The sequence below is a fragment of the Calothrix sp. CCY 0018 genome, assembly GCF_963920925.1.
Lineage (GTDB): Bacteria > Cyanobacteriota > Cyanobacteriia > Cyanobacteriales > Nostocaceae > Rivularia.
The window spans coordinates 1-47,176 of record NZ_CAWUDI010000059.1; the positions used below are offsets into that span (position 1 = coordinate 1).

A 47,176-nucleotide genomic window follows, 5' to 3' on the forward strand; every position below is an offset into this window, starting at 1 on the left:
TCCTAATTCCTAATTCCTAATTCCTAATTCCTAATTCCTAATTCCTAATTCCTAACTCCTAGTTCCTAACTCATAACTCCTAACTAAAATTCTATGACTCCCAGCGAACTTAAAGTATTTTTATACCAGCTAATTCGTAATAATATTCAAATCAGTACGATGATTTGGGGGTCTCCCGGTATTGGTAAATCTAGTATTGTTGGTCAGTTAGCGCGGGAAAGCGATATTGATTTTGTTGATGTTCGCTTGTCTCAATTAGCACCTACTGATTTACGAGGTTTACCTGTTGCTGAAAATGGTATTTCTAAATGGTTTCCACCGGAATTTTTGCCTCGTAAGGGTAAAGGTATATTGTTCCTTGATGAATTAAATATGGCTCCTCCGGCAATGCAGGGAGTTGCACAACAGTTGATTTTAGACCGCTGCGTAGGCTCCTACGAAGTACCAGATGGTTGGTTTGTATGGGCAGCAGGAAACCGCAAAGAAGACCGCGCCGCCGTATTTGATATGCCTTCACCTTTAGCAAATAGGTTTTTGCATCTGGAAGTACAGCCAGATTTTGAAAGCTTCAAAACTTATGCTTTAGAGAAAGGGATACACGAGCAGATAATTGCTTTTCTCTCCTTCCGCACCACTTTATTACACAAAATCGACCCCCAACAACCAGCTTGGCCTTCTCCTCGTTCCTGGGTAATGGCTAGTGCTTTACATTTTGCCGGGTTAGACATTAATTCAGCAGTAGGAAGCGCTGCTGGATCTGAGTTTAATTCTTACATTTCAATGTACGAAAATCTACCCAATCTGATCGCGATTTTAGAAGGAAAAGGCGAAAGTATTCAATTTCCAAAAGAACCCAGCGTTAGATATGCAACGGTAATTGGATTAACAGTACGCGCCGACAATGCTAACCAAGCACTCAACGCTTTCAACTGGTTAAATCAAGTTGCAGCAAACGAATGGGTAAGACTGTTCGCAGTAGACTTATCGCGAACTATGGAAAGTAAAGGTAAGCGAGGAGTCTTAGCTAATTTATTGAGTAAAGAACCCGAATTCAAAAAGTTATTACAAGATTATCTCGAATCGCAAAAACCGTAAAAAGGTCAAAGGTTAAAAGTTAAAGGTTAGAGGTTAAATAACTATGATTTATACGTCTTAACTCTTAACTCTTAATTCTTAATTCCTAACTCTTAACTCTTAATTCCTAACTCTTAACTTCTAACTCCTAACTTTGAGCTTTAACCTTATTTACTCCTAACTATTCTAAAATGACTGAAGATATTCAAAAAAGGATCAGCGCGTCTTTGTTACGCTTGCAGACAAAATCGCCTTTTTTTGCAACTTTGGCGATGTTTGCTCGTTTGATTGCGACGGAGAAATTACCAACTGCTGCTACTGATGGTAAAGATATTTTTTATAATGTTGAGTTTTTATTATCTTTAAGAGCAAAACAACTTGATGGCGTGTTGCTACACGAAGTTTTGCACGCGGCGCTGCTTCACGTACCGCGTCGGGGTGTGCGGGATGCTCAGTTATGGAATATTGCGGCTGATATTGCGATCAATGGGATGATTGCGGCTCAAGGTTTTGAATTGCCGGAAGGAACTTTACGAGACGCTAATTTAGAACATTTAAGCGTTGAGGAAGTTTATGAAATTCTGCTTCAAGATGCCGATAATGCACCAGAATTAACTAACGCCGATTTACTTGATAGTCCACCAGAAGATGCTGGTAATTCGGAACAAGAAGGTAGTCAAGGAGAAAGTCAGGAAGGAGGAGATAAGGAAAGTAAAGGTGAAAGTTCTCCGACTTCTCAAACTGGCGATAGTATGTCTCAAGCCAAAAAATCGGCAATGGAAGCACATTGGCGTAATGCCATGCAGCAAGCTGCAACTGTAGCTCGCACGCAAAATAAAGGTAGTCTTGGGGGAGGAATAGAGCGAGAATTAGAAACTTTAAATTCCGCTCAAATTGATTGGCGTTCTTACCTTTGGCGATATTTGGTACAAACCCCTACTGATTTTTCTGGATTCGATCGCCGTTTTGTAGGGCGCGGGTTATACCTGGAAAGCTTGCAGGGGGAATCGATTCGCGTTTATTTGGCTTTGGATACCAGCGGCTCAATCGATACAAATTTACTGGGTTTATTTTTCTCGGAAGTGCAGGGCATTTTAAGTTCCTACCCCCACATCAAATGTGAATTTTATTACGTTGATGCCGAAGTTTATGGCCCCTACGAAATCAACGCCGATTCGATGCCACCAAAACCCCAAGGTGGTGGCGGTACATCGTTTGTACCCTTCTTCGATCAAGTTGCTCAAAGATGGGACGGACATCAAGCGGGAGTATGCGTTTATTTAACAGATGGCTATGGTACTTTCCCCGATACAGCGCCGGAATTACCAGTGTTATGGGTAGTCACTCCCGGTGGTTTGGCTTTAGAAGAATTTCCTTTTGGGGAAGCAGTACGGTTGTTATCTGTTTGAAGAAATATTGACTAACAAGTTCCTAATGTAGAGACGTAGCAATGCTACGTCTCTCGGCATTTTTGTAACATAACGAATAAAGCAAGATTTACCTAACGACAGCAGACAATTAAGCTTCCTAACATTAAGAACCCCCCAACCCCCCTTTGAAAAGGGGGGCTTTATAAAAGCAGAATAATCACAATTGTTGTGCAATCAATTCTCCAAGTAAACCATCAACAACCATATTCAAATTTAAAGTGTAATCAATATGTTTAAAAGTCTCTTCTAAAGGATGTAAAGTTCTTTTCCATCCCAAACCATCAGTTATCCAAATAAATTGATGTCCCTGTCTGGAGATAAAATCAAATAAACTTTTATATTCACCAGCTGTAGATTTCAGTTTAGAACCAGTTCCACCATAAAAATTAGCCTCTATTAAATATAAATGATTTTGATTGTTAACCGCAAAGTCAAAACGCCGTCCGGATTTATCTACTTCAACATCAATATTCCATTGCTTTTTAATATTCTCAGAAGTCGCTTGGGGAATAAATAAAAAATCGTTTTCTTCACATATCGCAGTAATTAAACTTTCTACAATAATCTCCATCGCTGTTCCACCACGATTTTTCCTACCGTTTGAATCCAAACCTACTTCGATTCCCAGTACATAATCGGGAATACTCTTAATAGTTCTATTTTTAAATAATTCTAAGACACCAGCATTCTTAGTAAATTCAATAATATCATCTATGTCTTGCGGAAAGAAAAGACTTTGATTTCTAAAATTAAAAGATTTATAGTTAAAATTATTATTTGTATAATCTATCAATATCTGAAAGTTAAAAGTGCGACAGGCAATTAAAATAGGTATAGCTCTGACAACTTGAGGCATTTTTTGCAAAAGATAGCGAAACTCATTTTCTATATCTTCTTTACCAACTAAATAATTCAATGCGTTCAAATAAATTTCGTTTTCTCTGAATCTATCTAGTACTTTTGGCCAATCAACAAAATAATGCCATCCCGTTATTGAATCTGTTAATGTATCCTGAAAATATTGAAAAACTTCTGACTCGTTACAGCAGTTAAAAAAATTTTGAAATAAAAAGCTATATTTCACGATGGATGTACTTCTATCTCATAATTCATAATTAACAATTCATTGATAGAGTTACGCTTCAAAGAATTACTATTGATGTGTCGGGTAGCTTTAAGTCTTTCTATGCGATAATCGGCATAAAGTTTTTCAAAAAAATCATCTTCGGGATTCTGATTTTTAGGATCGGAATTGCTCAAAAGAAGAAACGCGCCTTTTTTATCTAATTTTTTAAAAAAATCACGTAACCTTAATTGTTCTGAATCATCAAATGTTTGATGCGAATAAGATGTAAAATTGGATGTATTACTAATTGGTCTATAAGGAGGATCGAAATATACAAAAGTATTAGAATCAATGAATGATTCGCATTTACTAAAATCCCCTTGTATGATTTCTGTTCTTTGGAGAATTTTAGCCACCGATCTTAAATTTTCTGGATTACCTAAAGATGGTTTTTTATATTTACCTATAGGAACATTAAATTCTCCTTTTGAATTCACTCGAAACAATCCGTTAAAACAAGTCTTGTTTAAAAAAATCAGTTGTGCGCTTCTTTCTACCCACCCCGAATTATACTTGAGTAAATCTATCCGATCTTTTTGAGAATTAAATTGACTTCTAACTTTATAAAAATACTCAGCCCTGTGATTTAAGTTTAAAGATAAATATTTTTTTTCAATATTCGATAATAATTCAATTAAACCATCTACGTTACGCTGAATGGTTTTATATGTTAATACTAGATCGGCATTGACATCAGAGATAAAAATTTCTTTAATTGGATAATTGTATGCGAACAAAAAAAATAAAGCGCCACCTCCTATAAACGGTTCTACATATTTTGTTATCGAACCATTATTTAGTGCCTGTGGTAAAAATTTAGTTATTTGTTTGATTAACTGAGTTTTGCCACCAGCCCACTTCAAAAAAGGCTTCGGGGCTACCGATACACTTAACAATTGATGATGGCTTGAAACCATTAATTAAACCCATACAAATACTACAAATCTATTGTAGTTCATTAGTACCATGCTGTTATTTAAAAATACACAAATTAAATTTATTTTTTTGAAAAAGCTAAGTCAAACGTTTATTATTATACATGAAGCTTGAATATTTTCTCAAAAATTTTGTAAATTTTTGAGAAGCGAGTAGCAATTTACTTGATTAATAGAATAAAAAATAAATCATCAAATTCACATTAGATGCAATTGTGTTTGGCGAATTTTATTGGAAAATATAGATTTATTGTAACTAAACTAAATCCGCCTGAATCCGTAATTATAGATTTTAAAATTGAAGTATTTACTAAAAGATAAAACAATTAATTATACAGATAAAAAATGATGGATTATATTGCTTACGTTCATACACAAGATGCCGATGCTCTTACAGTTCGTAATGCGCCATTAGGAGATAAAATAGAATTTATTAGTAATGGTAGTAAAGTAAAAGTACAAGGAAAACCAGTTCTTAAAGGTAAGTGGAATTGGGTAGAAATTAGTGAAAATCGCTGGGTAGCATCGGAGTTTTTGAAAGTTGTTAAAGGCGCAAAAGTAGTGGCGACTCGTACTAACGAAACAGTTGCTGGTGGTTTGAGAGTATATAAAACTATATTAGTCGATCGCAATGGTAAGACTGTGAATACGGTAAGGCTTATTTCGGGTAGAATCGGTAAGCAAACTCCTTCTCATGTCGAAGATTCTCTAACGCCTCCGCCTTTTGGAATTTACACTTTTGATGCTCCTGGATGGGTGTATAAAGGTAGCGATTTAAAAGCACAATTTGGAGGGGTTTGGTCGCCGATTACACCAACTTTTAATACAAATCGTTCGGAGATAGGTATTCATTACGATCCATCAGTTTTTAGTGGTAATTATAATGTTGGGACAGTAGGTTGTTTTGCGACACCAACAGTAAAAGAAAAGGATATTATGACAAATTTTATTCAGACTCAAAAACCAAAGCACTTTATTTTTAATGAAGGGTAAGGATGATTTTATGCAGCAGTTAGGGGAGAAGTGTAATATATCCTACTATGGCAGTATATGAGTTGTAACAAATTGAAGTGTTAAGAAACCCGGTTTTTTAGCCGTTTTTTTTTAATTTGATCGATAATTTAAGAATGCTATATTGTATTTAAATTTCTTGTATTTTATTTATATTTTAAATAATTTTTATAATTTTAGTTGGTATCGCTACTGAAAGCAAATTGAATAAAGGAGAATATTTAGATAATTCAATATATATAACTAGCTATTTGTAATTTAGATGACTTGATAACAATGGTAACTGAGAATTGATATTGCTATATTTACTCTTGACCAATTCTGTAAAGATACGAGAAGTTATATAAAAGTTAACTTCAGATATACATTTTATTCTATATTACTTATTAGTTATGCGCTATGGTTAATCGTTCTCCAGAACCGAATTTATCAGAACTTCGGCAACAAGCAGCGAGCGAGGAAGTTTCCCCACAGCGGTTAGAAGAGTTATCAAAAATTAATATTGAATTGGCAAGAATTGTAGCGCAGAATGCAAATGCTGCTCCCAATTTGCTACGGTTTATTAGCAGTAGTTCGGATAATATGATACGAAAAAATGTTGCTGGTAATCCTAACACGCCAACAGAAATATTATTGCAATTAGGAGCAGAATTTCCTCAACAGTTGTTAGAAAATCCGGTGTTTTCTTTATTGTTATTAGAAAATCCTAACTTTGTCGCGGATATCCCGCTTGTTACTTTGCTTTCTTTGTTGATACTCCAGGAGGTACCACCTCAGTTTCTGGAATTGGCGACGAGTCATGACGATGTAGAAGTGCTGTTAACCATTGCCATGAATCCTAAAACGCCGAAAACAGCTTTGCTCGCATTAACTCAGGTAGAAAATATAGAAGTTGCTGAAGCTGCTCGCTTACACGTTACTTTAGCTGGGGAAATGCACTCCGGATGGAATGAAGTTGCGATTGCGGCAATGCAGACTACAAATTTACCACGCGATCGCCAATCTGAAATGTATCTGTGGGCTATTGGTGCGGTACCGAAATATCTGTTAAAAACGCTGGATGCTGAGGTACGCTTGCATATTGCCGAAAGTTTAAATACTTCAAAGCAAGTCTTGGAAATTTTGGCTACGGATAGTTACAGTAGAGTACGCGCTTGTATTGCTCAAAATCCTCATACTCCGAGAAATATTGTTGAAGATTTGATGGGAGATGTTAGCGATATTGTACGCCTATCTGTTGCTTATCATCCCCTAACACCTTTGACTTTACACCAGCAGTTTCAACTGCAATTGGAAGCAACTGAAAATCCAGTAACTTCTGAAGATATTCTCAGACAGCTTTCCACAAGTCAATGGATGCGGATTCGTTTGGGCATTGCGGCTCATTCCAATACTCCTGGGGATGTGTTGTTACAACTAGCAAGCGATGAAAATGTCATGGTACGCAAAGCTGTAGCCCTTAACGTCAATTCGAGTGCAGAAGCATTAGAGCAATTGGCGACGGAAAACGATGCTTGGATTGGTAAAATTATTGCCGCTCATCCGAACAATCGGGCAAAAACTGGTTTTGATAAGCAAAAAACTACAATACACGACTATATTAATACAGCCCGCGCTCAAGGCATCCCAATTATGCCAGCATACGCCGTTTACGATCCTCATATGCTAACGGCAATGGCAGAAAGTAGCAATTACGATACCCGTCAAAGAGTCGCGCAACATCCTAATACTCCGATTCACGTTTTAGAAAAACTCGTCGATGAAGAAAACAATTCGATTCTAGAAACAGCACTTAGAAACCTTTCTCGTAATTCCAAAACCCCCGATAGTACTTTGCAATGCTTAGCGCAAACTGGAGATTTGAAAATTTGTGCTGCTGTAGCTTGTCATCGCAACACTTCAAGCATGACACTTACAGAATTAGCAAAACATCATCGTTGGGAAGTACGCACTATAGTAGCTAAAAATCTCAAAACTCCTCGCCAAACTCTTATAAAACTGATTCAAGATAAAAATAAAACGGTTAGAGACGCGGCGAGAAACAATGCTTACGCTCCACAAAGCATTTTAAAGCAGCTTGATGTTCTCAAAGATCCCAATACATCTTCACAAACCCTTGCCGAACTTTCTCATAGCCAATGGGTAATCGTTCGTCAGGGGGTTGCACGTCATCCCAACATCGACAAAAGCCTGCTCAAGCAGCTAGCAGAAGATCAAATTAGTATGGTGCGCTTGGGTGTAGCAGAAAATCCCCATACTCCCAGTAGTTTACTAGAGCTATTAGCAATAGATCGAGACAATGAAGTTGTTGTCGCCGTTGCAACTCATGTCAACACATCCTTAAAAATTCTCGAACAATTAGCCATTTTAGGAAAGCCAGATAATCAAATTAAGCAAGCAGCAGTACTCGCTTTAGTAAATCGCTTTCCAGATAGAATTAGTAAAATTTTGGCAGATTGCATTACCTCTTTCACCCCCATATTTACCCGCTTACTAATCTTTTTGCATCCCTCAACACCAAGCGAAATATTAGCAAAAAACATTAACTCTACATCCTGGTTAGAAAGATATGCGATCGCTCAAAATCCCAACACTCCCTCCGAAAGTCGCGCTGCATTAACCCGCGACGGCAATCGAGTTGTGCGTGCGGCAGCGAAGGGGTAGGGGGGATGGGGTGATGGGGAGAGGGGGAGACAAGGGGACAAGGAGAAGAATAACTCTTAACTCCTAACTATGCCCAATTACCAATTACCAATGCCCAATGCCCAATGCCCAATTCCCAATTCAAACATCCAACCCCATCACGGTTAATTGCGGTGGATATTCGACGGTAAACTGATAGTAAATTTCTTGTTTTTCTTGTGGTGCGAGAGTTAAATTCCATTGCAAGATTCCCATTTCACCAAGTTGAATTTGGGGGTTTGTGCGATTGAGACGTACTTTGATTTGTTCGTTGCGGCTTACTGGCAATTGTTCGATAAGTTCTAATTTTGCTTGTGTGTCGAGCAAGTTACTTATCTGCAATTTATATCCATAGGTGATTTTGCGAAGATTACCAATAAACCTTTTATCAACTTCACGCTCTATTAAATCACGTTCGATTTTCACACCTTCGTCAATTCCCAAGTTTAAGTTAAATTCTTCACCCGGTACGGTGTTTTCTAATTCGGATGTTCCCACAAAGATGTTATCGCGAAATATATTGGCTTTACCCGGTAATAAAGTAGAGCCGTTAGAATTATTTTTCACATTGGCTTGTAAATAAGCAAAACTTACCAAACGCGGCATTGCTATATAGCCAAAATTACAGGGATAGTCATCTTGAAAAATTGTAGTTTTGTGAGGTGTGCCGTCGCTGGGTATATTTCCATTACCATCTAAGTTAAAGGTAACTACGTTTCCTTCTTGGGATACTTCTGCTGTAATTACATCTGCTTCAATTGTGTTTTCTAACTCTTCAATTTCACCAAATAAATTATCTTCTTCAAATTCAAAGCTGCGAGATTGTGCAGCCATTGGCACAGATGCAAACCGAGATGCTCTTCTTCGCTTCATTCCCGGTTGAGGAATATCAATATACCAAGGTTGTGGCTTCGGTGGTAAAGTACCGCTACCCGGTTTGGCTGTAGAAAGCGTTAAATTTACATTTGTCCAATCTTCGCTGGTATTTTGAATTATTTGCGCTAAGTATCCCAAATTTACGCTTTTAGTTTTGCTGTCAACTCGGATATCGTAAAGCGGTTTCCAACTAGCACTATTAACTACATAAGACACTTCTAATTCAAACTTCCCCGTACCCGCACTTTCAATCCCCACCCTTAAATTAAAACTTTCCTGGGGTTGAGGAGATTTAGTTTGTTTTAAAGAAGCGTACAGCACCTCCAACTGCTTTTCTAATTCCATCTGTTGATTTTTGTAATCTTCCGTGGAAATGGCATATTCTGTATATTGGCTGCCAAGAAAGTTGAGTAAATCCAAAGTTTCGCTCAAGCTAATGCTTTTACGTGCCAAACTAATCGAAAATTGATCTTCAGTCTTCTCTCGCAAACCTTCAATAAACCGCGACTGTAACGCCAAAGCATCCATTTGAGCTTGAAATTGACGTTTCTGCGCTTCCAACTGCTCAATTTGTTGATGCAACTGCGATACACGTGCTACTACCGATTCGGTCGTGTAAATCTTTTCCACATTTACACCCAACAAACGCACCGCCACATTACCTTTACCGCTAACCCTTACCGACTCAGTGTCAAGAGTTACTGGCAGTTGGGAGACTATCAATTCCCGTTCCTGTCCGCTTAATTCCACTACACCACGGCGCGTTACTAATGCTTGATTTGTGTAAACAGCAACTGCGAGAACATCTGTTTCTACGATTTTACGCCGAGATGGTATTTCCTGGTTAACCACTGCCAGCTTTTCCTTAATTGCGAACGGTTATGCAGGTTAATTGTTAATCCATTAAAGCCTAGCCGTCAATAAAATTCGTAATATTTCCTTCAAAAACGCACTCGCCGCACCTACGGTGTATCGCCTTCCGGGCGACGCAAGCCTTACTCGCGGCACGACTCGTTAGACTAACGCGAACCTAATTCTCAAATGGGTTTATTAATGATGTAGAGATGTTACAGTGCAACGTCTTCTAGTATGCAGGATGTATATCGGTAATTTAATTTATTCATACTTCAGATTGAAGTACGGAATGTAGGTTTAAGAGTATAAAAGGTCGCAGAAAAAAAGTTACCGGACAACGAAGAACAGGCAGAATAAATATTATGTTATGGTGCTAGCACGCTCACTATGGCAAGCGTGCTAGCACACAACGTGTATACGAAAGCGATGGTATTACCTTCGTAGACTCGTGTCAAGGTCTGCGTCGTCTCGATTCAACAGCCATCTGGGCCACAGAACTTGTGCGCGCTCAGTACCTCCGCCTCACAGAGATAGACGATACCCGAATAATCGTCGAAAAACTCCGCTGCGACCTCATCCGAAATCTTCAGGGCCAGATCCCGAGTGTCGGTGAGCACCTCGAACTTTATATTCGAGAAGTTTTCGGAAACGCTGGGTTGTCCTGACGAGCGCACGTTGCGACTGCCTTCACCGCCAGCGTCCACCACCGTATAACCGGTCGCCCCGGCTTGGAGGATGATCTTGGCGATCTTTTTCAGTAGCAACTTTTCTGTGACAATGACGAGCTTGCTGGCTGGCTTGGCCATGTTGATTACCTCTAGACGTGTATATTCATTAAACTACATAAAAACTTAGGAAAACGGCAGCACCGCGCGCTATCGCGCCGATCTCGCCGCCGCGTCGGTCGCCGGGACACGAAAGCACCGGCAGACCGCGACCCGTCTGGGATTAGCCGCCCCCCAACGCCCGGGCAAGCCCGATGAAGAGCGGTATTCCCAAGGCAATCGCGACTGGCGTGCCGACGGCTGTGGACGCGCCGATGTAAGCGGAGGGATTGGCCGACGGGATACCGGCTCGTAAAGTTGGCGGCCCTGAGATGTCTGAACTGGAGGCGGCGATGACGGCCAGAATCACGACACCGCCAAGGCTGAAGTTTGTGGCGTAGTGGGCAATCATGCCGAAACCGAAGGCGATGAACCCATGCAGCAACGGTGCCACAAAGCCATACAGGGCATACCACTGGCCCACCTGGCGCAGTTCTTTAATCCTTGCGGCTGCCTCCATACCCATTACCAGCATCAGTACCGAAAGCAGACCGCGGAAGAGGGGTTCGTAGAAGCTTTGATAGACACTTTCCGGCTTGGTTAGCAGGCCTAGAACGAGACCGAGCAGCAGTGCCGATAAAGCAGAGCCCTGGAGGCTTTCCTTGATGATGGGCCATATCTTGACCCGCTTGACTGCGGTACCGCGCTGCTTGCTGAGATACTCCTGCCTGCTGCTGGGATACTCGCCTGCGGTATCGCGCTGCTTCCTGGTATGAATGCTGGCCAAGACGATCGCAGTCACCAGCGCTGGGATGTCCATGAAGGGATAGAGTGCGGCGGCCCAGGGCTCGTATGAGATGCTTTGCGTTTCCAGTAGCGTCAGGGCGGCGGCGAGGGTAGAGCCACTCACGGCACCGAACAAGCCTGCGGTCGCAATGCCATCCTCGGTTTTGACATTTGGCAGCTTACACAACGTGTAGCGCCCGATAAACACGATAAGGATTCCTATTAACACGGCGAACAGTGCGGGCAACAGTATCTGTGCCAGATTGGACTCGCGGATCCCCTGCCCACCTGTCAGCCCGACTTTCATGAGCAGCATGAAGACGATGAACTTATAGGCCGGATCTGGAATTGCCAGTCGGCTACCGAGGCAGGCAACAACTATACCCCCAATCAGAAAGCCAAGTGTTGGGGACTGTAACTGCCCCAGGAAGTTCGTCAAAAAATCGAACAAGAAATCCACGTTATAATTCCTCCTTAATGAGAATTGTAGTTTATTCGTGTTTCAAGTTGAAGTACGAAATGTGCGCTAAAAGTTTATTGCCTTAGCATTTTTACGAAATACTTTCAAGTATGGGGATTGGGAATAGATAGTAGGTAGTAGGTAAACAATACTAACTAACTCCTAACTCCTAACTCCTAACTTTCTATCTTGCTTTTCCATACAAAGCCGTTTCGGAAGCAAATTGCTTAGCGGCTTCTAGTAAATATTCAAAATAGGTACGTCCAACAATAGATAACTGTTTTCCGTTAGGATAAACCATATACCAATTGCGTTTTATTGGAAAGTATTCTACATCTAAAATAGTTAAATCTTCTGCATAAGGCATTAATGTATGGCGAGATAAAACCGATATTCCCAAGCCACCGGCAATAGCTTGTTTTATCGCTTCATTACTACCTAATTCGAGTTTTACTTTTACTTGTACATCGTTTTCATCAAACAATTCTTGTACCGATTTACGAGTTCCAGAACCGGGTTCGCGCATAATAAAAGCTTCATTTGCCAGCTTTGATATGGGGATATTCTTTTCGTTAGCTAAAGGGTGATTAACTGGTGCTAAAACCAATAAAGGGTTTTCTAAAAATGCTTCGTAATATATATCAAGATGTTCTGGAATTTGACTCATAATATATAAGTCGTCTTGATTGCTCGTCATTCGATCCAGAATACCTTCATGATTTGTCACCTGTAAAGAAATCTCAATGCCCGGATAAAGCTGACAAAATGAGCCTAATAAACGCGGAATAAAATATTTTGCTGTTGAAATAACTGCTAATCGTAATTGTCCTTGTTTTAAACCTTTTAAATCCGCTACTTTCATCTCAAATTGAGCCAAAGTATTAAATATCTCTTTGCAAGTAGAAAACAATTCTCGTCCTGCTTCTGTAAGATATAAGCGTTTACCTACCTGCTCAAACAAAGGGATTCCTACAGATTTTGTTAGCTGTTTTATCTGCATGGAGATGGTAGGTTGTGTAAGAAATAACTCCTCAGCAGCGCGAGTAAAACTACCGTGTCGTGCCGCTGCCTCAAACACTCTTAACTGGTGCAGCGTCGCCTGATTCAATGTTAATTATCCTCTTTCTTTATAGTACTTATAGGCAAAAATCTATATCAAAAGGTTTATCCATAGATATACCTATAAGTATTACCTAAAAATGAACTTATGCACCGCTTTCTTTCATGACGAATTCACAAGGTTTCCATAGACTCAACTCTATGGTTCTAATTCAAAAACAACTATTCCCTTTATGTTACTTAGGAGTTATTATCGAAAGTAACGGCATTTAATTAAGTACATTTAGCTAAAAAATATAATTAATAATCCAATTCCCAATTCCCAATTGCCTGTTCCCTGTTTTCTACTCCCAATTCTTATTCCATCTCACCCATTTCTAATCTTTCAACTTCCGGTACGATTGTTACTTCCTCAATGATTTTTTCCGGCAACTTGTTTAAATCTGGCAATTCTAACAATTCTGCTTCTCCAACTGGCTCTTTGATACTTATTGGTAAATTTACTGGCTGACGTTCTTCTATCCAACAACTTGCTACTGGCAAGGTTTCTTCTAATTCATCCAACGGACGAGGTATCACCATAACGGCATTTAAATCCCCAATTCGTTCTGCTTCGTACATTCCTGCTTCGACTGCTACTGCTACATTTGCTACAGAACCGCGAATGATAGCAGTACACAAACCCGCACCGATTTTTTCATAAGCTGCTAACTGAACCTCTGCTGATTTAAGCATGGCATCACAGGCTCCCACCATCGCCGGGAAACCGATTGTTTCGACCAAACCAACTGCTTGATTGCTTAATTTATTGTAGCTTGCCCCCTCAGAAAATTTACTTAGACGATTAGTAATAGGTAATACTAAATTTAGATTAGGATATGGACGAGGTATTACTAAACTAGACACAAACTGTCCGAATTGCTTTGCAGTTTGTTCGCCAGATTCTACCGCCAAACGTACATCAGCGACTCCACCGCGAATTACGGCAGTACAATGTCCTCCACCAATTTTTTCGTATCCGATTAAATGAACCCCAGCAGACTTAAGCATCATATCCGCCGTTCCCACTATCGCAGGAAAACTTATAGTTGATACCAATCCTAAAGCGGTATCTTTGATATCTCTATTTCGTGATGAATATTGATTATATGAGTGCATCTAAATTTTCCCCAAAACTCCAACTAACTGCGAAAAGTGAAGGATAAAAATTAAACATATGAATTTACGTCAATTCCTTTAATCCTAGCTTCTATCAAATGTGAAGGATGGAGCATGGAAGATATTTTTAAGTGGGTAGACTTGTATTGAATACAAAGGTGCGATTTAAAGGGATATTGCCGCTCTATGTAAATATAAATATCTAGAAATATCGATTCGTGATGCAGCGTAAATTACAACAAAGAATACAAGTTTTATTCATAGATTAATTTATTTTATCCTTTACTATTTATCATCATGAGGTGTATCCAAAGTTTGTCGGTGAGGAAATAAGGTTGTCAGCAGGCTTTTGACGTTGCTTCTTCCATAGATATGATTCCCCACACCGTTTGAATTAGCATTGGTAGATTCTTCCGCTGAATCTTCTAACGAATCAGTTTCCTGTGTTAAATCTGTTGAATCTTTGACGGGAGAAAAATACGAAATTGGAGATGGACTAACGTAAGGACGAGGTGAAGGGGTGACGGGAGGAGTAGTATAAATTGAAGGTTTGGTACCATTAGAAGTATTAGAAACAATTTCTTCTACTTGCTCTGGCTCATTGGCTGCTTCAGTTTCCTTGGCTTGCTCTACTTGCTCTGTTACGGGTAACTGCGGTTGCTTGACTTTACCATTCATTTCTTGGGGGGAAGGCTCAGTAAAAGTTCTGCTAGTATCTCCGATAACAGAGCCACCAGGAACTACTTCTCCCGGTTTTACAGAAGAACGAAATACAGTTGTAGCCGAGCCAATACAAGCATTAGTGCCAATTTTACCGGCACCAACCATTAGAAAACCTGCTCCTAAATTTGCTCCCGATTCTATCTCTAAAGTTCCTGTATCTACCTGGAGAATTGACCCCATACCAATACAAACTCCAGAACCGATAATTATTTTACTATTGGGAGCCGCTTGCATTATCACCCCTGGTGCGATAACTGCACTTGCATGAATAATCACCTCGCCACTGAAAAAAGTCTCGAAATTATTATACAGACGCAGTGGCGGCACGGACATGATGTTTTTTACCTCGTGAGTGGAGGATGGGAGAGGGGGAGATGGGGAGAGGGGGGATGGGGGGACAAGGGGAATTCAAAAGTTAAGAGTTAGTTAATATCTTTTTTGAAATAACTATGTCTCTTACCTATTACCTATTACCCATTACCTATTCCCTATCCCCCGTGCCCTATCCCCAATTCCCAATTCCCAAATTACGGACGTTGAATGATGTTTTCTACTACGCGACGCTTGAGTTTTGGTTCGACTCCAATTAAGCGGACGTATTCTCCTGGATATTCTGCTAGATAAGATTCTAAAATTCCTACTACTTCTCTTTCGGAGTTTGCATCTATCTGTCCGCAGCTTGCCCAAGTACCTGTACGGAAGCGGCGCTTGTCTACGTGTTCGGCACTAATTTTATAACCACCACGCAAAAGATTGCGAACTTCTTCTATTGCTTCCGCACTCAAACGAGTATTGGTAAGAGTTGCGGTAGATCCACTCTCGAAACCGACACCGTACTTTCTGACTTCAGGGGTAAATGTAGCCTTGGAGTCTGGTGGAACATTGGTAGCAGGACGGTATGAACCTGAACTACCGTTACCGTTAGACGATCCGTTACTCGAACCCTCTGGACGTTGAATAATGGTTTCTAATACTCGTCTTCTGGCTTTAGGATCGATACCAATCAAGCGCACGTATTCGCCTTCATGGCTTCTCATACATTCTTCTAAAGCTGAAATAGCTTCACTAGCATTCTTAGATTCGATTGGGCTACAGCTTTGCCAAGAACCCGTGCGGAAACGTCGCTGATCTACGTGTTCCATACCGATTCTGTAACCGCCTGATAGCAAATTACGAACGTGGTCTATAGTTTCGCTGCTCAGTTGAGAACTACCGTTGCTGTAGCCACCACCATTGTTAGTGCTTCTGTAGCTGCTACTGCTGTAACTACTATTGCCATGACTACTACTATGACTGCTACTATATCCACCATTGCTAGGTTTTGGAGGTGTGGTATAGGTAGATGTTGTTGTTGGTTTTGTTGAACCATCGGGACGTTGAATAATTGTTTCTAATACCCGTTTTTTATGCTTGGTGTCGATACCAAATAAACGCACGTATTCGCCTTGATGTTCGGTCATGCAGCCTTCTAGCGCCGATACTGCTTCACCAACGCTTCTGGCTTCTATAGGATGACAGCTATTCCAAGTACCCGTGCGAAAACGTCTTTGATCTACGTGTTCGGTACCGATTTTAAATCCTTGTTCCAACAGATAGCGCACCTGGTCTACTGTTTGATTGTCTAAACCACTGTTATACACTTCAATACTCCTTTGTGATTGCGAACCGTTATCTACGTTTGTATTATAGGTGTCTATCTTTTCACGTACTTTTGTAATACATTTACTATCTTCGGCACAAAGATAACCCGCTCTGAGTGCCTGATTTACTCCTACTACATGATGAGCAAATTCTTTATCCTGTGGATTTACATCTGGCAAGCGATCGGCTTGCTGTTGGCTGGTAATAACGGCTCCAGAAGGTACATATTTACCGGGAGGAATCTCTACATCCTGGACTAAAGCGTGCATCATCACGATACAGCCATCGCCGACTCTGGCATTAAATATCGTCGAACGAAAGCCGATAAAGCAGTTACTACCGATATAACACGGCCCGTGAATCAGAGCCATATGGGTAATACAACTGTTTTTACCTATCCATACTGAGTATTCTTTTTTGTTGTCTCCCAGTACGCGACCTTGCTCCAAGCCGTGTATAACAACGCCGTCTTGAATATTGGTATTTTCATCGATAAAAAACGGCGTTCCCTCATCTGCTCGTACCGAACTTCCTGGAGCAACAATTACATTAGGACTGATTTCAACATCACCAATAATATGGGAAAAGGAATGTACGAAAGCAGTCTCATGAATTCGCGGTTCAGCTAAATTATTCGACCACGGAGTTGGGGGAGCCGCCGTCATGCTGCGGACTCTCATAGCGTTGTTTCTCCTCAAATGCGATTAGTTATTAGTTATTAGTTACTAGTTATTAGTTGCTTCACTAACAACTAACAACTATCTACTAACAACCCTTCGGGTTCGCAGTCGCTCATGGGGGAAACCCCCAAGACCGCGCTGTCTCACTAACTATTAATATTGTTCTTTCTTGCTGTAGACTTGGCGATTTTCAACGTAAACCGTATCAATTATCGCGACTACTGCTGCGTCAATTGGACGCTGTTCGTTGCCATAAACCTGACGCGCAGCACTACCACGACTGATAAGTACCCACTCATCGACTCCCGCACCAACGGCATCTGCCGCCACTTCGTATTCTGGCTGAACCCGTCCGTCTTCATCTATTAGCTGTAACAGCAGCAGTTTGACTCCTCTAAAACTTGGGTCTTTTTGCGTGCTAGATACTGTACCGCGAACTCTGGCAATTTGCATTCCTTTTTACGATCTCTCGGATTACGTTACGGTCTTCCACCATAAGGACGAATTGCGTTGACGTTTTCCCGGAATTGCTCTACATCTTCGGTATATCTAATTGGTAGAACGTATTCGAGGTTTTCGTGAGGACGAGCAATGATGTGGGTAGACAGTACTTGTCCGCCGTTGACTCGCTTCACCGACTCAACTCCGGCTCCAACACTCGCTTGTACTTCAGATACGTCTCCTCGAACAATAACCGTAACTCGACCAGTACCGATTTTTTCGTATCCTACCAAGGTAACGCGAGCAGCTTTCACCATCGCATCTGCTGCTTCTACAACCGCTGGAAATCCCAACGTTTCAACCATTCCAACTGCAATTGACATTATTTCTAATCCTCAAAAATTTTCCTAAATATAAAACTGCATTTCTTGTTTAAGAAGGGAACCGCTTTCAAAAATCTGTACAAAGAAGGGACAGTAAAAACTTGGCGGTCTATGTTTCATCTACACAAGGGCGATAATTAGACAAGGCCGGAAAGCCGCTCGATTGGTAATTCCCAACTCCCAATATACGATCGCTAACTACCACACTTTAAATGAATATAATCAACCCATCAGTTTTTGCAAAAAAGATAGAGAGAAAGTCGGGGCGTTTTTCTTATTTTTGTTCTTAAGAAAGCTCGCGCAGCAAGCTCGATTAAAAGCAGCATTGTGGCATTTCACAAAAATTTCAGCTGACTAAAAGCCGTTAAGTTCGGAATTGTTCCACTGCTTCGGTATACCTAATCGGCAGAACGTATTCGAGGTTCTCGTGGGGACGCGCAATAATGTGAGTGGAAACAACTTCACCACCATTTACTCGTCTGGCCGCTTCGATTCCTGCTGCAACACTCGCCTGTACCTCAGAAACATCTCCCCGAACAATTACAGTTACGCGGGCACTACCGATTTTTTCGTATCCGACCAAGGTCACGCGAGCGGCTTTCACCATCGCATCCGCAGCTTCTACTACTGCGGGAAACCCTTTGGTTTCAATCATTCCAACTGCTATAGGCATTTACAGACTCCAACAAGTTAATTCGATTCGTACATCTACGAAGGTTTTTTCCGACGGGGATGCTCATCTTGAGCTTAAAAAAAAACCTTCTTAATTAAGCATATGAAAGCTTTGCACCCCTTGCAATATAAATTAGTATAATAGTTTGTAATAAAAGCATTTTAAAAAACTTAACATATCTTTGAGGGTTGGTTACAGCCTATCTGAACTTTACAGTTTCTAGAGTGGTCACTTCTGCTTTATAATTTCTTTGTTACATTTGCCCAAACTGGCGCTCTAAGCAGCGTAAATTAAATAGCAGCGGATATTGACCGTTATCTCAAAGAGTTCTAATCGGGTCTTTCTTCTTTGTATTGCTATTGGTGCAAAACACATATAAAATAAATATTAAAAAATATAATATTAACTTATCAGACAGATAGTTTTTAATTTTTTAATTAGGAAAAATCACATCATGAATCAAGATTACTTATAAAAAAAAGTATTTTTGGCTAGAGGTTTTTTGACTATTAATACCAAAAAACAAGATATTAATCAAATGCTTGCATAAGCTGAATACAGATTTAGACTGCATAAAATATTGAAAGTTTAAGGAAATTTATGGGCATACTTTTATAGCGGTAAATTTATATGAATCAACTCTTATTTTCGACTAGTTGGGCTTTGCCTTTATATGGTTTAGTAGGTGCGCTGCTAACTTTACCCTGGAGTGTGGGATTAATTAAGCGTACCGGACCAAGACCGGCAGCTTATTTGAATATATTGACAACCGCTTTAGCTTTGACTCACGGTTTGTTGGTATTTAAAGAAGTTGAGGGTAGCGGAGCGCAAAGCTATATTATTAATTGGTTTTCGGCAGCAGGTTTAAATTTATCTTTTGAATTAGATATATCGTCAGTAGGTATTGGTGCAACGATATTAATTGCTGGATTAAGTTTGTTAGCCCAAATTTACGCTTTAGGTTATCTGGAAAAAGATTGGGCAACGGCAAGATTTTTTGCTTTGATGGGTTTGTTTGAAGCAGCTTTGAGTGCTTTAGCTATTAGCGATTCTTTGCTGCTCAGCTACATGGTATTGGAAGTATTAACTCTTTCAACTTATCTATTAGTAGGATTTTGGTACGCTCAACCTTTAGTCGTTACGGCAGCACGAGATGCATTTCTTACCAAACGGGTAGGAGATTTATTGTTGCTGATGGGGGTAGTAACTATAGGTACGATGGCAGGTAGTTGGGATTTTTCTGACCTGTACGAATGGGCAAAAACGGCAGAGCTAAGTCCTTTAACATCAACTTTATTAGGTTTAGCATTGATTGCCGGACCTACTGGTAAATGCGCTCAGTTTCCCCTGAACTTATGGTTGGATGAAGCAATGGAAGGACCAAATCCAGCTTCAGTACTGCGAAATTCCTTAGTAGTTGCTGGTGGTGCTTACGTACTTTACAAGTTAGAGCCGATTATAGCTTTATCGCCAGTAGCTTTAAATGCCTTGTTAATTATCGGTACCGTGACTGCGGTAGGAGCAAGTTTAGTTTCGATCGCTCAAATAGATATAAAACGAACCTTATCTCATTCCACCAGCGCATACATGGGTTTAGTATTTGTCGCAGCAGGTATGGAACAAGGTGGTGTAGCATTGCTTTTGTTGTTAACTCATGGTATAGCCAAAGCTTTGTTATTTATGAGTGCTGGCTCAGTGATTTATACGACTCACACCCAGGATATCACCGAGATGGGTGGATTATGGTCGCGAATGCCTGCAACTACTACAGCTTTTATTGTCGGTTCGGCAGGTATGGTAACGCTGCTACCTTTAGGAAGTTTTTGGGCAATGCTGTCATGGGCTAATGGTTTTATTACAACTAGCCCCTGGGTAATCGGAATTCTGATAATAGTCAACGGTTTAACAGCCTTGAATTTGACAAGGGTATTTCGGTTAGCCTTTTGGGGAGAACCGCAACAAAAAACTCGTCGAACTCCGGAAGTGCATTGGCCGATGGCATTACCAATGGTATCGCTAACAATAATGACTTTGTTAGTACCAATGATGCTTCAGCAATGGTATCTGTTACCCACTTGGGACAGTATCAATTGGTATATATTAGCGGCCTTAGTATCTTCAAGCTTGCTCGGAGTAATAATCGGTTCAACAATTTATCTACATAAAGCTTGGTCAAGATCGAGAATCTTAACTTGGAGATTCATACAGGATTTATTAGGATACGACTTTTATATAGACCGGATTTATCGGGTAACGGTAGTGGGTGCCGTCGCTTGGCTGTCAAAAATTTCCGCTTGGAGCGATCGCTATTTAGTAGATGGGTTTGTAAACCTGGTTGGTTTTGCCGCAATTTTCAGCGGACAAGGTTTAAAGTATAGTATTTCCGGGCGTTCTCAAGGTTATTTACTGACCATTATCTTCGGAGTCAGTGCAATCGGCTTATTTATAAGTTGGTCATTAGGATTGCTCAATAATCTACCAACCGATTTTGGATTTTAGATTTTAGATTGGGTAAGAAGTAAGAAGTAAGAAGTTAAAACTCTCCTTGTCCCCTTGTCCCCTTGTCACGAATGGTCTCCCCCTCCCCCATCCTTCATATTCCCTATGCTTAGTATTTTAATTTTGCTACCGCTTCTAGGTGCGGCTTTAATTGCGTTTGTCCCCGGTATAACGCCGAAGGTTTCTCGTACAGTGGCTTTGAGCGTTGCTGTAATTTCTTTTTTATGGACTTTAGTTTTAGCTAGCCAGTTCGATCTATTTGAAGTTAATCGGCAATTTAAGGAATTCATACCTTGGATAGATGCGCTGGGATTAAATTATCAGATTGGTATTGATGGTTTGTCTTTGCCTTTGCTGATATTAAATGCGTTACTGACGGCAATAGCTGTTTATAGTAGCGACACGGGCATATCGCGATCGCGCTTGTATTATTCTTTGTTGTTGCTGCTCAACGTAGGAGTTACGGGAGCATTTTTATCCCAAGATTTGCTGTTATTTTTCCTGTTTTACGAATTAGAATTAATTCCCCTGTATTTGTTGATTGCTATATGGGGTGGGGAACGTCGGGGTTATGCAGCAACGAAGTTTTTGATTTATACTGCCGTTTCTGGAATTCTGGTTTTAGCAAGTTTCTTGGGTTTAGTTTGGCTGAGTGGTGCGTCTAGTTTTGGTTTAGAAGGGATACAGACAAGTTCCATACCGTTGGCAACACAAATTTTGCTATTGGCAGGGATTTTAATTGGTTTCGGAATTAAAATGCCTTTGGTTCCCCTGCACACCTGGCTGCCAGATGCCCACGTTGAAGCTTCCACACCAATTTCCGTACTGCTGGCTGGCGTACTTTTGAAGCTGGGAACTTACGGTATACTGCGCTTTGGGATGTATCTTTTACCAGAAGCTTGGACATACTTAGGACCTTGGTTAGCAACTTGGGCAGTAATCAGCGTGCTTTATGGTGCATCCTGTGCGATCGCGCAAAAAGATATGAAGAAAATGGTGGCTTACAGTTCCGTCGCGCATATGGGCTATATACTTTTGGGTGCGGCAGCTGCGACACCTTTAAGCATATTAGGTACCGTAATGCAAATGATTAGTCACGGTTTAATTTCAGCGCTGCTGTTTTTGCTAGTGGGAATTGTGTATAAAAAAGCAGGCAGCCGCGATTTAGATGTTGTTCAAGGATTGCTAAATCCAGAGAGAGGTTTACCTTTAATTGGCAGCTTAATGGTTTTGGGAGTAATGGCAAGTGCCGGGATACCGGGAATGGTTGGTTTCATTTCAGAATTTGTGGTATTTCGCGCCAGTTATGAAGTTTTCCCGATACAAACTTTACTTTCGATGATTGGAACAGGTTTAACTGCTGCTTACTTTTTGATTCTGATGAGTAAAGCCTTTTTCGGACGCTTATCCGAGCAAGTAACTAATTTACCCCGCGTGTATTGGTCGGATAGAATGCCAGCAATCGTTTTGGCAGTATTAATCGTAATTTTTGGTATCCAACCCAATTGGTTAGCACGTTGGACGGAAGCAACCACAAACGCTATGATGAGCGGACAAAATCCCATTGTAAACGTGTCTTTTAATAATTAGTTGTTAGTGGTTAGTTGTTAGTGGTTAGCTGTTAAGTAGGTGAGCGTAATTAAACATAACTTTGTTTTGTCATTGCGAGGAGGCACGACGAAGCAATCGCAAGGGTTTCAATCTTTTTTTTTACATTTCGTTACATAGTTATATTTATTAGTGCCAACCTACTTAGTCGTGAATTGACTATTCTCTATTACCAATTACCCATTACCAATTCCCAATTCCCAAATTAAAATATTACAGGATAAATTTTTATGGTAACTACTAAGAGAAATAAACCTACCTTACATCCTTTAGCAGAATATATCGAAGGCTTATTAAGTGGAGATGCATTACTTCCAGATACTCAAGAAAATTTAATTGAAGTAGTCGGGGTTCTTCACAGTTACGGTATAGTTTTGGATGCTTATTCAAACAATCTGATATACTTTGCCGAAAATCAATTTTTAGTATTCTTTCCGTTTTTCAAATATTTTAACGGCGAAATTAATTTAAACAAGTTACTGCGTCACTGGCAACACGATAGAATCAATTACGAATATGCCGAGTATTGCATGAAATCAATGCTGTGGCACGGTGGTGGTGGATTAGATGAATACGTAGATTCAAAAGAATTTAGAGAAAGAGCTTCTTCTGTTATCAAAGCAAAATTTAAAAATAATCCTTTAGTTTTAGGTGTTAACCAACTGTTTCCAGAATTTTTAATCGAGCAGTTAAGGGTTTGTTCTTATTACAGCGGTTTGGGACAATTTTGGCGCGTCATGTCCGATGCCTTTATGAGTTTATCAGACCTCTACGATAAAGGTAAAATAACATCAATTTCTCAAGTTGTAGACCATGTAAAAGCGGGTTTAGTAGCGAATGCGAGTAACCCAATTACCTACAGCGTCAAAATTCGGGATAAAGTTTACGACATAATTCCCGAAAAAGTTGGTTTAACCTTCTTGATGGATACAGCCGTACCTTATGTAGAAGCAATTTTCTTCCGAGGAACGCCTTTTCACGGTACGGTATCCTACAACGCACAAGCTTATCAAATCCCTCCAGATCAAGCAAGATTTCAGTATGGTGCCTTGTATGCAGATCCATTACCAATTGGCGGTGCGGGAATCCCTCCGACATTATTGATGCATGATATGCGTCACTATTTACCCGAATATTTGCGTAATATATACCGTCAAACTCGTCGAGGAGAAGACGATTTGCTAGTGCAAATTTGTAAAAGTTTCCAAAAGTCCATGTATTGCGTGACTACCGCAACAATTTTCGGATTAATGCCTTATCCCGCAGATACTACCGAACCTTCCGAGCAACAAGCAAATCGGGATTATTTGAAAAATTGGATGGATAGGCTGATTAATTCGCAGCTGCAAGCAGTAAACGAACAGCCTATAGCTTGTGAAGTGGCTTTACCGAAGTGGATGTAAAAATCGGACGGGCAGGGATGCCCCGCAGTCGCTACAACGGGGCGGCAGCTTTTGGGGGGAAACTTCCCCCCAAAACGTGCCTTGGGAACCCCCGCAACGGGCTGCTTTCCATCCCACAAGAATTGAAGATTGTAGGGTGTGTGACTAGGCTGTTGACTTTGTACCTTTTTAGAGGTTAAAAATTCATGCAAAAAACGTGTTCTTATTAAAGATAAATCCCTCTCCCCCAACCCCTCTCCCAAACTTGGGAGAGGGGTGCCCTTCAGGGCGGGGTGAGGGCGGGAGATGGTGTGGCATAAAAGCTGTATGAATTTTAAGCGCGGAAATCCTATCAAAGTCAACACCCTAGTGTGTGACGCTATGAAAGAATTTGAAAGTATCAATAATTTATTCTAACGTCACGCACCAACAAGTAACTTTGAATAGAAAGCATTGTTATACGGGTTTTTTGCCCGTTTTTTTTTGGATGGGTGTATAAATCAATGAACGAACAGAGTACTAATCAAAATACAAATTACGATAGCCCTTGGAAAGAGATTATTGAAGATTATTTTCCACAGTTTCTGGAATTTTTCTTTTATGATGCTTACATTGAAATCGATTGGCAACGTCCGTATGAATTTTTAGATACAGAATTACAGCAATTAGAACCAGACGCGGAAATTGGGAAGCGATTGGTTGATAAAGTCGCGAAAGTTTGGCTGTTAAATGGAGAAGAAGCTTGGGTATTGATTCATGTCGAAGTACAGGGACAATATGACAGTGAATTTCCCCTGCGGATGTACATTTATAACTATCGTTTGTTTGACAGACACAAAAAGCGAGTAATCAGTTTAGCAGTTTTAGCAGACAATGATATAAATTGGCGACCTCAAAGTTACGGTTATCAACTAGGTGGTTGTCGAGTTAGTTTGGAATTTCCCGTAGTGAAATTGTTAGACTATGAAGCACAGTGGCAAACCTTAGAAGAAACGGAAAATCCTTTTGGGTTGGTTGTAATGGCGCATTTGAAAACCAAAGCCACCAGCCAAAACCCGGAAAGTCGTTTACAGTGGAAATTAAGACTGGTTAGAAGTCTTTTCACTAAAGGATATAGCCGAGAACAAATTATTGGATTATTCCGGTTTATCGACTGGATAATGTTTTTACCCAAAGAATTAGCAGATAATTTTAAAGTCGAACTCAGAAATGATGAGGAGGCAAATCGAATGCGTTATGTAACGAGTATTGAAAGAATGGCGAAGGAAGAGGGAGTTATTCAAACTCTTCAAGAAAGCGCGATCGAAACTTTAGCAACTCGATTTGAAGAAGTGCCGACACAAGTTGTTGAAGCTGTTAATAAGATTAATGATGTTGCTGTTTTGAAAAATTTGCTTAAAAGAGCAATTCTTGTTAGTTCGGTCGCGGAATTTGAGGAAGATTTGAGCTAGTTTTTAGAAGTTTAGATTAAAAGAGAGCGCAACCCGATAAAATCAATTTTGGTATTGGGTTGCGTTTATTTTTTTAGATAAAATCTATTCTTGCTAAATATTTTCTACCCTGCACTAGATTTGTTTACCATAGAGTGAATCTTCGGGAGATGCAGTGCTAACACAGATGTGCTTCCCAAAAGTTGAAGGTTAAGGCATTGTACAACGATCGCTGCACATGAATTTCTAAAGAAAAGTGATTTTCCCCACCCTTTTCCCCCCTCACCAACTAACCTAACTGCATAAGTTAATTTTTTCAGTACCTATATATATAAAGACAATGCTTAAAAGTTTGTACAGCTATCGTTAGACGAATTCTGCTGTAAGACTCTTTATTGCATTCCCTGACGTTTTTGAGTGAGCGGTACAAGATGTTTGGCACAGAAAGATTATTAAACATCCTGCTCAACAATTGATACCATTGCTCGGAACAGAAAACTTTACCGTTAGGCTAGGAGAAGACGAATGGCTAATAAAATTTACGCTTTACTTGTTGGTATTGATAATTACTCTCCTCTATCGGGAGTGAATTCGCTACAGGGTTGTGTTAATGATATTGAAGCAATTGAAAAGTATTTAGAGATTGCGACTCAAAAGAAAATTTCGACTGAAAATGAAAAGAAATGGGAATTAGCTACGCAGAAGTTAACTAATCAATTAGCAACACGTAAAGCGGTTATCGATGGCTTTGAGCAACATCTAAGCCAAGCTGATAGCGAAGATGTTGTATTCTTTTATTATGCAGGTCATGGTTCTTACGAAACAGTACCAAATGTTTTTGAGAACCTAGAGCTAAATGGTAGGATTGAAACTTTGGTTTGTCATGATAGCCGTACTTCAGGAGTTCCAGATTTAGCAGATAAAGAATTAAGCTATTTAATTGAAAAGGTTGCAAAAAACAATCCGCATATTTTGATTGTTTTGGATTCTTGTCACTCCGGTACAGCAACAAGAGATCCAGAAGTTGTTGAACGTCAAACAAATTTTAATGGAAATACAAGAGATTTAAAAGACTTTATTTTTAATCAAGAATGGATTAATTACCGCTTAAGCGATAGTTATAAGCCACCCAAACATATTGCAATTTCAGCTTGTCGAGATTTTCAAACTGCGAAAGAGCATACAGGTTCAGATGGTAAACGTCGTGGTGCTTTTTCTTATTTTCTAACTGAAGCTTTAGTGCGTACTAATGGTAGTTTATCCTATGCAAATTTAGTTCAAGATATTAATGCTTTGATAACTGGTAAAGTTAAAGAGCAATCACCGCAAATTGAAGCAAAATCCGATGATTTAATTCAAACTTTCTTAGGAGGTGCAGCAGGAGAACGGATTAGTTATTTAACCTTTAATTATGACAAACAAAAGAATAATAGTTGGGTAATTAACGGTGGAATTTTGCATGGTATTCGTCCAACAACTGAAGGGGAAACTTTATTAGCTATTTTCCCTCAAGGAAGTACGCAAGAACAGTTACAAAACATTGATAATGCTATTTGCAAAGCTAAGTTAACTAAAGTATTTGCAGAAGTTAGTGTGGCTGAAATTATCGAGGGTAATAGCGTATTATCTGAAGATGAACCATTATGGGCAATTGTCACTCAGGTACCATTACCTAAGTTAAAGGTCTCTTTTCAAGGTGAAGCAGCAGGTGTTGAACTAGCTCGTACAGAACTTGCAAAAGTTAATTCCGGTCAACCTTCTTTATTTGTTAGAGAAACCGAATCCTTGACGGATGCTGATTATTATTTAGAAGCTGTTGATGGTCAATTTTGGATTAAGCAACCAAGCGATAAAGAGCCGTTAGTTGCACCTGTTCCAGAACTACCGCAGAACCAAGGGTACACAGCAAAAGATGCAGAGACAATTATCAAACGTTTAGAGCATATTGCACGTTGGAAAAATATTCTGGAATTGAAAACCCCACCTACTAGTAAAATCAAAGCTGGTGATGTTGAGATGGAAGTTATTGTTAATCCTGGGAATAATCAAACATCTTCAAAAACAGAAACTTCTGTAATGAGAGGAGAATATACTTGGGATGGAATGGATTTAGAAGCTCCAGGAATTAATGTTAAAGTCAGCAATAAAAGCGATAAAGACATACATTTCCGAATCATAGAATTAAATGGAAATTATTCAATAAAAGTTCCTGATTTCTTTGATGGGACAAGCAGTATTCTTTTACCGAGTCGAAAGGTTGCTGAAGGTGAAGAAATAGAGATAAAAATTCCCAAAGAATACTTAGACAATGGAATTACTGAGTACGATTCGATTTTGAAATTAATTGTCAGTACCAGAGAATTCGATGCGAGTTTACTTACACAACCAGGATTGGATAATCCTCCTCCTACAAGTCGTTCCACCGGCGATTTACCAGGTACTCTCAACCAATTGATGAACCAAGTTTATAGTCGTGATTCAGGAAGAAGAAAAAAAGACAAATACATTGATAACTGGATGACTCAGGAAGTTAAAGTTACTTTAGTAAAACCACCTGGTGGAGTGGAAATAAAAGAGTCTGAGTCTACCAATTTATTACCTGGTGTGGAACTACAAGCACATCCAAATTTGAAAGGTAAATTTAGCATTAATCCTTTACCTCCCAGTAGTCGGAATGTTAACAGTAATATAGTTCCACCAATTTTCTTACCAGAGAAAACCGTTATCTTACGAGATGGAAAAAGACAGCCTGAACTATACAATTTTAATGAGAGGGCTCGCGGTGGTAATGGTAATTTGAGCCTTCTTGAAATTGTTGATGTGCAAAATCACCAAAGTGTAACCCCAGAAAATCCAATCAAATTATTGGTTGACAACACATTACCATCAGACGAATATATCTTACCCATAGCTTATGACGGAGAATTTTTCTTACCTTTGGGTAAAGCTAAGACAGTAAATCGGAAAACAGAAATTACCCTAGAACGTTTACCCGAACCAACTGTGGATAGTCGCAGTTTACAAGGTTCAATTAAGATATTATTCCAGAAAGTTTTTTATGAAAGCGCTGGTAAACAATTAGGGATGAATTTTCCCTATCCACTTTTAAGAATTGCCAATATTTCCGAAAGTGGAAGAGTCACATATAATGCTAACGACCAGGAAATTAAAACTAAAGTTGCCTCAGCTAATAAGATTCTACTTTACATTCACGGCATTATTGGGGATACAGAAAGTTTACTACCTAGCATCAAATCGGCAAAGTTTGTAGAAGCTGGAATAGAAAAAAAACTAGAGGATAAATATGATTTAGTTCTGGCTTTTGACTACGAAAATCTAAATACCACAATTCAAGAAAATGCCAAACTACTCAAGCAAAGATTAGAGGAAGTTGGAATAAGTGCAAACCACGGGAAACAATTAGATATTGTTGCTCATTCAATGGGTGGTTTAGTCTCTCGTGTCTTTATTGAGGAAGAAAATGGTAATCAAATTGTTCAACATTTGGTGATGTTAGGTACACCTAATGCTGGCTCTCCCTGGCCTAAAATTCAAGATTGGGCTTTTACTGCTCTTGGTATCGGATTAAATCAACTTTCTACCGTTGTTTGGGGTACGAATATTATCGCTGCATTGCTAGCCTTTTTGGAAGCTAACGATAATGCTTTAGACCAAATGCAATACCAAAGTGATTTTATCCAAAGCATCGCCAATAATCCTGACCCCAATGTGCAGTATACAATTATTGCTGGCGATCGCTCTATTACTCCTGAAGCATTAGCAGCAGAAGGAAACTCCAGTAAAATACAGCGACTGATGCAGAAATTATTTAGTTCTGCTGTAGATGGTATGGTTGATAAAGTGTTTTTCCAACAGCCAAATGATATTGCAGTGACTACCGAAGGCATTAAAAGTGTTAGTTTAGAGCGAAATCCTCAGCCAAGGATTATATCACCAATTGCTTGCGACCATAATTCCTATTTCACCACTCAAGCTGGTTTGGATGCTTTAGTTCAAGCGTTGTGTAACGATTTGTAAATTTTATGTAGTAGCGACATCATAAGTGGATATCGCTATTTTTCTTGTACTGGTTAATTATTAAACTGATTTGCAGCTAAATTATATAATGCAAAAATAAAAATATTGTAGTACGTTAACGAAGTAGACATACGATTTAATTAAATATCTTCTACCCACAAGAGATTAGTTGCAAAATGTGTGTTTTTCAAAGCATTGTAAAACTTTTTATCTGCTGTAACCATTTGACATTCTTCACTTACGGCAAGTGATAAATAAAGACAGTCATAAACCGTTCGTTGCGTCTGTAGTGCTGTATCTATAGCAATTGACATTAAAGGTTTTGAAGCATAAATCTGTAAAGGTAATGCGCTAAATGCTGTTATTACTGTTTTTGCTTCTTGGGCAGTAGCTAAACCAAAACGTACTTCTTTCCAAAGAATATTTCCGACTTCAGGAAATATTAAATCCGGAGCCAATAAATTATGATTATTTGTAAGCAAAAGTCGTGCATTATCGGCGTATAGCTGTGGAAGAAACCATTTGATTGCTACACTTGCGTCAACAACATAGCTACTCATCTTTCTCTATCTTCACGCAGAAGTTCAGCACTATCTCTAAAAGTACGTCCAACAAACATTTGCTGGACTTCCAAAATCATTTCTTGATAATCAACTGTATCAGTAGTTTTAGTTTGCGTTGCTTGTTCTAAAATATATTTTAATTCTTCTTGTAAAGAACGACCGTGTTGTATAGCAAGTTCTTCAAGTTTTTCAATAACATTAGAATCGATATTTTCTAATATGATTTTAACCATAGTTTACTGTTAGTTAAATAAAAATATACTATTTAGGACTTACGCAAGATTAACGTAACTGCGTCATTACGAGCGATGAGCCACACGCTCCGCGTGAAAGCAACGTATTCACCCGAAGCGTGTGGCTCATCGCAAAAAGCCTGGGATTGCTTCCCTACACTACATTTCGGTCGCAATGACAAATCTCCGTTACGTAAGTCCTATTATTGTAATTATATATTAATAAAAAATTTTCCCTCCTTCCCCTCTCCAAAATACCGGCTCTATCCCCTTAAATCCCCCTTGGGAAGGGGGACTTTAACTTGATTCTCCCCTTTTTCAAGGCTAGGGGGGATTTAAAAGCTGTGAAAGAAACTTAGAATACTTGTATGTACACCGTAGCTTTATAAGGAGAGGGGAAAGGGTGAGGTTATCTAAACTTTCCTAACTGCTTTCACTCCTGCCATATCCAATATCGGCACTATCAAATCTTCGCGTTTCACCGCCATCATATGCACTCCTTGACACAATCCCTGGGCAATTTGTACTTGTTCGGCAGCGATTTTCATTCCTTCTTCTAAAGGAGTTTTCGCTTTTTCTAATCTATCAATTATATGTTCGGGAATTGTCACTCCAGGAACGCATTTATTAATAAACCGAGCATTTTTGGCTGACTTCAAGAGAAATATTCCCGCTAAAATTGGTTTGTTACAACCTGCGGCTATTTGTGTCATGAATTTCTCCAAAAGTTCAAAATCGGTAATCATTTGACTTTGGAAAAATTGCGCTCCTGCTGCTAATTTGCGTTCAAATCTTTTTTGCAAACCGCTCCAGCTACGACATTGTGGATCTACCGCAGCTCCCACAAATAAATCTAAAGCTCCGTCGGTTAAGGCTTTATCGTTACTATCAAAGCCGTTGTTAAGTTTGCCGATTAATTGCAGTAAACGTACTGATTCTAAATCGAACACGCTTTTTGCGTCGGGGTGGTCTCCCGCTTTTACTGGATCTCCTGTTAAAGCTAAAATATTGCGGATGCCTAAAGCATGAGCGCCCATCAAGTCACTTTGTAAACCAATGCGGTTTCTGTCTCGACAAGCCATTTGACATATCGGCTCTATCCCTTCTCGCTGTAAAATTACAGACGCTGCAAACGAAGACATCCGTAAAACTGCGCGGCTACCATCGGTAATATTGACAGCATGAACTCTCCCCTTAAGAGTCGCCGCCATGTCTATCATGTGTTGTGGATTACTGCCTTTTGGTGGTGCAACTTCAGCAGTAACTAAGAATTCTCCTGCACTTGCTGACGCACGGAATGTTGTTAATTGAGTTGGATTTAACGTACCAAGCATTTCGATTGTTATATTTCGATACTTAGTACAGCTCTATCACATATGACTGCCACAGGAAAGCTTATAAAGGCATAGAGAATCCTAATGCGGATTTTACCTGTTTTAAAGTTTCATTGGCGATCGCCTCGGCTTTTTCTCTTCCGTCGCGCAAAACCTGCTCTAGATAAGCTTTATCGTCCATTACGGCTTGATATTTCTCTTGAATGGGTTGTAGGGCATTAACGGCTGTTTCTGCCAACAAGGGCTTAAATTGTCCCCAACCCATATCTTGACATTCTGCTGCTACTTCTTCCTTGGTTTTTCCCGCAAGCAGCATATACAGCGTCAATAAATTATTACATTCAGGGCGATCGGGATTATCAAATTCTAAACCGCGCACGGTGTCAGTTTTACAGCGTTTGATTTTTTTGGTAATTTCTGCGGGGGTATCTGTCAAATTTATCCGACTTAATTCTGAAGGATCGGACTTAGACATTTTACTGGTACCGTCTGTCAAACTCATTACCCTTGCCCCTTCTTTACGAATTATCGGCTCTGGTAACTTTAATACAGGCTTATCTGGTTTACCGAATTGATGGTTAAATCTATTGACAATATCTCGCGTTAATTCTATATGTTGTTTTTGGTCTTCACCTACGGGAACTTTATCGGCTTGATACAGCAAAATGTCAGCAGCCATCAGTACCGGATAATCCAGCAAACCTACGTTAACGTTTTCACCTTGCTTGATTGCTTTTTCCTTGTACTGAATCATATCTTCCAGCCAGTTCATGGGAGTGATACAGTTGAGCAACCAAGTTAATTCGCTGTGAGCGGAAACATGAGACTGTACGAAGATAGTAGAATAATTTAAATCCAAACCGCACGCTAGATAAATTGCAGCTAAATGGTAAGTGTTTGCCGCCAAATTTTTGGGGTCTTGTGGTACGGTAATCGCGTGTAAATCTACGATACAAAAATAATTTTCATATTCGTCTTTATACCGATCTTGAATTTCTATCCAGTTGCGAATAGCTCCTAAATAGTTACCTAAATGTAGATTACCTGTTGGTTGTACTCCAGAAAAAACTCGTTGCTTAGCCATATTAAATCAGTGAGCAGTTAACAGTTAGCAGTGAACAGTTCAGAAATTTATTCGCAGTTTAAATTCTCCATTTAATTTACGTTTCGACTCGAACTGTTAAAGTATTATTGCAGAACGCCATAAATTAATAGCATCACAGCGTTCATCTCCCAAAATATACCTTAATTATTGCTCACTGCTCACTGCTCACTGATTAATATGCGTGAATTATATCCACCCAGAGAAGCTTACAAAGAAGGTAAATTACAGGTAACTGATTTACATACGATTTATTTTGAAGAGTCAGGTAATCCGCAGGGTAAACCAATTGTAGTATTACATGGCGGTCCTGGTGGTGGATGTCCGAGTTTTTATCGCCAATATTTTAACCCCCAAAAGTGGCGTTTGATAATGTTCGATCAAAGAGGTTGCGGTAAAAGTACACCTCATGCGGAATTGCGAGAAAATACAACTTGGGATTTAGTCAGCGATATTGAAAAGTTACGCGAACATTTAAAGATAGATAAGTGGGTTGTGTTTGGTGGAAGTTGGGGAAGTACGCTTTCTTTAGCTTACAGTCAAACTCATCCGCAACGTTGCAACGGTTTGATTTTACGCGGTATTTTTATGCTGCGTCAAAAGGAATTACATTGGTTTTATCAAGAAGGTGCAAGTAATATTTTCCCCGATGCTTGGGAGGAATATTTAAAGCCAATTCCTCTAGAAGAAAGAGGTGATCTATTAAATGCTTATTATAAACGTTTAACTAGTGAAGATAAAAGAATTAGGTTGGAAGCAGCAAGGGCTTGGTCAATTTGGGAAGCAAGTACGAGTAAATTATTTTTAGATAAATCTTTAATGCAAACTTTTGGTGAAAGTGCTTTTGCAGATGCTTTCGCCAGAATTGAATGTCATTATTTTGTGAATAAGGGATTTTTTGAAAGAGAAGACCAGTTACTTTTTAATGTTGATAAAATACGTCATATTCCGGCTGTAATTGTTCAGGGAAGATACGATGTAGTTTGTCCGATGATATCAGCTTGGGAGTTACATCAAGAATGGAGGGAAGCTGAATTTATTGTGGTTCCCGATGCCGGACATTCGATGAGCGAGCCGGGTATTCAAACTGCTTTGATTGATGCGACAGATAGGTTTTGATGATTGGTAATTGGGCATTGGGCATTGGGCATTGGGATTTTGATTGAATCTTTGTGTTCCTCTGCGTTAAACTTTGCGATACTTTGCGTTTGGAAAAAAATTTGTTTTACTCCATAAAATAACTGGGAGACATCTTGAAGAAATCAGCTAATCCTTTAATTTCATTTTCAGTAAGTTGAGTTTTACCATTCAATATATCTAAAACTCTTGATTCACTTTTACAAATAGGAATTAAATCTTGAAGCTGAAGAGAAGATTCTTCTAATAATGCCTTAATAAGCGTAACTCCTTTTAAAGTAGGTATTGCTTCATGTTGATTTTCGTAATCATACACTAGCGTACCTAATACTTTTAAGTAGTCTTTATCATCTTGCGTGATGTTTTCTTTATCTAAGATAGAATTAATCCGGTTTTGAGTAGCTATTAATTCGTTTTCATTAGTAATCGGACGGGGAGGAAAGGTAATTATTAATTCAATATAATAACTACTAGGAGTCTTCAAACCAGTCGTCATTTTTCCAGTTCTCCTTATCGTATTCTGCGTGAGTAAGTACAGCGCGAATAAATATTATTTGGTATTCATAGTCTATGTAGGTAATCAGTCTATAATTATTACCGCTAATATTAAAAACGGTAAAATTCTTAACTAAGTCTGCCGAAGGGAATAACTCTCGTATATTGTTAAAGCTTTGAAAATTGCGATCGCATATGCGCTGATACCATAATATAAGACCAGTTTGAGCATTTGAGTGCTTTTCCCAAAATTCCCTAAGCGCCCTTCTACTAATAACACGTATCCAACTTAACCATAATCTTCAACGCTCCAACGCTTCCCTATCCCATTTACCAAGTACGGCAGCTGCTTCGTAAGTACTTTGCAAAAAGGATAATAAGGTTTCGTCTGGGGTATCTGATAATCGTAATGTTTCTAATGGCAATACAAATTCCTGGATATCTTCGTGAAAGTAAGCTCCTTCTGGCTGTACTTTGTAATCTTTGAATCCTTCTGGTGCTGGATAAGCATAAGAATAGAAAAATGGTTCTACTCCACCTCCACCGGGCCAAAATCCGCAACTGCTGACTTCGTGGGAATATGCTTCGTGGGTGATGAAATCGGGCATTCCTGGGGCACCGGGATGTTTTGGTGCGACGCGCCCGGAAAAGCGGGTGAGGGCTAAGTCGAAGCTTCCCCAGAAGAAGTGTGTGGGGCTAACTTTACCAAGGAAGCGGGAACTAAATTGTGTAAATATACGGTTTGTTTGGACTAATATTTGCCAGAAGCGCTCTACGTATTCGGGGTTGTAAGATGCGTGTTTTGTGTCTTTCTCGAAGGGTATGGGATTAGAAACTTCTTGCGGCATTGTCCATATTTTTACCTTTATGTCAAGGGATGCCAAAGCGCTCATTGTTTTCTGGTAAAATTCGGCTACGGAAAATGCTTTTAATGCGAATGCGATACGTTGTCCGTCACTTGTAGAAATACAAAGTTCGTGAGCAATAAAATCAAAGTCGATTTGAAAGAAGCGCGTTTCGTAGGGTATGGCAGAAGTGGTTAATCCTCGTGATGTGACGTAGAGTGTAACATTCCACCAGTGGTTGATGAGTGGAGTTAATTCCATGCGGATTTTACCGATTACTTGCGTCCATAACTGTAGGGTGGAGGACGTTTCTTGCCACGATGTTGATGGTAATGAAGGGAAAATTTCGGTATAATCTGGCATTGTTAACTCTGGGGAAGGATACGATTACCAAGACGGCAATTACCAATTTACCACTGATTATGGTTGCCTAAATAAATTCTTTGGGTGGTTCTAATTTTTTCGTCATTACTATAGAATAAGCGACGCTTTTACTATTTTTTTTAGAATAATAAAAGCGTCACGCACTGACTATTTAGAGGATGCTTTGAAAGTCTAATTATATATTTTACCTGGCGACTGTAAGTCGCGGCTACACAAGCAAAACCCACCTCCGTGGGTTATAAATCCAATAGTCCACGGAGGTGGACTTTGCCTATGTAGTAGCGGTTTTAACCGCCGAATACTTTTAAAACATCCTCTTAAAGCAGTTCTGTTACAACTGTGTTGAATTTTTCATAAGGAACTATCCCCACAATTGTTTCTATAAGGTTTCCGTCTTTGTAAATCATTACGGAAGGAATGCTGCGAATATTCAACCTTTTAGCTAAATTAGAATTTTCCCCAAGATCAACTTTTGCAACTTTTACTTTGCCTTGATGTTCTTTTGCTAATTTTTCCATCATCGGAGCAATCATTTTACAAGGGCCGCACCAAGTTGCGGTAAAGTCACACACAAATACACCATCGCTGGTTGAAAGTGTATCGAATTCTTGTTCGTGGATATATTCAACAGTTATTGTTTCTGGCATCGGATATTCCCGTTTCTCAAACTATTTTTTTATGATTTTAGACGCGAATTAATACAAAGCTTCTTCTTGATGAGTTTGAATTTTGCAATCCGATGTTGGAATAGCAACGCAAGTTAGTACAAACCCCGCAGCAATTTGATCTTCGTCAAGAAATGCTTGATCTGACTGATCTACTTCACCAGAAATAATTTTCCCGGCACAGCTTGAGCAAGAACCTGCACGACAAGAAACGGGTAGGTCAATATCTTGTTCTTCTGCTGCATCAAATATATATTGATCGTCTTCTACTTCAATAGTTTTATTTAGTCCGTCGTCGTTGACTAATGTTACGTTGTATGTTCCCATTATTCCCTCTTAAAAAAAACTTGATTTCGCTTTCTCATATTAGGAACTTTTGCATACACTATGTATTAATACATTAATATTTTTTACAAAAATTAACTTAAAAAAATATTAGATTTATTGTATAAGCAATTTTGGGGCACTTGGTTTGATGCCTTTGGAAGTACAGATATCGCTGAGATTCACAGAGGTGGAATTAATTGTCTGAATATTTTTTGAAAGCTTTGCAAGCATATATTATTAATAAATATGCTTTAATTATGTAAGAATATATTTTTTCTAAGATGTAATTTCAAGGTTGAGTAGACTAATGTAAGTATGGAATAGTATACAATTGAGTAAAACAAAATCATAAGTAAATATTCGCTCACAAATGCAAGGAACTCAATTGTCTTTTTTTCCAGATAAAGAAGAAAATGACACTATCAAAAAGGTCAAAAAGCCTAAATTAGGACGTTACGAACGCATCAAGCGGGAATTAGAACAAAACGAATCAGATCCACATAAAATATTTATTGAAATAAGTTCGCAATCAATACCACCATCCGATTATACATTTGTAGATTTGTTTTGCGGTGCGGGAGGAATGACCCAAGGTTTAGTACAGGCTGGATTTCAACCATTAGCCAGTGTTGAAATTAACCCAATTGCTTCGGCAACTCATAAGAGAAATTTTCCCCAATGCCATCACTTTTGTGGAGATATTGAAAATTTTCACCCTGTAAAATGGCTTGAAAAAATCGGTTCCCCTGAAATACATTTAGTTGCAGGTGGCCCGCCCTGCCAAGGTTTTTCAGTAGCAGGAAAACGCGACCCAAAAGACCCACGCAATCGTTTATTTTATGAGTTTATTCGTGTTGTTTCAAAGATACGTCCTTGGTACGTTGTCATGGAAAATGTACCGGGAATTTTAACAATTCAAAAGGGAGATGTAAGGGCTGCAATTACCGAAACATTTAAATCTATTGGTTACGATAATGTTTCCATTGCAATTCTTGAATCTGCTGCTTATGGTGTACCGCAAATTCGTCCCAGAGCTATATTTATTGCCAATAGATTTGGAATGCCCAATCCTTATCCCAAAGCTCAATTATTAACCGAAGAATACAAACCAATTGAATCAGCTATTTCCGATTTACCAGAATATACCCGAATACCGCAAATAAATCACGAATGGACAAAACATTCACCTGAATATATGGAGCGTATTGCTAAAGTTCCCCCCGGAGGTTCTTTGTATAAAAAATATGCTGATGCTTTTAAACGGCAATATCCAGGATTACCGAGTATGACTGTTAAGGAAAATCACGGCGGTACTCATATTCATCCTTATCTTAACCGCGTTATTTCCGCTCGTGAAATGGCAAGATTACAAACGTTTCCAGATTCGTTTATTTTTGAAGGTACTATGAAAAAAGCTATGTGGCAAATCGGAAATGCCGTACCACCGAAATTAGCAGAGTGTATTGGTTATGCGCTTATACCTTTGATGCAGTTAGTAAAGACTTCATCAACTAATTAATAATCATTTTCTAAAATACAAGATTATATTTACGTAATATTTAATAAACAAAGTACTAATAAAAAAATATATATATGGCGATTTTAAATCTGAGATACACAAACAAAACCTGCTGGATAAGGCTTATATTTAGCCCACGAAGGTGGACTTTGTTTTTGTAGCCCCACCCTTCGAGGGTGAGGGCGATTTTTTATCAAAACATTTTATATCCAAGTGCAAAAAATGAAATTTCTCGGCATTGATTTGGGTTGGAAATCGCAACCAAGCGGTTTATGTTATTTAGAATTAATCGACGGTAAGCTGCAATTAAAAGATTTGGATAGACTCGATGCGATTGCAGATATCCTTGTTTGGGTTGATAATTGCGTTAAAGCTGACGAAAGCGCCATTATTGCTGTAGATGCACCAACTCTTATCCCGAATGCTACCGGAAGCCGCTTACCCGACAAACTTACTCACAAACACTTTGGTAAATATCATGCGGGATGTTACCCGGCAAATCTTGGTTTAGCTTTTGCTCAACGCACGGTAAATTTTGGCTTAGAATTGGAATCTCGCGGTTATCTTCACGCACCAACTATGGAAGCGCAAAAGCTGGGTAGATATCAAATAGAAGTATTTCCACATCCCGCTATAGTTCAGCTTTTTGGCTTACAAAAAATTCTTAAATACAAGAAGGGAAGAATAAGCGATCGCCATCTTGAATTAACGAAGCTTTATAATTACATTATCGATATCTTACCGAGTTTAGAACCCAGTTTAGATAAGGATACGAATTCGCATTTTTTGAAGTTTGTTAGGGGAGCGTGTCCGCAGGACATATTCTTAACTTCAACCTGTAGTGGTAAAATTCTTAAAGCAGTAGAAGATAAACTTGATAGCATTATCTGTGCTTACGTCGCGGCTTATTGGTGGTATTGGGGAGAGCGGCGGAATTTAGTATTGGGAGATGCGAGTACTGGTTATATTGTAATTCCAGAACAAAATGATAATTTACACCTTTAACCTGCTAAGATAAGGAACTATAAATTAAAAATAAAAGTTATTTTAATTTCTATTTTCCTCATCTTAGCTGTATGATTTTACGGATGTACGCTACCGTCTGGCATAGTTGCGCCTGTTAGTTTGGCATGACTAAGGTTGATACCTTCGAGGTTAGTATATTGTAAATTCGCACCTCTTAAATCGGCACCATAAAGCCCAGTAAAATTCAATTTTGCACCCCGTAAATCTGCTCCACGCAAATCCGCATTATTCAAATTAGCGTGTACTAGGTTGGCGTTTGATAAATTTGCATCAGTTAAGACTGCACCTCTGAGTCTTGCTCCAAGAAGATTTGCACCGCTTAAATTACTGCCTTGCAAATTCGCATCCACCAAATTAATATGTTCTAAATTGGCATTTTTGAGGCTGACATCTTTTAGCTGAGCATCATCTAAGGTTGCATTTTGAAAGTCACAGTCATCACATTCTTTGGTTTTTTGCAATCTATCTAGTAAACTTGCTTGCTCCCGTTCTATTAATACTTCTTGTAACCTATTTATTCGATATATTTTGTCTTCAAGCTGTTCTTGTCTGTGACGAAGACGGTAAATTTGTGATTGCTGCCTTGCAATCCGATGTTGCTGAGAAATGGAAGATTTTTGAATACCTTGAGTTCCCACAATAGCTATCCAAAGAAGTGCCGGAAGTGCAAGAGTTTGAGCTAATGCATTGCCTTCAGTTGATTTTGGCTTTAAGATCGCGGGGATTAATTTTAACGCTTCTAAGGCTTCAGTTGCATTTGCAAACCGATGCTTGATATTTGGCTCAACCATCTTACTCAACCACTCTACGAATTTCGGGTTGATATTTAATGGTAAAGTTTTAAAATTAAAGCGATATTCATCATCAATTAATTTACCAACATTAACCGAACGGGTACCGCTAAGCAAACAAATTAACGTTACACCCAAACTATATAAATCGGATGCTTCGGTTAAATCTCTACCGAAATACTCTTCCGGAGGGATAAAACCAGGGGTTCCCGAAGCAACGCTACTAAGTGCAACTTCATTATTACTAACTCTGGCAAACCCAAAATCAACTAAATAAGCGTTAAGATTTTTATCAACTAAAATATTTTCAGGTTTAATATCCCGATGAATAATTTGCGGGTTGCGCTGCTGCAAATAAACTAATATCTCTAAAATAGATATGGCAATTTGCTTAACTTGCTCGGGAGTAAACTTGTTTTCCGAAGCCAATGATGGCGCATCTTTATATTCCTGTACCAAACAAAACCCTTGAGGTGTTTCAAACGTCGTTAAGTAGCTCGGAATACGCGGATGATTTAACTGCTTGAGTACTTCGATCTCGCGTTCGTAGGCTTTAAAACCCGACCAATCGGTACCTACATTTGCAAAACGAAACTCTTTGATTACTACTTGTTTTTTATCGCTTTCCACTTCCGCAAGGTGCGTGATACGTCCCCCGAAGTGATTTTTTCCTAATTCCTTGTTAATTTGATAGCCGAGATGTGAAAAATCAGTTTTTTGGATTGCCATCTTTATCTCCACGGGCCATTATCGCAACTCGATTTGTCATAATACGCAGGTATTACAGACCATTTTCACACAAAAAAAATCAAGTGGCTAATGTTTCTGATGATTTTTTGTAAATTGATTAAGATAAGCGCCAAAAGTTAAGATTCGTGAAGTAAAATCAATTTTAGCGAATATTGTATTTATCGCGACAAATTCGGTTGCACAACATCGGGAAAACTATCAAAATTTCTCCGCACCCAATCCATACCGACTTCGTTATTTAATTTGATATTTTGAGGAGTATTTGGGTAAATTTTGCTTAAAATATCGGCATCTTGTTCGATGACGACTTCTACAAGTTTTAGTAAATTTCCCTTGATTAAATGAGCGATTGGTGAATGCGCTTTTACAAACATCAATATAAAAACGCGGGATTGATTTGAGGATTCTGGTATATAAAAATGGCATTCTTTGATGCTTAAAATCGGACTTTCGCCGTGCATTACTGCCATAAAAGGGAAAAAGTTTTCTAAGTGCGCTTCTAATACTTTTGGCATTGCTAAAAGCGCCGGATTCTTGAAAATATCGCGTAATGTCGGATTTTTCCGGGGTTGGGCAATATAAGCATGGGAATGAAATCCATCATCGATAAACTGGTTTAGCTGCACTTCTTCGATTTCAAATAGCTGGCGATGAGTGCCATTTTGATGATTGTAATCGTGCATATTTAATAGAAGCGAGAGAAAATCAGTTTTGATAGAGCGATCGCCACTAAACCCAATAAATTCGTAATTTGCTGCAATCTCATTCATAATCGTCGGAATCGGAATTTTGGCTTCATAACCGCCATAACTCCAGATAAAATCTCCTTGAATTATTAATTCTAAGGGTTCCAATAGTGACTTAGTTGACTTCTCAGTACCTGGTAATACCGTACAGCCAGCACCATCAAATTCCAATGCATGAAACGGACAAACTACCGCATTACTATTATCGGGCTTAGTTATACACCAACCTGACGATAGCATCGCACCCATATGAGGACAGGCATTCGGTAAGCAATTTATTTTACCCGTACCATCTTGCCAAAGTACGTAATCTTTCCCATAAATAGAAACTTTCATCGGCTGATTTGGCTTCAGCATCGAACGATGAGCTAACAGCCACGGTGCCCCTTTTAACATAGTTATATAAGTTTTCAACTAACAGATTGATGAGATTAGTTTAGTATCCGTTGCATAAAACCGTCTCGCGCAATCTTCCGAAAACTAACGGAATCTTCCGATTAAATAGTAATTCATATGATGTTCGACAAATCATAATATGTCATTATTCGCTGTGCGAAGCAATCGCTGCGATTACTTCGCACAGCGAATAATGACAGTTATTTTAACGGGCATGATATCAAACTAAATAAAAAAGATAACTGCTAACTGATTCTAAATTCTCTAGGAGTCACACCAACATATTTACGAAAAACTTTTGCAAAATGACTTTGACTTTTAAATCCTACTAAATAAGAAACTTGTATAACTGATAATTCATTAGCAGCGAGAAGATATTTTGCTTTTTCAACTCGACATTTAGTTATATATTGATGGGGTGCAATTCCCATTGATCGCTTAAATAAAGTAGCAAAATAATGAGGACTCATTTGTAAAATTTGACTCATTTGAGCAAGTGACAAATTTTGGTCTAAATTATCGTTGATATAATCTATAATTTCTTTTAATTTATACTTCGGTAATCCATCGCTATATTCTTTAATATTAAAATTTCGCGTCGAATAACGTTTTAATAAATGCACGGCTAACATATTCGCTGCTGATTCAACATAAAGACGACTATCAGCTATACTAATTTCTAATTCTCTTTTGATTGCCAATCCAATTTGTTTGATTAAAGGGTCACAAGTTTTGATTTGCTGTATAATTTCAGTGCGTTCAATATTAACTGATTCATAGATAGCACGATATAAAAAATCTGGTTCAAAACTTAATAGAATAAATTCATTATCTTGCTCAAACTCTGCTGCTGGTGAAGTTTGATAAGCGGGAAATATTCCTATGTCTCCTTCTTGGTAGTAATGACGATGCCAACTCTTATTAATTCTAAAACTGGCATGAAAGCTTTCAGGAGAAATTCCGATGATATGCTGAGAAGATAGTATTTCCGGAACTTTATAATTGAATTGTCGATGATAGTTAAAATAAAAACCATTGCATAAAGAAACCGGAGTAGAAATAATTAATGATTTAGGTAATATTTGTTTTAGTTGATTTGGTTGAGCGGCATTTATTTTTATAGTAGGATGCTCGGTTTGCATTGTTAATTATATTGTTGTTTTTATCCAAACCTAAAATAGTAGTATAAAACATATCTGTTCAATCAATTGCTGAAAATACTATGAACGCAAACGCAATCTACCAACAGCGGCGGGTTTGGCAACCTCAGCATATTAAAAATATTGAAATAGCCTATCGTGATTCTGCTTGTTTTAGTCTACCCGCTCATTTTCACGAAGAGCTTGAAATAACAATTATGCAGGGTAGCCATTGGAGATTCGATTATCGAGGTAGCAAATTCACCGTGCCTCCTCTAAGTTTCACTTTAACTCAACCTGGAGAAGTACATAAAGCTAGTTTCGAGAGTCAAATAAATTGTAGATTTTACGGATTGCGAATTAATACAAATTTATTACAAGAGTTAGCAACAGAAATTCCCGATAGTTATCAAAAATTGCCGTTTTTTTCTACACCAGTAGTTACAGATCGTGAATTGAGCAAACTTATCTGGATTTTTCACAATTTAGTAGAAAATTCTCAAGCATCAATATTAAAGCAACAGTCGCTGTTATTTCAAATTATAGAAAATCTTATTTCAAGATATACACATAATCATCCGACATTAAAAAAGATCGGAAACGAAAATCAAGCCATTCAGTGGGTTCGAGACTATTTGAATGATAATTATGCTGAAAATATATCGCTTGAAGATTTAGCACGCATCGTGAATTTTAGCCCTTTTTATCTAAATCGCGCATTCCGCAAACAAATTGGAATTCCCCCTCACAAATATCAAAATCAAATTAGAATTGCTCGTGCCAAAGCTTTATTAACTAGTAATTTATCAATTTCTCAAGTTGCTATTAAAACAGGTTTTTCCAGTCAAAGTCATTTTGGCTGGCATTTTAAGCGAGTTATGGGAGTTACACCCAAGCAATATGCAAAAGAGAGCAATATCTTGATAGACGCAAAAGTCTAACTTTATTTAATCTAAGAAATTGTAACTAAAACTGTGCATCAAACATGACGGATAAACTAACAGGAAAAGTCGCAATTGTTACTGGTTCATCTCGCGGTATTGGGCGAGGTATTGCTCAAAGATTGGGAAAAGATGGTGCTAATGTTGTTGTGACTTATCATAGCAACCAGGATAAAGCGCAGGAAGTTGTTGAAAACATCAAGTCTCAGGGTTCTGAAGCTATAGCGCTGCAACTAAATGTCAAAGAAATTGACAGCGTGGGTAATTTATTTAAACAAACCCTCGAACATTTCGGTAAAGTCGATATTTTAGTTAATAATGCTGCTGGGAAAAACATTTTTAAGCCTACAGCGCAAATGACTAAAGAAGAATACGATAGTATGTTTGATATTACGCGGGGTGTATATTTTGCTCTGCAAGAAGCCGCGAAACACTTAGCCGATAACGGGCGTATTGTTAGTATTTCTACTAGCGGTACGGTAATGGCAATTCCTGGTGGTGGAGCATATTCCGGATGTAAATCTGCAATTGAACAATTTAGCGCTTGTTTGGCAAAAGAATTAGGCGAACGAGGTATTACTGTAAACACCGTTTCGCCAGGAGTTACGGATACTGACGGTTTGGTTTTAGATGAGGAACAGGTAAATCAACTGATTGCTCAAACGCCATTAAATCGTTTGGGTAAACCTGAAGATGTCGCGAATGCTGTTGCCATGCTGGTATCTGATGATGCTCATTGGATTACCGGGCAAAGTATTCGAGCTAACGGTGGAATTGTTTAACACTCACTTTTTTAAAAGGAAAAATAATATGCCGACTCTTAACGGAAAAATAGCTTTTATTGCTGGTGGTGCTGGTAATGTTGGGGAAGGAATTGTTCGCTCTTTTCTCAAAGCTGGTGCAACGGTAATTACAACTTCTCGCAAGCAAGAGAAACTTGAAGAATTACGCGGTTATTTAGGAGATTTAGCAAAGGATAATTTTGTCCCCATAGTTGGTGATTTGGGAAATTTAGAAAGTGCAGAAAAGCTCCGCAATCAAATTATTGAAAAATTCAATCGTCTCGATGCTGTTGTTGCTTCCGTTGGTGGAACTTGGAGTGGGGTTCCGATGACGCAAGTTTCAATGGAAGATTGGCAAAAGTTTATTTTCACAAATTTAACTACTCACTTCGTTTGCGCTCGTACTTTTCTACCCGTATTAGTTGAAAATAAAGGCAGTAGCTACACTTTTTTAGGTGGCTCTGCTGCTGAAAATGCCATTCCAAATTATAGTTTAGTCGCAATTACCGCAGCCGGACAATTAATGATGGCGAAGGTATTAATGGAAGAAATGAAAGATAGTGGTGTTCGGATTAATGAAGTGATGGTTAACAGTTTGGTGAATACTCGCGCTACTGAAGAAAACGCAAAACCTGAATGGATAACAGCCGATGAAATAGGTGATTATGTAGCTTGGTTAGCTTCCGATGAAGCGCACATGGTTAACTCTAGCGTGCCTTATTTGCAAGAACAAAATCGGTAAACAATGTCCGTTGAAATAGTTATCATATCTATAAAGGCAGGTAATGGGTAATGGGTAATTGGTAATTGGTAATTGGTAATAGAAAACTACTGGAATACTTACATAATAAGGAATTTAATCAAGCAATAGAATCAGTTGAACCTCGATTTTATACAACAGTAATTGAAGTACAACAAAGTATTTAATCAAAAAAACGGGCAAGATGCCCGTATTAATGATTCTGCTTGTTGATTAAACTTAAATAGGACTTACGCAGTTATAACGGAAAGTGTAGTGTTCCAGACATTTGAGATCCCCCCAACCCCCCTTATTAAGGGGGGCTTTCGTAAGTCTTGTTAAATTGGAAAATCCATAGCGCTATTAGATCAGCTAAACAGTTCGTTATAGGTATTCATTGCCGATTCTCCTAAATCTTCTGTTAAAGGCATAAACATATCAGCCATTTTGCCCAACAACGAATCTACTAGGCTATCGGTAGCATTTTTTACGTCCATGCCATAGCTCATTGTGGCATTAAAATCATCAATAAATTCGTCAGCGCCAGCGGCTGATTTGTCAATAACTACAGACCAGTTACCATTACCAATTACAATACTGTTGTCGGTGTATACCCAGTTACCGTTACCAATTACGGTATTGTTATTACCGAAGTTAAAATTACCGTTACCAATAGTTGAGTTATTATCTCCAAACGCCCAGTTACCATTACCAAGAGTTGAGTTATCGTCGCTATCTTCCCAATGCCAGTTACCGTTACCAAGGGTGTTATTATTATCACTAAAATCTAAGTGCCAGTTACCATTACCAACAGTTGAGTTTTTAGTAGCACCATCCCAATTCCAGTTACCGTTACCGATAGTAGCGTTGAAGTTTCCGTAGTCTCGGTTAGCGTTACCAATAACGGCGTTATCGCTGCCATCATCAATGTTGCCGTTACCGAGGGGAATTTCGCCTTCAGGGGTACTAAATACACTTTCGCTACCGTTAAAGGGTAAAAGTCCATCAAGGGCAGCTTCAATGATATCTAGATTTTCTGCCATCTCACCATCTGCAAATGGGTTATCTTCGCTACCAAACGGGCTATCTTCACCCATCAACTGCTCGAAAGAATTGCCATTATTATTCGTGAACATATCATTGCGGAACAGCGTTAATAAGTCGTCAGATGTTTTTAACGGTGTTTCGTTACCCATCGCAAATCCGGAATAGGTAGGATCGGAAGCAAATCTTGATCTTGTCAGAGTATCGTAGACTTTTCTCAAAGTTTCTGAAGGTGATGAGGAAGGCATACCACTATTTTCTGTGCCACCTTCAGCGCCGCCATTCATGAACGATAAATTATCGCCAAACATGAAATTCGTAACATCAAAGGATGATTCTTCAGACATACCGTCTTCCCCAGCAACCGCATCCTCTCCACCTGCTAAAGGATTGCCTTCGCCGCCAGCACCACCGCTAAATGGATTACTTCCGCCACCTGTACCACCTGCAAATGGATTACTTCCGCCACCTGTACCACCTGCAAATGGATTACTTCCGCCACCT

General features: G+C 39.0%; 40 protein-coding genes. 15 read left to right on the forward strand and 25 right to left on the reverse strand.

Annotation, left to right across the window (positions count from 1 at the left end; translation table 11 throughout):
* Positions 1-93 precede the first annotated feature (93 nt).
* Positions 94-1,095, forward strand: coding sequence for an ATP-binding protein (locus ACM03V_RS29960; RefSeq protein WP_414624457.1), 1,002 nt, complete (start codon positions 94-96; stop codon positions 1,093-1,095).
* A 170-nt stretch (positions 1,096-1,265) separates the two neighbouring features.
* A complete protein-coding gene (locus ACM03V_RS29965) occupies positions 1,266-2,483 on the forward strand; it encodes a DUF2201 family putative metallopeptidase (protein WP_414624458.1) in 1,218 nt (405 codons plus the stop codon).
* A gap of 178 nt (positions 2,484-2,661) precedes the next feature.
* Here the strand turns inward: ACM03V_RS29965 and ACM03V_RS29970 are convergent, their stop codons facing one another.
* The gene (locus tag ACM03V_RS29970) at positions 2,662-3,588 is read right to left on the reverse strand and encodes a type II restriction endonuclease (protein WP_414624459.1); all 927 of its coding nucleotides are present in this window, start codon (positions 3,586-3,588) and stop codon (positions 2,662-2,664) included.
* Positions 3,585-4,547 (reverse strand): DNA adenine methylase, encoded by a 963-nt coding sequence (locus tag ACM03V_RS29975; protein ID WP_414624460.1) that lies wholly within the window; start codon positions 4,545-4,547, stop codon positions 3,585-3,587. Before ACM03V_RS29975 ends, ACM03V_RS29970 begins: the two co-directional genes overlap by 4 nt.
* Positions 4,548-4,910: 363 nt before the next feature.
* Between ACM03V_RS29975 and ACM03V_RS29980 the strand changes: the two genes are divergently transcribed.
* Together ACM03V_RS29980 and ACM03V_RS29985 are read left to right on the forward strand one after the other, a co-directional pair.
* On the forward strand, positions 4,911-5,558 hold the full coding sequence (locus ACM03V_RS29980; protein WP_414624461.1) for an SH3 domain-containing protein: 648 nt from the start codon (positions 4,911-4,913) through the stop codon (positions 5,556-5,558).
* A 417-nt stretch (positions 5,559-5,975) separates the two neighbouring features.
* Positions 5,976-8,240, forward strand: a complete 2,265-nt coding sequence (locus ACM03V_RS29985; protein WP_414624462.1) for a hypothetical protein — start codon at positions 5,976-5,978, stop codon at positions 8,238-8,240.
* A 120-nt stretch (positions 8,241-8,360) separates the two neighbouring features.
* On the opposite strand, the gene ACM03V_RS29990 is transcribed toward ACM03V_RS29985, so the two are convergent.
* The 10 genes from ACM03V_RS29990 to ACM03V_RS30035 form a co-directional block, all read right to left on the reverse strand.
* Positions 8,361-9,986: a mucoidy inhibitor MuiA family protein gene (locus ACM03V_RS29990; RefSeq protein ID WP_414624463.1), complete on the reverse strand. Its 1,626-nt coding sequence runs from the start codon at positions 9,984-9,986 to the stop codon at positions 8,361-8,363.
* A 476-nt stretch (positions 9,987-10,462) separates the two neighbouring features.
* Positions 10,463-10,795, reverse strand: a complete 333-nt coding sequence (locus ACM03V_RS29995; RefSeq protein WP_414624464.1) for a P-II family nitrogen regulator — start codon at positions 10,793-10,795, stop codon at positions 10,463-10,465.
* A 142-nt stretch (positions 10,796-10,937) separates the two neighbouring features.
* On the reverse strand, positions 10,938-11,999 hold the full coding sequence (locus ACM03V_RS30000) for a sodium-dependent bicarbonate transport family permease (protein ID WP_414624465.1): 1,062 nt from the start codon (positions 11,997-11,999) through the stop codon (positions 10,938-10,940).
* Positions 12,000-12,183: 184 nt separating this feature from the next.
* Positions 12,184-13,107 (reverse strand): LysR substrate-binding domain-containing protein, encoded by a 924-nt coding sequence (locus tag ACM03V_RS30005; RefSeq protein ID WP_414624466.1) that lies wholly within the window; start codon positions 13,105-13,107, stop codon positions 12,184-12,186.
* A gap of 308 nt (positions 13,108-13,415) precedes the next feature.
* Entirely contained in the window at positions 13,416-14,216 is an 801-nt protein-coding gene (locus tag ACM03V_RS30010) for a BMC domain-containing protein (RefSeq protein WP_414624467.1), read from the reverse strand.
* Positions 14,217-14,501: 285 nt separating this feature from the next.
* The gene (locus ACM03V_RS30015; RefSeq protein ID WP_414624468.1) at positions 14,502-15,272 is read right to left on the reverse strand and encodes a transferase; all 771 of its coding nucleotides are present in this window, start codon (positions 15,270-15,272) and stop codon (positions 14,502-14,504) included.
* A 194-nt stretch (positions 15,273-15,466) separates the two neighbouring features.
* Positions 15,467-17,260: a ribulose bisphosphate carboxylase small subunit gene (locus ACM03V_RS30020; RefSeq protein ID WP_414624469.1), complete on the reverse strand. Its 1,794-nt coding sequence runs from the start codon at positions 17,258-17,260 to the stop codon at positions 15,467-15,469.
* A 153-nt stretch (positions 17,261-17,413) separates the two neighbouring features.
* A complete protein-coding gene (locus ACM03V_RS30025) occupies positions 17,414-17,713 on the reverse strand; it encodes a EutN/CcmL family microcompartment protein (protein WP_414624470.1) in 300 nt (99 codons plus the stop codon).
* A 26-nt stretch (positions 17,714-17,739) separates the two neighbouring features.
* Positions 17,740-18,084, reverse strand: coding sequence for a carbon dioxide-concentrating mechanism protein CcmK (locus tag ACM03V_RS30030; RefSeq protein ID WP_414624471.1), 345 nt, complete (start codon positions 18,082-18,084; stop codon positions 17,740-17,742).
* Positions 18,085-18,448: 364 nt separating this feature from the next.
* Positions 18,449-18,757 (reverse strand): carbon dioxide-concentrating mechanism protein CcmK, encoded by a 309-nt coding sequence (locus ACM03V_RS30035; protein WP_010995042.1) that lies wholly within the window; start codon positions 18,755-18,757, stop codon positions 18,449-18,451.
* A gap of 630 nt (positions 18,758-19,387) precedes the next feature.
* On the opposite strand from ACM03V_RS30035, the gene ACM03V_RS30040 reads away from it, so the two are divergent.
* The 5 genes from ACM03V_RS30040 to ACM03V_RS30060 all read left to right on the forward strand — a co-directional run bounded on the left by ACM03V_RS30040 (position 19,388) and on the right by ACM03V_RS30060 (position 29,714).
* Positions 19,388-21,256 carry an NAD(P)H-quinone oxidoreductase subunit F gene (locus tag ACM03V_RS30040; RefSeq protein ID WP_414624472.1) on the forward strand — a complete coding sequence of 623 codons (1,869 nt, stop codon included), beginning with the start codon at positions 19,388-19,390 and terminating at the stop codon, positions 21,254-21,256.
* Positions 21,257-21,361: 105 nt separating this feature from the next.
* A complete protein-coding gene (locus ACM03V_RS30045; RefSeq protein ID WP_414624473.1) occupies positions 21,362-22,846 on the forward strand; it encodes an NADH-quinone oxidoreductase subunit M in 1,485 nt (494 codons plus the stop codon).
* 248 nt (positions 22,847-23,094) lie between these two features.
* Entirely contained in the window at positions 23,095-24,267 is a 1,173-nt protein-coding gene (locus ACM03V_RS30050; RefSeq protein ID WP_414624474.1) for a CO2 hydration protein, read from the forward strand.
* 482 nt (positions 24,268-24,749) lie between these two features.
* A complete protein-coding gene (locus tag ACM03V_RS30055; RefSeq protein ID WP_414624475.1) occupies positions 24,750-25,697 on the forward strand; it encodes a transposase in 948 nt (315 codons plus the stop codon).
* A 504-nt stretch (positions 25,698-26,201) separates the two neighbouring features.
* The gene (locus ACM03V_RS30060) at positions 26,202-29,714 is read left to right on the forward strand and encodes a caspase family protein (RefSeq protein WP_414624476.1); all 3,513 of its coding nucleotides are present in this window, start codon (positions 26,202-26,204) and stop codon (positions 29,712-29,714) included.
* Between the two features lie 140 nt (positions 29,715-29,854).
* On the opposite strand, the gene ACM03V_RS30065 is transcribed toward ACM03V_RS30060, so the two are convergent.
* The 4 genes from ACM03V_RS30065 to trpS form a co-directional block, all read right to left on the reverse strand.
* The gene (locus tag ACM03V_RS30065; protein WP_414624477.1) at positions 29,855-30,274 is read right to left on the reverse strand and encodes a type II toxin-antitoxin system VapC family toxin; all 420 of its coding nucleotides are present in this window, start codon (positions 30,272-30,274) and stop codon (positions 29,855-29,857) included.
* Complete coding sequence (locus tag ACM03V_RS30070; RefSeq protein ID WP_414624478.1) at positions 30,271-30,510, reverse strand: FitA-like ribbon-helix-helix domain-containing protein; 240 nt, start codon at positions 30,508-30,510, stop codon at positions 30,271-30,273. Before ACM03V_RS30070 ends, ACM03V_RS30065 begins: the two co-directional genes overlap by 4 nt.
* 413 nt (positions 30,511-30,923) lie before the next feature.
* Positions 30,924-31,844, reverse strand: a complete 921-nt coding sequence (locus ACM03V_RS30075; RefSeq protein ID WP_414624479.1) for a methylenetetrahydrofolate reductase — start codon at positions 31,842-31,844, stop codon at positions 30,924-30,926.
* Positions 31,845-31,905: 61 nt separating this feature from the next.
* On the reverse strand, positions 31,906-32,928 hold the full coding sequence (trpS, locus tag ACM03V_RS30080) for a tryptophan--tRNA ligase (protein ID WP_414624480.1): 1,023 nt from the start codon (positions 32,926-32,928) through the stop codon (positions 31,906-31,908).
* A 198-nt stretch (positions 32,929-33,126) separates the two neighbouring features.
* On the opposite strand from trpS, the gene pip reads away from it, so the two are divergent.
* Complete coding sequence (gene pip / locus ACM03V_RS30085) at positions 33,127-34,065, forward strand: prolyl aminopeptidase (protein WP_414624481.1); 939 nt, start codon at positions 33,127-33,129, stop codon at positions 34,063-34,065.
* Positions 34,066-34,171: 106 nt separating this feature from the next.
* On the opposite strand, the gene ACM03V_RS30090 is transcribed toward pip, so the two are convergent.
* The 5 genes from ACM03V_RS30090 to ACM03V_RS30110 all read right to left on the reverse strand — a co-directional run bounded on the left by ACM03V_RS30090 (position 34,172) and on the right by ACM03V_RS30110 (position 36,799).
* Positions 34,172-34,579, reverse strand: a complete 408-nt coding sequence (locus ACM03V_RS30090; RefSeq protein ID WP_414624482.1) for a helix-turn-helix domain-containing protein — start codon at positions 34,577-34,579, stop codon at positions 34,172-34,174.
* Positions 34,554-34,862 carry a type II toxin-antitoxin system HigB family toxin gene (locus ACM03V_RS30095; protein WP_414624495.1) on the reverse strand — a complete coding sequence of 103 codons (309 nt, stop codon included), beginning with the start codon at positions 34,860-34,862 and terminating at the stop codon, positions 34,554-34,556. Before ACM03V_RS30095 ends, ACM03V_RS30090 begins: the two co-directional genes overlap by 26 nt.
* A gap of 18 nt (positions 34,863-34,880) precedes the next feature.
* The gene (locus ACM03V_RS30100) at positions 34,881-35,786 is read right to left on the reverse strand and encodes a DUF5996 family protein (RefSeq protein ID WP_414624483.1); all 906 of its coding nucleotides are present in this window, start codon (positions 35,784-35,786) and stop codon (positions 34,881-34,883) included.
* A gap of 338 nt (positions 35,787-36,124) precedes the next feature.
* On the reverse strand, positions 36,125-36,454 hold the full coding sequence (gene trxA / locus ACM03V_RS30105; protein ID WP_414624484.1) for a thioredoxin: 330 nt from the start codon (positions 36,452-36,454) through the stop codon (positions 36,125-36,127).
* A gap of 48 nt (positions 36,455-36,502) precedes the next feature.
* A complete protein-coding gene (locus ACM03V_RS30110) occupies positions 36,503-36,799 on the reverse strand; it encodes a 2Fe-2S iron-sulfur cluster-binding protein (RefSeq protein ID WP_414624485.1) in 297 nt (98 codons plus the stop codon).
* A gap of 370 nt (positions 36,800-37,169) precedes the next feature.
* Between ACM03V_RS30110 and ACM03V_RS30115 the strand changes: the two genes are divergently transcribed.
* Complete coding sequence (locus ACM03V_RS30115) at positions 37,170-38,318, forward strand: DNA cytosine methyltransferase (protein ID WP_414624486.1); 1,149 nt, start codon at positions 37,170-37,172, stop codon at positions 38,316-38,318.
* A gap of 222 nt (positions 38,319-38,540) precedes the next feature.
* Entirely contained in the window at positions 38,541-39,323 is a 783-nt protein-coding gene (locus ACM03V_RS30120; protein WP_414624487.1) for a DUF429 domain-containing protein, read from the forward strand.
* Between the two features lie 77 nt (positions 39,324-39,400).
* Here ACM03V_RS30120 and ACM03V_RS30125 read toward each other — a convergent pair whose 3' ends face one another.
* The 3 genes from ACM03V_RS30125 to ACM03V_RS30135 all read right to left on the reverse strand — a co-directional run bounded on the left by ACM03V_RS30125 (position 39,401) and on the right by ACM03V_RS30135 (position 43,169).
* On the reverse strand, positions 39,401-40,864 hold the full coding sequence (locus ACM03V_RS30125) for a pentapeptide repeat-containing protein (RefSeq protein ID WP_414624488.1): 1,464 nt from the start codon (positions 40,862-40,864) through the stop codon (positions 39,401-39,403).
* Positions 40,865-41,043: 179 nt separating this feature from the next.
* Positions 41,044-42,027: a Rieske 2Fe-2S domain-containing protein gene (locus ACM03V_RS30130; RefSeq protein WP_414624489.1), complete on the reverse strand. Its 984-nt coding sequence runs from the start codon at positions 42,025-42,027 to the stop codon at positions 41,044-41,046.
* Positions 42,028-42,272: 245 nt separating this feature from the next.
* Positions 42,273-43,169 (reverse strand): helix-turn-helix transcriptional regulator, encoded by an 897-nt coding sequence (locus ACM03V_RS30135; protein ID WP_414624490.1) that lies wholly within the window; start codon positions 43,167-43,169, stop codon positions 42,273-42,275.
* Positions 43,170-43,249: 80 nt separating this feature from the next.
* On the opposite strand from ACM03V_RS30135, the gene ACM03V_RS30140 reads away from it, so the two are divergent.
* The 3 genes from ACM03V_RS30140 to ACM03V_RS30150 are packed head-to-tail and all read left to right on the forward strand — an operon-like array spanning position 43,250 to position 45,631.
* Positions 43,250-44,107 carry a helix-turn-helix domain-containing protein gene (locus ACM03V_RS30140; protein WP_414624491.1) on the forward strand — a complete coding sequence of 286 codons (858 nt, stop codon included), beginning with the start codon at positions 43,250-43,252 and terminating at the stop codon, positions 44,105-44,107.
* A 44-nt stretch (positions 44,108-44,151) separates the two neighbouring features.
* Positions 44,152-44,889, forward strand: a complete 738-nt coding sequence (locus ACM03V_RS30145) for an SDR family oxidoreductase (protein ID WP_414624492.1) — start codon at positions 44,152-44,154, stop codon at positions 44,887-44,889.
* Between the two features lie 28 nt (positions 44,890-44,917).
* The gene (locus tag ACM03V_RS30150; protein ID WP_414624493.1) at positions 44,918-45,631 is read left to right on the forward strand and encodes an SDR family NAD(P)-dependent oxidoreductase; all 714 of its coding nucleotides are present in this window, start codon (positions 44,918-44,920) and stop codon (positions 45,629-45,631) included.
* A gap of 365 nt (positions 45,632-45,996) precedes the next feature.
* Here ACM03V_RS30150 and ACM03V_RS30155 read toward each other — a convergent pair.
* Positions 45,997-47,176 (reverse strand): hypothetical protein (locus ACM03V_RS30155; protein ID WP_414624494.1); only part of this gene is annotated, 1,180 nt, incomplete at its 5' end.

Bases quoted from the DNA above. Each gene is read 5' to 3' on its own strand.
- ACM03V_RS30030 (WP_414624471.1), bottom strand. From the start codon at position 18,084: ATGTCAATTGCAGTTGGAATGGTTGAAACGTTGGGATTTCCAGCGGTT.
- ACM03V_RS30145 (WP_414624492.1), top strand. From the start codon at position 44,152: ATGACGGATAAACTAACAGGAAAAGTCGCAATTGTTACTGGTTCATCT.
- ACM03V_RS30140 (WP_414624491.1), top strand. From the start codon at position 43,250: ATGAACGCAAACGCAATCTACCAACAGCGGCGGGTTTGGCAACCTCAG.
- ACM03V_RS29960 (WP_414624457.1), top strand. From the start codon at position 94: ATGACTCCCAGCGAACTTAAAGTATTTTTATACCAGCTAATTCGTAAT.
- ACM03V_RS29985 (WP_414624462.1), top strand. From the start codon at position 5,976: ATGGTTAATCGTTCTCCAGAACCGAATTTATCAGAACTTCGGCAACAA.
- ACM03V_RS30070 (WP_414624478.1), bottom strand. From the start codon at position 30,510: ATGGTTAAAATCATATTAGAAAATATCGATTCTAATGTTATTGAAAAA.
- ACM03V_RS30100 (WP_414624483.1), bottom strand. From the start codon at position 35,786: ATGCCAGATTATACCGAAATTTTCCCTTCATTACCATCAACATCGTGG.
- trxA (WP_414624484.1), bottom strand. From the start codon at position 36,454: ATGCCAGAAACAATAACTGTTGAATATATCCACGAACAAGAATTCGAT.
- ACM03V_RS30035 (WP_010995042.1), bottom strand. From the start codon at position 18,757: ATGCCTATAGCAGTTGGAATGATTGAAACCAAAGGGTTTCCCGCAGTA.
- ACM03V_RS30075 (WP_414624479.1), bottom strand. From the start codon at position 31,844: ATGCTTGGTACGTTAAATCCAACTCAATTAACAACATTCCGTGCGTCA.
- ACM03V_RS30055 (WP_414624475.1), top strand. From the start codon at position 24,750: ATGAACGAACAGAGTACTAATCAAAATACAAATTACGATAGCCCTTGG.
- ACM03V_RS29980 (WP_414624461.1), top strand. From the start codon at position 4,911: ATGATGGATTATATTGCTTACGTTCATACACAAGATGCCGATGCTCTT.
- ACM03V_RS30045 (WP_414624473.1), top strand. From the start codon at position 21,362: ATGCTTAGTATTTTAATTTTGCTACCGCTTCTAGGTGCGGCTTTAATT.
- ACM03V_RS30025 (WP_414624470.1), bottom strand. From the start codon at position 17,713: ATGCAAATTGCCAGAGTTCGCGGTACAGTATCTAGCACGCAAAAAGAC.
- ACM03V_RS30020 (WP_414624469.1), bottom strand. From the start codon at position 17,260: ATGAGAGTCCGCAGCATGACGGCGGCTCCCCCAACTCCGTGGTCGAAT.
- ACM03V_RS29965 (WP_414624458.1), top strand. From the start codon at position 1,266: ATGACTGAAGATATTCAAAAAAGGATCAGCGCGTCTTTGTTACGCTTG.
- ACM03V_RS29995 (WP_414624464.1), bottom strand. From the start codon at position 10,795: ATGGCCAAGCCAGCCAGCAAGCTCGTCATTGTCACAGAAAAGTTGCTA.
- ACM03V_RS30015 (WP_414624468.1), bottom strand. From the start codon at position 15,272: ATGTCCGTGCCGCCACTGCGTCTGTATAATAATTTCGAGACTTTTTTC.
- ACM03V_RS30150 (WP_414624493.1), top strand. From the start codon at position 44,918: ATGCCGACTCTTAACGGAAAAATAGCTTTTATTGCTGGTGGTGCTGGT.
- ACM03V_RS30060 (WP_414624476.1), top strand. From the start codon at position 26,202: ATGGCTAATAAAATTTACGCTTTACTTGTTGGTATTGATAATTACTCT.
- pip (WP_414624481.1), top strand. From the start codon at position 33,127: ATGCGTGAATTATATCCACCCAGAGAAGCTTACAAAGAAGGTAAATTA.
- ACM03V_RS30065 (WP_414624477.1), bottom strand. From the start codon at position 30,274: ATGAGTAGCTATGTTGTTGACGCAAGTGTAGCAATCAAATGGTTTCTT.
- ACM03V_RS29975 (WP_414624460.1), bottom strand. From the start codon at position 4,547: ATGGTTTCAAGCCATCATCAATTGTTAAGTGTATCGGTAGCCCCGAAG.
- ACM03V_RS30120 (WP_414624487.1), top strand. From the start codon at position 38,541: ATGAAATTTCTCGGCATTGATTTGGGTTGGAAATCGCAACCAAGCGGT.
- ACM03V_RS30010 (WP_414624467.1), bottom strand. From the start codon at position 14,216: ATGCACTCATATAATCAATATTCATCACGAAATAGAGATATCAAAGAT.
- ACM03V_RS30135 (WP_414624490.1), bottom strand. From the start codon at position 43,169: ATGCAAACCGAGCATCCTACTATAAAAATAAATGCCGCTCAACCAAAT.
- ACM03V_RS30110 (WP_414624485.1), bottom strand. From the start codon at position 36,799: ATGGGAACATACAACGTAACATTAGTCAACGACGACGGACTAAATAAA.
- ACM03V_RS30090 (WP_414624482.1), bottom strand. From the start codon at position 34,579: ATGACGACTGGTTTGAAGACTCCTAGTAGTTATTATATTGAATTAATA.
- ACM03V_RS30115 (WP_414624486.1), top strand. From the start codon at position 37,170: ATGCAAGGAACTCAATTGTCTTTTTTTCCAGATAAAGAAGAAAATGAC.
- ACM03V_RS30050 (WP_414624474.1), top strand. From the start codon at position 23,095: ATGGTAACTACTAAGAGAAATAAACCTACCTTACATCCTTTAGCAGAA.
- trpS (WP_414624480.1), bottom strand. From the start codon at position 32,928: ATGGCTAAGCAACGAGTTTTTTCTGGAGTACAACCAACAGGTAATCTA.
- ACM03V_RS30040 (WP_414624472.1), top strand. From the start codon at position 19,388: ATGAATCAACTCTTATTTTCGACTAGTTGGGCTTTGCCTTTATATGGT.
- ACM03V_RS30130 (WP_414624489.1), bottom strand. From the start codon at position 42,027: ATGTTAAAAGGGGCACCGTGGCTGTTAGCTCATCGTTCGATGCTGAAG.
- ACM03V_RS30125 (WP_414624488.1), bottom strand. From the start codon at position 40,864: ATGGCAATCCAAAAAACTGATTTTTCACATCTCGGCTATCAAATTAAC.